The organism is Candidatus Burkholderia verschuerenii (assembly GCF_001189365.1).
Lineage (GTDB): Bacteria > Pseudomonadota > Gammaproteobacteria > Burkholderiales > Burkholderiaceae > Caballeronia > Caballeronia verschuerenii.
The window spans coordinates 1-56,997 of sequence record NZ_LFJJ01000006.1; the positions used below are offsets into that span (position 1 = coordinate 1).

Here is a 56,997-nt window from a genome sequence, read left to right on the forward strand (position 1 = left end):
TACCAGCATCGAGCGCTATGTCGCACGCTACAACCAGCACAACCGTCCATTTGTCTGGACCGCAACCGCCGATTCCATCCTTCAGAAAGTGGCTCGGTTATGTAAAGTTATTTCTGGGACGGAACACTAGCCATGCCGACAGACATCTCCCCCGCCGGGGCATCGTCACCCGGTCTTTCCTTCCGCGATGCGCAGTTCGAGCCGCGGCAAAGCACCTCGCGCTTTATCGCGGATGCGTTGCGTTCGGCCATCGTCGAAGGCTCGCTGCTGCCGGGCGAACCGCTGCGTCAGGATGCAATCGCGCGGCAGTTTTCCGTCAGCGCCATTCCCGTGCGCGAAGCGTTCCGTCAGCTCGAAAGCGAAGGCTGGGTCACCATCGAGCCGAATCGCGGCGCGGCGGTGAGCCTGCAATCGGCCGACGAAGCGCGCGAAATCTACGAGATTCGCGCGTCGCTCGAAAGCCTCGCCATCGGCATCGCGCTGGAACATCACACGCCGGAAACGCTCGCCGACGCGCAGCGTCTGCTCGAAGCCGCCGAAAACGAGCCCGATCCCGCGTTGTACGTCGTGCGCAACGAGCAGTTCCATATGAGTCTGTACGCGCCCGCCGACCGGCCGCGTCTGATGGAAATGATCGGGCAGATGCATCGGCGCGGCGAGCGCTATCTGCGGCTGAAGCTCGGCTTGCCGATCCATAAGGATGCTTCGGATGCCGAACATCGCGCGATTCTCGCCGCGCTCGCCGCACGCGATATCCAACAGGCGCAAACGCTGGTGGCGCGTCATTTGCTCGCGACGGGCGAACTGATCCACCGTTTTCTCGCCGATGCCCAGGCGCTCGCCCAAACCACGCACACGAAAAAGAAACGCCGCGCATCTTCCCGCACGACTTCCCGACAGGCCAAACAATGAACGATGTGTCCGCTGCAACCCGTTCCTGGAACACGCGCGCGCAGGAAAAATCGCGCCGTCTGAAACTGATCGAGCCGTGGATGAACGGCGCGGTGCTCGACACCGAGCGCATCGTCGATGCATTGAGCGCGCTGATCGTCACCGGCGATCGCGTCGCGATCGAGGGCAACAATCAGAAGCAGGCGGATTTTCTGTCGCGCGCATTCGCCAAGCTCGATCCGGGCCGCGTCCACGATATCCATCTGTTGATTTCGAGCATCAGCCGGCCGGAACATCTCGCGCTGTTCGAACAAGGCATCGCGCGCAAGGTGGATTTCGCCTTCGCCGGGCCGCAAAGTCTGCGCGTCGCGCAACTGCTCGAAGACGGCATGCTCGAGATCGGCGCGATTTATACGTATATCGAACTGTATGCGCGCATGTTCATCGATCTGACGCCGCAAGTCGCGCTGGTGTGCGCGGCGCAGGCGGATCGGCACGGCAATCTCTATACGGGCGCGAATACCGAAGACACGCCGACCATAGTCGAGGCGACGGCGTTCCGTCACGGCATCGTGGTGGCGCAGGTCAACGAGATCGTCGATGAACTGCCGCGCGTCGATATTCCCGGCTCGTGGATCGATGTCGTCGTGCAGGCGGACAAGCCCTTCGCCGTGGAGCCGTTGTTCACGCGCGATCCGCGTCATATCGGCGAGTTGCAGATTCTGATGGCGATGATGACCATTCGCGGCATCTACGATCGTTACGGCATTACCGCGCTCAATCACGGCATCGGCTTCGATACGGCCGCGATCGAACTGCTGCTGCCGACCTACGGCGAATCGCTCGGTCTCAAAGGGAAAATCTGCACGCACTGGGCGCTCAATCCGCATCCGACGCTGATTCCGGCGATCGAGTCCGGCTGGGTCGAAAGCGTGCATTGCTTCGGCAGCGAAGTCGGCATGGAAGACTATATCGCCGCGCGCTCCGACGTGTTCTTCACCGGACGCGACGGCAGTCTGCGCTCGAACCGCGTGTTCTGCCAGCTCGCGGGGCAATACGGCGTCGATCTGTTTATCGGCTCGACCTTGCAGATGGATGCCGACGCGAACTCGTCGACTGTCACGCTCGGACGGCTCGCGGGCTTCGGCGGCGCGCCGAACATGGGCCACGATCCGCGCGGCCGCCGTCATTCGAGCGAAGCGTGGCTCAAACTCCTGAAAGACGACGGCCCGAATCCGGAGATCGCGCGCGGCCACAAGCTCGTCGTGCAGACCGCCGAGACATACAAAAAAGGCGGCGAGCCGACCATCGTCGATGCGCTCGATGCCATCGCCGTCGGCAAGAAGAGCAACATGCCGATCGCGCCCGTGATGATCTACGGCGACGACGTCACGCACGTTGTGACGGAAGAAGGCATTGCGTATCTGCACGCGGCGGAAGGCGTCGACGATCTGGTCGCATGGTCGGGCGGTCTGTACGCGCCGCCCGCGCGCTTCCGTAGCTGGTGATCGCGATGCGGCTCGCCCTCTCCCGCGCGTTCGATCAAACCGCACGCGCATCGGCCTCGCTCATCGCGGCATGCGCGGTCGATGCGCTGATCGCCGAAGCGATGCTCACGCCCAAGCCCGCGCTGGTCGATCGACGCGGCAGCGGCGCGCATCGCGATCTCGATCTCGATCTCGATCTCGACACGATGCTGCGATCCGCCAATGCGCTCGCGCCGACGTTTCTGGCGATTGCGCGCGCGGCGTCGGATGCGCCGCCATCGCAGGCCTTGCGCGAGCAACTGGCGCGCATCGGCCGCGAAGGCGAAGCCGCGATGATGCGCGCCACCGACGGCAGCAATGCGCATCGCGGCGCGATCTGGATCGTCGGCTTGCTGTGCGTGGGCGCCGCGATGAACGCATCCGACGACAGCGACGCGATCTGTTTATCGGCGGCGGCGATTGCACGGCACGACGACCGCTACGCGCCGTCGTCGGCTGCGACGAGCCACGGCGCGACAGTCGGCGCGCGATACCGCGTGCCCGGCGCGCGCGGCGAAGCACGCGACGGCTTTCCGCACGCGCGGCGCATCGGCCTGCCCGCGCTCGACGACGCCCGCGCACGCGGCCTGAACGAAGACGACGCGCGCCTCGATACGCTCGTCGCGATCATCGCGTCGCTCGACGATACGTGTCTGCTGCATCGCGGCGGCCTGCATGCGTTGCGCGTCGCGCAGGATGGCGCGCGGCGCGTCATCGAAGAAGGCGGCATCGCGCGGGAACGCGGACGCGCCGCTTACGCGCAACTCGATCGCGATCTGCTCGCGCTAAACGCATCGCCCGGCGGCGCGGCCGATCTGCTCGCCGCCACGCTCTTTCTCGACAGTCTCAGGCGTCTGCCCTGAACGCATAATCGCATCGAATCGATCAAGGACCGCATATGGAAAACCTGCGATACGAGTATCCCGCCAAGCGGACCGTCACGCGCCGCGCGCATGTCGGCGTCGTCGGCTCGGGCGATCTCGAAGTGTTGCTCACGCCGTCGCCGAACGCGCACGCGGAAGTCGTGATCCGCACCAGCGTCGACGGTTATGAACACGTCTGGAAAAGCGTGCTCGACCGCTTTTTCCAGCGCTACGACGGCGCGGTGAAACTCGAACTGAACGACTTCGGCGCGACGCCCGGCGTAGTGTTGCTGCGTCTGTCCGAAGCCGTCGAAGTCAGCGAAGGAGAATCTGCATGAACGCGCACGACACGTTTCTCGCGCGGCACAGTTTCATCGAACTGACGGCGCGCGAACGCGCGCAGGCGCTGCTCGACAAAGGCACGTTCCGCGAACTGATCGGGCCGTTCGACCGGCTCGAATCGCCGTGGCTGCCGATGCAGAACATCGTCTGCCAATCGGACGACGGCGCGGTGATCGCGCGCGGCATGCTCGGCGGCGAACCGGCGGTGATCGCGGCGATCGAGCCGGCGTTTCAGGGCGGCAGCATCGGCGAAGTATCGGGCGCGAAGATCGCGGCGGCACTCGAAATGGCGTTGAGCGAATTCGACGCCGGACGCGCGATTCGTCCCGTCGTGCTGTTCGAAACCGGCGGCGTGCGTCTGCAGGAAGCGAATCTCGGGCTGGCGGTGATCGCCGAGATTCAGGCGGCCATCGTCGCGCTCAGGCGGCATGTGCCGGTGGTCGGCGTGATCGGCGGCATGGTCGGCTGCTTCGGCGGGATGTCGCTGGCGGCGGCGCTGTGCACCGAACTCGTGATGACGCGTCAGGCGCGCCTCGGCATGAACGGGCCCGAAGTGATCGAGCAGGAAGCGGGCATCGAGGAACTCGACTCGGGCGACCGGCGCCTGATCTGGTCGATGATCGGCGGGGAGGAACGCGTCGCGGTCGGTCTCGCCGATACGCTCGTCGAAGACGATACCGCGCAGATCCGCGACGCGGTGCTCGCGGCGTTCGCGCGCGGCGTGCCTAAGCGGCATCGCACGGAAGCAGTCGATGCGTATCTCGACCAGCTCACGAAGGTGAATCCCGACGCGATCGATCCCGACACGCTGCGCCAACTGTGGAGCCCATCATGAGCGATTCGATTTCTCGCGGCGCGCGCTGGCTCGACGCGCTGGCAGCGCCTTCCACCGCGCCGGAAAGCGGCCCGGTCCGCGCCCGCGACGGCAAACTCGACGGCGAACGCGCGCGCTTCATCGCCGTCGTGCCCGATGCGCGCAACCGCTTTCCGCGCGCGACCGACAACGTCGTCGGACTCGAACAAGGCTGGCTGCTGGCGCGCGCCGTACGCGACATCAACGACGCCGATCGCGATGCGCAGACGAAGCGCCCGATCGTCGCCATCGTCGATGTGAAGAGTCAGGCGTACGGACGTCGCGAGGAACTGCTCGGCATTCATCTCGCCTGCGCCACCGCCGTCGATGCCTACGCGAGCGCGCGTCTCGCGGGCCATCCGGTGATCGCGCTGATCGTCGGTCCGGCGATGTCTGGCGCGTATCTCGCGCATGGTTATCAGGCGAACCGGATCGTCGCGCTCGATGCGCCCGGCACGGCCGTGCACGCGATGGGCAAGGAAGCGGCCGCGCGCGTCACACGTCGCAGTGTCGAAAGTCTGGACGCGCTCGGCGACGCCGTGTTGCCGATGTCCTACAAGATGAGCGCGTACGCGAAACTCGGCTTGCTGCACGAACTGATCGAAGGCATCGACGCCGACGCGCCCGCATCCGCCGATATCGAACGCGTGCGGACATCGCTCGCCGCCGCCGTCAAAGATGCGCGCGACGGCCCGCGCGATTTGTCGAGCCGCCTCGCCTCCGCCGATGCGACGCGCACGCGCGCGGCATCGATCGAAGTGCGCAAGCGGATGAAAGCGCAATGGGACACCCGGGACGCCTGACATGCGCCCGCACGACCTCGCCCGCCTCGCCGACGATACGACGCCATTCGCGGACGCGCCCTCCTGGGTCGCCGATGCGCTGACGCGCGCGCCGTTCGTCGTAGCGCGGCGCGCACCGCGCATCGGGCATTCGATCGCGGTCGGCATTCGCGGCGCGACGCGCAGCGAGCGTTTCGGCACCTGGCTCGATCCGGCGTGAACACGGCGTCGATCCGCGCCGGATCGACGCCGTGTTCACGCCGGAAGCACTGCGCCGCCGCAAACCCGATTCCGTTCGCGCGACGCTGCCCGCCTTCGCCCTGCTGCGCGCGATCGCGCCGATCGTCGATGCTACCGGCCTCGACTGGGGACCGGCCGGCAGCGCGGGCTTCGAACTCGCGAGCGGCGTATCGACCGTGACACGCGACAGCGATCTCGATCTGATCGTGCGCGCGCCCGAACCGCTGCCGCGCGCCGATGCCGCCGCGTTGCTCGATGCACTGTCGGACGCAGCGCTGCGCATCGGCACGCGCATCGACGTGCAGATCGAAACGCGCGATGCCGCCTTTTCGCTCGCCGAGTTCGCGCGCGCGAACGTGCGCGTGATGCTGCGTCACGCCGACGGTCCGCGGCTCGCGGCCGATCCGTGGAGCGCGTCGTGATCGCGTTTCTGTTTCCGGGACAAGGCGCGCAGACGCCGGGCTTTCTGCATCGACTGAGCGGTGCGGCGGCGCATCCCGCCATCGCGAAGATTTATGCGGAAGCATCGGACGCGCTCGGCCAACACGTGCTCGAACTCGATTCCGCCGATGCGCTCGCCTCCACCGTCGCGGTGCAGGTGACGCTCGTCGTCGCAGGCGTCGCGGCGACGCGCGCGCTCGCCGACGAAGGCATCGCGCCGGAAGTGGTCGCGGGCTTGTCGGTCGGCGCGTATGGCGCGGCGGTCGCGAGCGGCGCCATCGCCTTCGACGATGCGCTGCGGCTCGTGCGCCTGCGCGCGCGGTTGATGGAGGACGCGTATCCGCACGGCTACGGCATGCTCGCCGTGCTCGGGGTCTGAACGAGCGCGAGCTTGCGCAGGCGATCGAAACCAGCGGCGGCGAGGGCGTGGATCGGCAATCTGAACGCGCCGCGCCAGTTGGTCGTATCGGGCAGCGACGTGGCGCTCGAGCGCGTGCGCGAAGCTGCATTGACACACGGCGCGCGCAAGGCGGAACGGCTCGCGGTCAGCGTGCCCTCGCACTGCGCATTGCTCGACGATGCCGCCGCGAAGCTGACCGAAGCCGCCTCGCAGATTCGTTTCGATGCGCCGCGTATTCCCTACGTCGGCAATCGCGGCGCGCGCGTGCTCCGTCGCGCCGATGCCGTGCGCGACGATCTCGCCACCAATCTGCGCCATCCGGTGCGCTGGCACGATTCGACCATCGCGATGAGCGAACTCGGCGCGACGCTGTTCGTCGAGATGCCGCCGGGCCGCACGCTCACGCAACTCGCCGCCGACGCCCTGCCCGACACGCCGGCCTTCGCCGTCGACGCTTCGTCCGTCGACACAATCGGCGCGATCGCCGCGCGCATTCGCGCTTTCCGCCGCCGCGCGAACGATTGATTCGCTTCCCGAACGCGATTGGTTCACGACATCGCTAGCATTTTGTCATCTGCTGTAAGCAAAATCGGAATTTTCGGCTAGCTTACGAGTCGACTCGCATTGAGCATAGCGCTCCGTCCGCGTGTTTCGCGGGACGACAACTACAACGACTCTTCAAAGGCAAACGATCATGACCTTCTTCCGCGTCGCGCTGGCGGCTTCGGCTGTCTTCACGCTGGCATCGTGCAGCAATATGAGCAACCTGAGCAGCATGGATCCCAACCAGCTGATGCAAACCGGCCAGCTCGCCACGCAGGCGCTCTCGCTGAGCGACAACGACGTCCGCACGCTGTCCGACAAGTCCTACGCCCAACTGGACAAGGAAAACCAGATCGCGCCGGCATCGTCGCCGTACACCGCGCGTCTGAACAAGCTGTCGAAGCAACTGGGCGACAACATCAACGGCGTGCCGGTCAACTACAATGTCTATCTGACCAAGGACGTCAATGCCTGGGCGATGGCCAACGGCTGCGTGCGCGTCTACAGCGGCCTGATGGACCTGATGAACGACGACGAAGTGCGCGGCGTCGTCGGCCACGAGATGAGCCACGTCGCGCTCGGTCACACTAAGAAGGCGATGCAGGTCGCGTACGCGACGTCGGCGGCGCGCTCGGTGGCATCGGCGGCGGGCGGAATGGTCGCGAATCTGTCGGCGTCGCAGTTGGGCGATCTGTCGGAGAAGTTCGTCAACGCGCAGTTCTCGCAGTCGCAGAAAACCGCCGCCGACGATTACTCGTTCGATACGCAGAAGAAGAAAGGCTACGATCCGAAGGGACTCGTCACCGCGTTCCAGAAGCTGTCGACGATCGATGGCGGGCAATCGAGCATGCTGAGTTCGCATCCGTCTTCGCCGTCGCGGGCGAAGCATATCGAGCAGCGGATCGCATCGGGAAAATAAGGGCGTAAAAAAGGCCGCGACGAAACGCGGCCTTTGATGCACGGCGCGGACGGCCATCGCCCGCGCCGTGACCGGACACGAAACCGGTCAGAAGAAGTAGTAATGCACGCCCACGGTCAGGCTGTTGTTGGTGAAGTGGCTGCCATCGTGACTCGTCGAGTCGCCGGTGTATTCGCCCGCCACGCTCCAGTTCTTCGCGAACTTGTACTCGACGCCCGCGCCGTAGTGCAGACGCGCCGACGGCCACGTGCCCGTAAAGCCGATACGCGCGTACGGCATGATATTGCCGTTGACCGGCATACCCAGCTTCAGATCGACGCCGCCGTCCTTGTACGTGCTCGAACCGTGATGGAAATCGCCGAAACCTTCGAAGCCGACGATGAACTGGTTCACGTCGTAGTTCACGTCGTAGTTCACGACGCCGAGGACGCCGGGATACCAGGTCGAGTGCGTCGAACGCGGGTCGTTGCCCGTGCGCTCCGACCAGTCGACGCCGAATTTCGCGCCGACATAAGGACCCGCGAACTGGCTATGCGGACCATACACGCCCATCAGCTTGAGTGCAGTCGGGTCGAGCTCCTGCGAATGGGCCTGCGCGATGCCCAGCAGCGCGAGAAGCGCGGGAGCGAGAAGCTTCTTGATACTTGCCATAACTAAGTAACATTTTTTGACTCGCGGCACTGATGCGATGAGCGATCAGGCGAGCGCGTATTTGCCGACAACGCATGAAGAGTGTGCGTTGCATCCGATTGCTTGCTTTGAAGCAACGCGGAGGATAGTTACCTGCTTAAACACAGAAAAGCGGACTTATCCTAAAGAGAAGGCAACCAATCACGTCGGCAAACATTTGTTTCGTTGTTTTGACAGACAGCAAGCAACTGTATCCACGGCACGACGCATCGGACGCTCGCATTGCACGAGCGCAAAAATGCAATAAGAAGCGCAAAAAGAAAAAGCCCCGCAAGTTTTTAAGCTTGCGGGGCTTCTCTACGACAACTGGCGGAGACGGAGGGATTCGAACCCTCGATCCAGTTTTTAGCCAGATGCTCCCTTAGCAGGGGAGTGCCTTCGACCTCTCGGCCACGTCTCCCAAACTTTTCGTCGCACCGGGAACGCTGTGCAACGAGGTTGAGATAATAGCGTGTTCGCAGGCATCGGTCAAATTCGCATGATGATTTTTTACCAATCGATCATTTCGCGACCCATATCTACTGCGAACCGCAATGGTGCAACGGCCCGCGAGCCGTCACACGCATGTCATACCCCGGAAATCAGCCGCGATCCAGTTCGAACGCCTTATGCAGCGCGCGCACGGCGAGTTCCGTGTACTTCTCGTCGATCAGCACCGAAATCTTGATTTCGGAGGTCGAGATCATCTGGATGTTGATGCCCTCTTCCGACAGCGTGCGGAACATCGTGCTCGCAATGCCGACATGCGAACGCATGCCCACGCCGACCACCGACACTTTCGACGCCTTCGGATCGCCCAGCACGGTTTCGGCCTGCACGTGGCCCTTCACCGTGTTGTTGAGGATTTCGAGCGCGCGCTGGTAATCGCCACGGCCGACCGTGAACGTGAAGTCGGTCTTGCCGTTCACGCTCTGGTTCTGGATGATCATGTCGATGTTGATGTTCGCATCGGCGACCGGCCCGAGAATCTGATACGCGACGCCCGGCTTGTCGGGCACGCCCATCACCGCGATGCGCGCTTCGTCGCGCTGGAACGCGATGCCAGAAATCACTGCTTTTTCCATGTTCTCGTCTTCTTCAAAAGTAATCAGGGTGCCGGAGTGCATTTCCGTTTCCAGCGGCATCAGCGGATCGGTCAGGCTGGAGAGCACGCGCGTCTTCACCTGATACTTGCCGGCGAATTCCACCGAGCGGATCTGCAGCACTTTCGAGCCTAAGCTCGCCATTTCCAGCATTTCCTCGAAGGTCACGCGATCCAGCCGGCGCGCTTCTTCCACCACGCGCGGATCGGTCGTGTAGACGCCGTCGACGTCGGTATAGATCAGGCATTCGTCGGCCTTCATGGCCGCCGCGATCGCGACCGCCGAGGTGTCCGAGCCGCCGCGTCCGAGCGTGGCGATATGCCCTTCCGGATCGACGCCCTGGAAGCCCGTGATGACCACGACCTTGCCTTCGTCGAGATCCTTCAGCACCCGCGTGCCGTCGATATCGCTGATCCGCGCCTTGGTGAACGCGCTGTCCGTCTTGATCGGCACTTGCCAGCCGGCGTAGCTCACGGCTTCGAGGCCTTCGGCATGCAGCGCGATGGCGAGCAGCCCGACGCTCACCTGCTCGCCGGTGGAGGCAATCATGTCGAGTTCGCGCGGGTCCGGGTCGGCCTTGATGTCTTTCGCGAGGCCGAGCAGGCGGTTGGTTTCGCCGGACATCGCCGAGGGCACGACGACCATCTTGTGGCCGGCCTTGTGCCATTTGGCGACGCGCTTGGCGACGTTCTTGATGCGCTCGACCGAGCCCATCGAAGTGCCGCCGTATTTGTGTACGATGAGTGCCATTGTCGTTCTTGAACTGGAAGGAAAACCGCGTCACGCGCGTGAAAAGCGGTGCGCTTGTGCCTTAGCTGCGCCGTGCCGGAAGGCTTCGGTGGGAGTGGTGAAGCCCGCAACGGAACGCAAATGTCGCCGCACGCCATGGTTGCGCACGAAAGCGTGTTTGCGGGCCAAAATCGCGTCTTTTGAACGGAGATGCCGCGCAAAACCGCTCGCTTGCGCGAAAGCGGATTAGGATACGCGATCGGGGCTGAAATTACAAGATGAAGCCGGTAGGACGGACATTTTACCGACGCATGTCGCGCCATCTTGTCGGCAGCATCACGCCAGCAGCAGATCCGGCCGCCAGATGATCCGGCGCAGCAGACCGTGTTCCGCGCTCGGCGCGGCCTCCCGGTTCACGCCGATCAACGGCACGAACAGCAGCGCCTCGCCCGCGAACAGCAAGGGCACGCCGCGCTTCCACGCGGGCACGCCGCGCTCCTGGAAGAGATTCTTCAGCGTCCGGCTCGGCGCATCGGCGATCGCGCGCATGCGCTCGCCACCCATGCGCGAGCGCGCGACCAGCGGCGCGGCGCGCAACACGCCCTCGCCCACCACGTCGTCCGATGGCGCGTCCACCGGTTCGAACACGAACGAGCCGCGCCATTGCGGCAGCCGCCAGACTTCCTCGCCTTGCCAGAGCAGTTCGCCGGGCGATTTCTGCACGGCGGCGGATCCGTCGATGTCGGGATCGTCGGCGCTGTCGCCCGGCTCCCAGAACAGCGCGTTGCGATAGACGCGCAACGCCCAGCCCGCGTGATCGACGCGCAATCCGTGGCCGTCGCGGGTGGCCGCCGTATCGCGCAACTGGCGCAGCATATCCGCGATCCGCGCCGTCGATGCCGCCTGCAAGCCGCGCGCGCGAATCCAGAAGCGCAGCAGATTGGTCGCGCGTTCGTCGTCGTGCGCGAGCAGCGCGTCGAGACGCAGCGCGCCCGCTTCGTCATCGCTTCGCGCGACGTCGAGATCGATGCGCGCCAGATCGTCCAGCAGCCTTTGCGCCGATGCCGCGTGCGATGCCGTGCGCGCCAGCGCATCGCGGAAGCCGGGAAAATGCACCGCGAGCACCGGCAGCACGTCGTGACGCAGCGCGTTGCGCGAATAGCGCGTGTCGGCGTTCGACTCGTCGTCGATCCAGCTCAGATCGCGCTCGTGCGCGTACTGCTCCAATTGCGCGCGCAGCAGCCGCAGCAACGGACGCAGACGTGGCGCGGCACTTTTGGCACCATCAGCACGATGCGGCGCCATCGCCGCGAGTCCGGCCACGCCTGCGCCGCGCAAGAGTTGCAGCAGTACCGTTTCGGCCTGATCGTCGGCGTGATGCGCGATCAGCAGCGCCCGCGCGCCGTGCTCGTCGCAGAGTTCGTCGAGCGCGCGATACCGCGCATCGCGCGCGGCGGCTTCGAGACTTTCGCCGCCAGCGCGCGCGACATCGACGTGGCGCTCGGCAAATCGCACGTCGAGCGATGCCGCGAACGCATCGCAATGCGCGGCCCACGCGTTCGCATTGGGGCTCAGGCCGTGATGGATATGAAACGCGACCACGCGATCCGCGCCGAAGCTGCGCACGGCGGCATCGAGCAGAACGGTCGAGTCGAGCCCGCCGCTCAGCGCGACGGCCAACGGGGAATCGGGGGGAAGTGCGGCATCCGAAACCGCCGCGCGCAGCGCCTCGAAGACGAGGCGGCCGGCGGGAGTGTCGTTATCCGAAGTCACGAGAGGTCGTGATGGAGAGGAACGCGAAAAGCGCTTACGCGCCCGGCATCGATTCCTTGTACTTGCCGTAAGCCATGAGCTTTTCGAAACGGCGCTCGCGCAGTTCCTTCGAACTCAGGCCCTGGAACTGGCGCATCGAATCGGCCAGCGACCGGCGCAGCAGCGCGGCCATGCCCTTCGGATCGCGATGCGCGCCGCCCAGCGGCTCGTTGACGATCTTGTCGATCAGACCGAGCGCCTTCAGGCGATGCGCCGTCAGACCGAGCGCTTCCGCCGCTTCCGGCGCCTTCGCCGCGCTCTTCCACAGGATCGACGCGCAGCCTTCCGGCGAAATGACGGAGTACGTGGAGAATTGCAGCATCATCACCGTATCGGCGACGGCAATGGCGAGCGCGCCGCCCGAACCGCCTTCGCCGATGATCGTCGTGATGATCGGCGTCTTGAGCTCGGCCATCACGTACAAATTGCGGCCGATGGCTTCCGACTGTCCGCGCTCTTCCGCGCCGATGCCCGGATACGCGCCCGGCGTATCGACGAACGTGAAGATCGGCATGGAGAACTTCTCGGCCAGACGCATCAGCCGTTCGGCCTTGCGATAGCCTTCGGGACGCGGCATGCCGAAGTTGCGCAGCGCGCGCTCCTTCGTGTCGCGGCCTTTCTGATGACCGATCACCATGCACGGCTGGCCGTTGAAGCGCGCGAAGCCGCCGACGATTGCGAGGTCGTCCGCGAAGGAGCGGTCGCCGTGCAATTCGTGGAAATCGGTGAAAAGTTCGTTGACGTAGTCGAGCGTGTACGGGCGCTGCGGATGACGCGCGATTTGCGACACCTGCCAGGGCGACAGGTTCTGATACAGATCCTTGGTCAGCTGCTGGCTTTTTTTCGATAGCCGCTCGATTTCTTCCGAAATATCGACGGCCGAGTCGTCCTGAACGAAGCGGAGTTCTTCGATCTTCGCTTCGAGTTCAGCGATCGGCTGCTCGAAATCCAGAAACGTGGTCTTCATGTGTTCGAGTCCTGAAACATCGGGCAGGGCGTATTCTAACCGCGCCCGTCCCTGATAACTGCGCGCGGAAGCTATTGATTATAAATCAACGATAGTTCTTGAACCGCGACACCGCCTGCGCAACGGTCTGTTCAATACCTTCAATGGTCGGCGGGAATGGGATTCAGACTACGCCACATGTACCAGGTCGCGACGGTACGCCACGGTTCCCAGTTCGCCGCGACTTCGCGGGCTTCGCTGCGCGTGACCGGCTCTCCGCTGAAGTAATTGACGCTGATGGCCTGAATCAGGCCAAGGTCGTCGAGCGGCAGGACATTCGGTCGCGACAGGTTGAAGATGAGGAACATCTCCGCCGTCCATCGGCCGATGCCGCGAATCTGCGTGAGCTCGGCGATCACGGCTTCGTCGTCCATCGACACCCACGATTCGACGTGCAGCGCGCCGGATTCGAAATGCTGCGCGAGATCGAGAATGTATTCGGCCTTGCGCTTCGACAACCCGCACGCCTGCAGCTTCTCGTGCCCGAACTTGATGAAATGCGATGGATGCACTTCCGGGCACGCACCCTTCACGCGCTCCCAGATGGCCTGCGCGGCTTTGGTCGAAATCTGCTGGCCGGCGACGGAGCGCGCGAGCGTCGAAAACGGATCGCCGAGATTGACGAGATGAATCTCGCCGAAGGTCGGAATCAGCTTCTTGAGGATACGGTCGCGCTTCATGAGATCCGCGCAGGCGCGGTCCCAATAATCCGGACGCTTGATCTCCGGCACCAGACCGCCGATCTGCACGGGCACCTTGCCGTCCGCCGTGACGACGCGCGACTTGCGCACCACTTCGCCCGGCTGCGACGAATCGGCGACGAGCGAGTGTGACGATCCCGCCGCCGCGCCATCGGACGCGACGGCGCGGCCGTTGGCCTTGAGCGGCGCGGCGCCCGCTTCCGCGTTGCCGCGCGTGCCGGCGCCGCGCTTGACCGTTGCGTGGCTGGACGCGGCTACGCGCTTCTGCGCGATCTTGCGTCCTGTCGTCGTCGTTGCACCATCGATCTTTTGCGTCGTTGTTTTCGATACCGCGTTGCGTGCCCGCTTCGTTGCGGACGACGCAGCGCTACCTGACGCGGGTCGCTTGACCGGCGTCTTCCTGGCCGTTGCCATCGTGCCTCCTGCCTGGTGAGTCGATCAGAGTGTTCGAAGACCCGCGTTCACACGCGGCGCCATTCGGTCGACCCACCCGGTTTGTCTTCAAGCGCAATCCCGGCTTCGAGCAATGCGGCGCGAATCCGGTCTGCTTCGGCGTAGTTCTTCGCCTGCTTAGCGGCAATGCGTTCGGCGATCTTCGTTTCGATCTCGTGCGGCGTCATGCCCTGCTCCGCGCTCGTGCCGCCCGCCTGTTGCAGGAACACGCGCGGTTCGCGCTCGAGCATGCCGAGCACGCCCGCCAGGCCCTTGAGCTGGCGCGCGAGGGCGGCATCGCGGGTGCGGTTGACTTCGCCCGCGAGATCGAACAGCACGGCTACGGCTACAGGCGTGTTGAAGTCGTCGTTCATCGCAGACTGGAAACGCTGCGCGTTCGGCTCGTTCCAGTCAAGTTGCTGATTGTCCGGCTCGACATCCTTCAACGCGGTATATAGACGCGTGAGTGCGTTCTTTGCATCGTCGATATGCACGTCGCTGTAATTCAGCGGCGACCGATAGTGTGCCCGTGCAATAAAGAAGCGCACCACTTCGGCATCAAATTTTTCGAGGACCTCGCGGATCGTGAAGAAGTTGCCGAGCGACTTCGACATCTTCTCGTTGTCGATCTGCACATAGCCGTTGTGCATCCAGTAGTTCACGAACGGCTTGCCCGTGGCGGCCTCGCTCTGCGCGATCTCGTTCTCGTGATGCGGGAACTGGAGATCCATGCCGCCGCCGTGGATATCCAAGTGTTCGCCGAGCAAGGTGCAGCCCATCGCCGAACATTCGATATGCCAGCCCGGACGCCCGCGGCCCCACTTCGAGTCCCAGCCCGAGTCCTCGGGCTCGCCTTCCTTCGACTGCTTCCACAGCACGAAGTCGAGCGGATCTTCCTTGGCATCTTTCGCGGCGACGCGTTCGCCCGCGCGCAAGTCCTCGATCGACTTTCCCGAGAGCTTGCCGTAGTCGGCGAACTTGCGCACCGCGTAGTTCACGTCGCCGTCTTTCGCCTGATACGCGTAGCCGTTCGCCTGCAATGCATCGATCATGCCGAGCATCTGCGGGATGTAGTCGGTCGCGCGCGGCTCGAGGTGCGGACGCGTGACGCCGAGCGCAGCGGCGTCTTCATGCATCGCGTCGATGAAACGCTGCGTGAGCGCCTTGATCGGCTCGTTGTTCTCGACCGCGCGACGGATTATCTTGTCGTCGATGTCCGTGATGTTCTGCACGTACGTGACCTTGTAGCCCGACGCGCGCAGCCAGCGCTGCACGATGTCGAACACCACCATGACGCGTGCGTGGCCGATGTGACAGTAGTCGTACACCGTCATTCCGCAGACATACATGCGCACTTCGCCGGCGCGAAGTGGCACGAAGTTTTGCTTGTCACGGGCAAGCGTGTTGTAGATGCGCAGCGAAGTCATAGAAAACAGTGCGTGGTCCGGGAACTGCCGTGTGCGGCGCCGCAAGCGTTGCGTCGATGCGAGACGAGCGAGGATGACACACTCAGGTGACACACACGCGCGACCGCTGACGACGTTTTGCGACCCGAGTCTTGCGACTCTTGACGGAGACGGCCACGAGTGGCGAAAGACAGATCCGGCGTCGGCTCGATGTGTGCTCGCGGAAGACGGACTCCGATGCAAGCAGGCACGTGCGCGGAACGGGAACGTGCGGACCTTTTGTTAGAATGGCTCGGAGTATAACACTCGGACCTGAGCCTATGAAATCCTCGAGCGGCCTCGTGGCGGGTATCGCCGGCCATTCATGGCGTGTCGCTCATGGCGGGTCCGGGCATCGCGCGGCGCTTGTGAAACCACGCCGGATTTCACGCTCCGTACCGTTCCCTTCGCCGCATCATTCATCGACTCCATTCCAAGTGATTCACCAGATTGACGACGAGGCGCGCATGCCTCTGCAACTCTCTTGCCGACCCGCCGCGCGCGGCATGCTCGCGTCGGCGCGCAGGCTCGCGGCCGTCGCGGCGGTCGCAACCATCGGCGTCGCCGCGTACCTCGTGCCGTCGGGCGCCGCGTTCGCGCAGATCGCCCGTTCCACGACCGACGGCACGCCGCAGATCGATGCATCGATCGCCGACAAGGACTGGACCGCCGCGCTCCGGCAACTCGATGCGCGCCTCGCGAGCAATCCGCGCGACGTGCAGGCGAAGTTCAAGCGCGCCACCGTGCTCGCGCGCCTCGGCCGCGACGACGACGCCATTCAGGGCTTCACCGAACTCACGCAGATGTACCCCGAGTTGCCCGAACCGTACAACAACCTCGCCGCGCTGTATGCAAAGAAAGGCCGCTACGAGAATGCCCGCAACGCGCTCGAAACGGCCGTGAAGGCGAACCCCGGCTACGCGCTCGCATACGACAACCTCGGCGATCTTTACTTGCGCCTCGCGAGCGAATCGTACAAGCGCGCGCAGTCGCTCGGCTCGACGAGCCCGGTCTCGCGTCAGCGCGTGACGGATATCCAGAAGATCATCACGCCGCCGCCGGTCAATCGCAAGATGGCGGGCGCGGCATCGGGCACCCGCGCGGCCGCGGCGCCGCACGCGGCATCGGACGAATGGGCGCCGACCCGCGGCACGGTGCCCTCGCCCGACTTGTACTCGCCGTTCGGCGGCCCGAGCGGCTCGCTGCCGACCGCGCCGTACACTGCGCCGTACACCGCCCCGGCCAATCAGCCTTAAACCAACCCTGAACGCCCGAACATCGCCGACGCTTTGACACGAAAGCGCACGAGCGAGCGGTTAAGCTGTAGGCCCGCGCCGCATCGCCGTCGGGCGAATGACGGCACGGGCTGGCAGTTTAAAAGCGGCTGAACAGCGACTGAATCGTTGCACTCATCATTCGAGGATCGATCCTTCATGAAATTCCTGATGCTGGCGCTGTCGAGCGCCGCCCTGATCGCGGCCGCGCCCGCCTTTGCCCAGCCGCAATCCGCACAGGCCGCGCATCCCACGGTGCTGATCAAGACGTCGCAGGGCGACATCAAGGTCGAGCTGTATCCGGAGAAGGCGCCGAAGACGGTCGCGAACTTTCTGGCCTACGTGAAGTCCGGTCAGTACTCGGGCACGATCTTTCATCGCGTCATTCCGGGCTTCATGATTCAGGGCGGCGGCTACAGCACGAGCTTCGCCGAGAAGCCCACGCGCGCGCCGATTCCGCTCGAGAGCCAGAACGGTCTGAAGAACGCGACCGGCACGCTCGCGATGGCCCGCACCAGCGACCCGAATTCGGCCACGGCACAGTTCTTCATCAATACGGTCGATAATGCGGGTCTCGACTATCCGAATCCGGACGGCAACGGTTACGCCGTGTTCGGCAAGGTCGTGGCGGGCATGGACGTCGTGAAGAAGATCGAAGCCAGCCCGACCACCACGCGCGGCCCGATGCAGGACGTGCCGCAAAAGCCGACCGTCATCGAGTCGGCGAGCGTCGTTGCGCAGTAATCATCGAACAACTGGAACAACCGGGCGCGCGTGTCGGACGAGCGCCGCCCATCAACACACGGAGAATCTCATCATGGTCGAACTGCATACGAACCACGGCGTCATCAAGCTCGAACTCGACGCTGAAAAGGCGCCCAAGACCGTCGCGAACTTTCTCGAATACGTGAAGAAGGGTCACTACGACAACACGGTGTTCCATCGCGTGATCAACGGCTTCATGATTCAGGGCGGCGGTTTCGAGCCGGGCATGAAGCAGAAGCCGACCGACAAGCCGATCGAGAACGAAGCCAACAACGGCCTCAAGAACGAAACCGGTACGATCGCGATGGCGCGCACCGGCGACCCGCATTCGGCCACCGCGCAGTTCTTCATCAACGTGTCGGACAACGACTTCCTGAACCACTCGTCGCCGACGCCGCAAGGCTGGGGCTATGCCGTGTTCGGTCGCGTGGTCGAAGGTCTGGACGTGGTCGAGAACATCAAGAAGGTCAAGACCGGTTCGAAGAGCATGCATCAGGACGTGCCGCTCGACGACGTCGTGATCGAAAAGGCGGTCGTGGTCTGATCGTCATCGCATGATCGAATCGAAATCTGTGTCGCAGCCTTTTGCGCAGAATTTCGGTCAGGAAGCAGCGGGCAACGCGCACCAAGCGCGCCCGCTGTTTTTCATTTCCGACCTGCACCTGAACGAAGCGATTCCGCACACGGTCGCGGCGTTCGAGCATTTCATCGAGGTCACGGCGAACGAAGCGGATTCCGTCTTCATTCTCGGCGACCTGTTCGAATTCTGGATCGGCGACGACATTCTCGATGCTTCCGTCGCCGATGAACGCGCCGCCTTCGCGCGACGCATGGCGCAGTGCATGCACACGCTGTCGGAGCGCGGCATCGGCCTGTATGTGATGCACGGCAATCGCGACTTCCTGCTCGGCCGGCGCTTCATGAAAGCGGCCGGCGCGATGTTTCTGCCCGATCCGTACGTGATGACCGCGTTCGGCAAGCGCATCGTGCTGGCGCACGGCGATGCGCTCTGCACGGCCGATCCGGATTATCAACGCTTCAGGCGCTTCGCGCGCAACCGCATCGCGCAACGGCTCTTTCTCGCGTTGCCATTGAAGAAGCGGCTCGGTATCGGCCAGCGCATGCGCATGAATAGCGAAGGCGCGCGCGAGCAAGGCATGTCGGCCAAGTACGACGTCACGCGCGAAGCCGTGCACGGTCTCTTCGCCGATAGTCAGACGCATACGATGATTCACGGCCACACGCATCGGCCGGCGATGCATCGCGAAGCCGACGGCAGGCGCTGGGTTCTGCCCGACTGGGAACTCGATATCGACGCGCCGCGCGGCGGATATCTGCGGCTCGACGCGGAAGGCCTGCGCGCCTTGCCGCTTTAGTGCTTTAACGCTTTAGCGTTCGTCTACTGCTTCCGCCTTTCCATCCATCGACGTACACAGCCGTTTGAGATCGACGAGCGCCGCGCCGTCGATGCCGTGCATCGCTTCGACGCGCGCGCCGAGCCGCTCCAGCGCCGCGACGATATCGTCGATACGCTGCGTCTGCGTGGACGCGTGATCGATCAGACCGTGAATGGCGAGCGACACGGGATCGTCCGCGTTCGGCGTAATGCCGTAGGCGCAGAAGCCATCGTCGCGCTTCGTCTCTTTCGCTTTCGCGACCGCCGGCACGACGATGCGCGCCGGATTGCCCACCGCCGTGCCGCCCGCCGGCACCGGCTTCACGACGACCGCGTTCGAGCCGATCTTCGCGTCCGCGCCGACCGTGAAACTGCCGAGCACCTTCGCGCCCGCGCCGACGATCACGCCGCGTTCGAGCGTCGGATGCCGTTTCGCGCCGCGCGTAAGCGACGTGCCGCCGAGCGTCACGCCTTGATAGATCGTGCAGTCGTCGCCGACTTGCGCCGTCTCGCCGATCACCACGCCCATGCCGTGATCGATGAACACGCGCCGTCCGAGCGTCGCGCCCGGATGAATCTCGATGCCGGTCAGAAACCGCGCCATCTGCGAGACGAAGCGCGCGAGCCAGCGCCATTGCCGCGTCCAGCACGCGTGCGCGACGCGATGCAGGACGATCGCGTGCAGGCCGGGATAACACGTCACGACTTCCCGGACGCTGCGGGCGGCGGGATCGCGCGCGCGGATGGCGGCGATGTCTTCGCGAAGTCGGTCGAACATGGCGGATTCTCGAATGGGGAACGGCGCGCTTAATGACAGATAGCGCGATGCTTATATCGTTGTCCGCCGATTGTAGGATGCGCGCGCCGCATCGCGCCCGAAATCCACTCGGCCGTTACGGTCAGTCTTTCTTCGCGCGCATCAGAATGTGTTTCGCGATGCCGCGCAGGATATTCACTTCCTCGCGCTCCAGACCGGTGCGCGCGAACAGCCGCCGCACGCGCGACATCAGCTTTTTCGGATTGTCGGGATCGAGGAAATCCAGCGCGACAAGCGCTTCCTGCAAATGCCCGAACATGCCCTCGATGTCCTCGCTCGGCGCGTGCTGCACAGCCGGCTCGACCAGCGCGAGTTCCGGCGCGGGGCCCTGAAAGGCCATCCGCAATTCGTAGGCGAGCACCTGCACGGCCTGCGCGAGATTGAGCGAACTGTAGGCGGGATTGGCCGGAATATGCGCGAGCGCGCTGCAGCGCTCGACATCGGCGTTCGAAAGGCCCGTGCGCTCGTTGCCGAACACCAGCGCGATGTCGCCATGACGCACGAATTCGTGCGCGCGTTCGGCGAGCGCGCGCGGCGGCATCTGCGGCGGGCCGTATTCGCGCATGCGCGCGGTGAGCGCGACCGACCAGCGCACGCCGACGAGCGCATCGGCGAGCGTATCGACGACATGGGCGGACGCCAGCACGTCGTCCGCGCCGGAGGCCATCGCGATGGCTTCGGGCTCGTTCTTGACATCGGCGACACGCGGCTCGACCAGCACGAGGCGCGCGAAACCCATCGTTTTGAGCGCGCGCGCCGCCGCGCCGACGTTGCCGGGATGACTCGGCTCGACCAGGATAAAGCGCGTGGAAGTGAAGCCGCCGGCGGGCAAGGTGTCGTTCGAGGATTCCAAGGCGTGAAAAGTGCTGAGTCGAAGGCTGGGGAGTTCAGCCCGTCATGTTAACGCGACGTTCAGGCGACGTGCGCGCTTTTAGCGCGTTTGTTCCCAATTTGCAGGTAAAATGGCGCCTTCGCGCGCCGCTCGGGCTCCAAAAGCCTTGTCGGACGGCCCGCCCCGCTCTTATTCAATTCGTCTTTCGTCGACATTGTCGTTGTCGCCAACTTCTCCGATCGTGCGTTCGCGATTGCGAAACGCTTGGCCGGTCAAAGGAATTCGCTCATGCATCCGATGCTCAATATCGCTGTCAAGGCCGCGCGCCGCGCCGGACAGATCATCAACCGCGCGTCGCTCGATCTGGACCGTATCCAGATCAGCAAGAAGCAGCACAACGATTTCGTGACGGAAGTCGACAAGGCGTCCGAAGCCGCCATCATCGAGACGCTGCAAACTGCTTATCCCGATCACTCCATCCTCGCCGAGGAATCCGGCGAAACGGATCGCGAGTCGGAATATCAGTGGATCATCGATCCGCTCGACGGCACCACCAACTTCATCCACGGTTTCCAGTACTACTGCGTGTCGATCGCGCTCGCCCATCGCGGCGTCGTGCAACAGGCCGTCGTCTATGACCCGACGCGCAACGATCTCTTCACCGCCTCGCGCGGCCGCGGCGCGTATCTGAACGAACGACGCATCCGCGTGGGCAAGCTCGACCGCCTGTCCGACGCGCTGATCGGCACCGGCTTCCCGTTCCGCGACGGCCAAGGCTTGAACGGCTACATGCGCCTGTTCAGCGAAATGACGCTGTCGTGCGCGGGGCTGCGTCGTCCGGGCGCGGCGGCGCTCGATCTGGCGAACGTCGCGGCCGGCCGCCTCGACGGCTTCTTCGAGCAGGGCATTCATCCGTGGGACGTGGCGGCGGGCAGCCTGATCGTCACCGAAGCGGGCGGACTGGTCGGCAATTACACCGGCGAGTCGGACTTCCTGTTCCAGAACGAAATCGTCGCGGCGAACCCTAAGGTCTACGCGCAACTCGTCAAGATTCTCGATCCGCATTCGCGCACGCGTCTGACGGGCGAATAAAACATCGACAGGCGGAGCGCCTTCGCGCGCTTCGCCGCTCCTTCCTGCACCGATCGCAGGGCTCCGCTACAGTGCAATCTTTTGCTCTCGATTTCGAGGGCTTTTTGCGCTATTGCGCCCCTTCCCCGCCGCGCTCGACTCCATGAAGAAAGGCTTCTACACGATCATCGCCGCGCAGTTCGTTTCGTCGCTGGCGGATAACGCGTTGCTGATCGCCGCCATCGCGATGCTCGCCGTGGTGCACTCCGCGCCGTGGATCACGCCGCTGCTGCAGATCTTCTTCACGGTCGCCTATGTCGTGCTCGCGCCCTTCGTCGGCGCATTCGCCGATGCGCTGCAAAAGCGCCACGTCATGTTCGTATCGAACGCGCTCAAGGCGGCGGGCTGCGCCCTGATGATCGCGGGCGTGCATCCGATGATCGCGTACGGCGTGGTCGGATTGGGCGCGGCGGGTTATTCGCCCGCGAAGTACGGCATCCTCACCGAACTGCTGCCGCCGCAGAAACTGATCGCGGCGAACGCGTGGCTCGAATCGGCGACGGTCGGCTCGACGATCATCGGCACGGTGATCGGCGGCGCGCTGGTGAGCGAGGTCGTCGGCCGATGGGTGCAGCACGCGCATATTCCCTTCATGAGCACGGCCGCGCACGCCGCCATGTTCACGGTGATGCTGATTTACGCGGCGGCGGCCGTCATCAACGTGTTCATCCCCGATACCGGCGCGCGCTATCCGAATCGCCTGAAAGAGCCGACCCGGCTCGTCAGCGATTTCTCGGAGTGTTTCGTCGTGTTGTAGAAGGACAAGCTCGCGCAGATCGCGCTGTGGGTCACGACGCTCCTGTGGGGCGCGGCCGTCACGCTGCAACTGCTGGTGCTCAAATGGGCCGACGCGAACCTCGGCCTGTCGCTGTCGAAGGCGGCGGTCTTGCAGGGCATCACCGGCGTGGGCATCGCGCTGGGCGCGGCGGCGGCGTGGATCGCGCTGCGGCAGTCGCTCAAGGTGCTGCCGGTCGGCATGCTGATCGGCGCGGTGTCGGTGGCGATGGCGTTCTACAACAAGGATCTGTTCCCGTCGGGCGCGGGCGTGCAGATCGGTCCGTTTTTCGCGCCGGCGTACATATTGATGGCGTATCCGTTGATGATCGCGCTCGGCGGGTTGTCGGGCTTTTTCATCGTGCCGATGAACGCGATTCTCCAGCATCGCGGCGCGACCTTGCTATCGGCGGGGCACTCCATCGCGGTGCAGAACTTCAATCAGAACATCGCCGTGCTGGCGATGCTCGGCGCGTACGCGCTGCTGTTGACGGCGAAAGTGCCGGTGCAATGGATCATCGTCGTGTTCGGCGTGTTCGTCTGCGAGATGATGGCGCTCGCGATGCGCCGTCACACCCAAAACGAACGAGAGGTCGATTTGGTGTCGATGGTGGAGGAATGAACCTTGCTTCACGGTGTATTCTGGGATCATCAGCTCGCGCGGCGCTGACTTGGCAGGGAGGATCGTCGGCAGCGGCGCAGTGGATGATGCGCGCCTGAAAGCTTGCGACCGGTCGCAACGTGTCGCCTGCGGCTTTTCGGCGCGGACCAATTTTCGGCAACGTCAATAAAGGAGCAAGGAAATGGGATTGTTCACACGTTCGACGCTCGACAGCAAAATCAATGGCGCAGCCAACGTCGGCCAGCGCGCCGTACGCGGTGCCAGCGACGCGGTCGACACGGCCAGCGATCAGCTGCGCAGCCTGCTCGATGACCTCGAGAGCTCGATTCAAAGCGGCAAGGACTACGACGCCGAGAAGCTTCGCAAGGAGTTGCAGTCGAAGCTCAAGTCGGCGCGCTCGCAACTGAACGGCGCGAGTTCGGTGATCTCCGACCGTCTGAACGACGCGGCCGGTTACGCGGATGACTTCGTGCACGACAAGCCGTGGCATACGCTCGGTGCGGTCGCGGGGCTGGCGTTGCTGGTGGGTTTTTTGGCGGGGCGGACCTGATGGGTGGGTGGTGAATCGCCGTCGGATTGGCCATTCGGCCGAATAGACGACACGACATTCAGCAGACAAAATTTACCTCGTTAGGCGGGCGGTCTGTGGCATGATGCAGACTGACATCCCAAAGGTCGTACCGGGCTTCGAGCCTGCGGCGGCAAATCCTAGGGCCACCTTTTCGGTGGCCCTAGTTGTTTTTGCGGGGTTCAAATGTACGTTTGCTATGTCGACGAATCCGGTTGCCTGGGTGCAATCGAGCGGCCGGACCATCACGGTCCAACTCCGGTTTTCGCGATCGCGCCGGGTTGTTCGTGCATCGGCGGCATCTCGATCTGCTGACGAGCCATTTCATCGAGCTCAAGCGGCGCTTCTTCCCGAACAATCTGCCCAAGGGCGCCCGCGCGCTCGACTGGATTATGGCGGAAGTCAAAGGTGCGACGGTTCGCAACATGATGCGCGACTCGGGACGCAACACGCGCCGTCACGCGATCGGCTACGTCAGCAAAAATCTGGACCTGCTGGAATCGATCGACGCGCGCCTCGTCGCGAGGATATTCGTCAAGCCGCTCGGTCAGCCGTTCGACGGGCGATCCGTCTACACGTCCAGCATTCAGGCGATCGCTCGCCATTTCCATCATTACCTGACTACGCACAGCGAAAGCGGCCTCATCATCGCGGACAGTCGCAGTTACAAACCCAACGTCAACGTCGCCCATTCGATTTTTACGCAGCGCAGACGCACTGGCGGCGATCCGTTTCCGCGTCTCGTGGAACGGCCCTTGTTCGGTCACAGCGACAATCACGCCAGCTTGCAAATAACCGATATTCTGTGTTCCGGCGTGCTTTTTCCGATTGCCACTCAAGTCTGCTGCGCACAGCATTACACCGGCGCGACCCATGCGTCGGAACATTGGCTGAAAGTTCGCGCGTTGCTCGGACACCGCCTGAGCACGCTCGAATATCGCTATCGAGGCGCACGCGAGACATGCGCTGGCGGAATCGCCCTGAGCGACCCGATGAACCGCTTCGGCACGGCTATGCTTCTTCACGCATCGGCAAGCACATTCGTAACCGAAACATCCGGCCTCGGCGATCTCAAAACCGTCCATCCCGCCTATCCCATCCGGCCGACTCCTTCCATCCCGCACGACGGGTTAAACTCTTGCCCTATCAGCTAGCGTTGGCCCGTTCGCTTTCACCGCACGCAAGATGGGCAATCACACCGCAACTCCCGATGTCACGTCCGGCGCAATGACACCTGCCACGCCGGCGCTTCCGGCCGATTTTTCGCAGCACACGCCGATGATGCAGCAATACCTCCGCCTCAAGGCGGATCATCCCGGCACGCTGCTGTTCTATCGGATGGGCGATTTTTACGAGCTGTTTTTCGACGACGCCGAGAAGGCCGCGCGTCTGCTCGATCTCACGCTTACGCAACGCGGCGCATCCGGCGGCAATCCGATCCGCATGGCCGGCGTTCCGCATCACGCGTGCGAGCAATATCTCGCCAAGCTGGTGAAACTCGGCGAATCGGTGGCGATTTGCGAGCAGATCGGCGATCCGGCCACGTCGAAGGGACCGGTCGAGCGCAAGGTCGTGCGCGTCGTCACGCCCGGCACGCTGACCGATGCCGCGCTGCTTTCCGACAAGGCCGACGTCTACCTGATGGCGCTCTGCCCCATCCACAATCGGCGCGGTCTCGTGACCAGCGTCGGCCTCGCGTGGCTCAACCTGGCGAGCGGCGCGCTGCGCCTCGCGGAAGTCGCGCCCGGTCAGGTCGGCGCGGCGCTCGAACGCATCCGGCCGGCGGAAACGCTCATCGCCGATTCGATCACAGACTTGCAGGCGTCGTTCGGCGTGACGAGCCTCGGCGGGACCACGCGCGTGCCCGCCTGGCATTTCGATGTCGGTTCGGGCACGCAGCGGCTGCGCGAGCAACTCGACGTCGCGAGCCTCGACGGTTTCGGCGCGCAGACGCTCACCTGCGCGTGCGGCGCGGCGGGCGCGCTGCTGATCTACGCGGCCGCGACGCAAGGCCAGCAACTGCGGCACGTGCGCAGTCTCAAGGTCGAGTACGAATCGGAATACATCGGGCTCGATCCGTCGACGCGCCGCAATCTCGAACTCACCGAAACCTTGCGCGGCACCGAATCGCCGACGCTGTTCTCGCTGCTCGACACCTGCTGCACGACGATGGGCAGCCGCCTGCTGCGTCACTGGCTGCATCATCCGCCGCGCGATGCATCGATCGCGCAGGCACGTCATCAGGGCATCGGCGCGCTGCTCGATGCGCCCGCCGGCAGCGGCCTCGACGCGTTGCGCACGGCCTTGCGTAAGATCTCGGACATCGAGCGCATCACCGGGCGTCTCGCGCTGCTGTCGGCGCGTCCGCGCGATCTGTCGAGCCTGCGCGATACCTTCGCGTCGCTGCCCGAACTGCGCGAGCGCGTCGCGGCCGTGCCGGCGCAACCGGAGGCGCTGGCGCGCATCGCCGCATCGCTCGAGCCGCCGATCGACTGTCTCGAACTGTTGACGCGCGCCATCGCACCGGAACCGGCCGCGCTGATCCGCGACGGCGGCGTAATCGCGCGCGGTTACGACGCCGATCTCGACGAATTGCGCGATATTTCGGAGAACTGCGATCAGTTCCTGATCGATCTCGAAGCGCGCGAACGCACGCGCACAGGCATCGCGAATCTGCGCGTCGAGTACAACAAGGTGCACGGCTTCTATATCGAAGTGACGCGCGGTCAGACCGACAAGGTGCCCGACGACTACCGCCGCCGTCAGACGCTGAAGAATGCCGAGCGCTACATCACGCCGGAACTCAAGGCCTTCGAGGACAAGGCGCTGTCCGCGCAGGAACGGGCGCTGGCGCGCGAGCGCGCGCTCTACGACGCGCTGCTGCAAAGCCTGCTGCCGTTCATCGCGGATTGTCAGCGCGTCGCGAGTGCGCTCGCCGAGCTCGATCTGCTGGCTGCCTTCGCCGAACGCGCCCGCGCGCTCGACTGGGTCGCGCCGGAGTTCGCCGCCGATGCGGGCATCGATATCGAACAGGGACGGCATCCGGTCGTCGAGGCGCAGGTCGAGCAGTTCATCGCCAACGACTGTTGCCTGAGCCAGGAGCGCAAGCTGCTGCTCATCACCGGCCCGAACATGGGCGGTAAGTCGACCTTCATGCGGCAGACCGCGCTGATCGCGCTGATGGCGCACGTCGGCAGTTACGTGCCCGCGAAGCGCGCCCGCTTCGGCGCGCTGGATCGCATTTTCACGCGTATCGGCGCGGCGGACGATCTCGCCGGCGGCCGTTCGACCTTCATGGTCGAGATGACCGAAGCGGCCGCGATCCTCAACGATTCGAGCGCATCCAGCCTCGTGCTAATGGACGAAATCGGCCGCGGCACCTCGACCTTCGACGGTCTCGCGCTCGCGTGGGCAATCGCGCGGCATCTGCTGACGCACAACGCCTGCTACACGCTGTTCGCCACGCATTACTTCGAACTCACGCAATTGCCGTCGGAGTTTGCGCAGGCGGCCAACGTGCATCTGTCGGCGGTCGAGCACGATCACGGCATCGTGTTCCTGCATGCCGTCAACGAAGGCCCGGCCAATCAGAGCTACGGCCTGCAAGTGGCGCAACTCGCGGGCGTGCCGACGGCGGTGATCCGCGCGGCGCGCAAGCATCTGCATCATCTGGAGCAGTTGTCGGTCAGCCAGCCGACCGCGCAATTCGATCTGTTCGCGAACCAGCCCTACACGCCTTACGACGATGCACCGGAACCCGAGCCGGCCGCACCCGCCGACGCGCCCGAACATCCCGTGCTCGACAAGCTGCGCACGCTCGATCCGAACGATCTGCGTCCGCGCGATGCGCTCGATCTGCTCTACGAACTGCATGAATTGGCGAATTCCGCGCCGGATGTCTCGCGTTGACCGGATCGCGCCGGCCAGCGCGGCGACGCGGTTCGCCGCGATCGCGGCCGTCGCGATGTGGTGCGCCGCCTGCGCCGATGCCCTCGCGGAAAACGCGCCGACACAAAGCTTCGCGGTCGTCGCGAACGCGCTGACGCGTCCCGCCGACGAAGCGCCCGTGCGGCAGATGCTCGATGCCATCGGCCGCGATCGCGACATCTCCTTCATCGTCTACGACGGCAATGTGAAAGGCAGCGCGGAAGCGTGCCGCGACGGCATCTTCGAGGCGCGTCACGATGTGCTCGACAGCGCGCGCACGCCGCTCGTGCTGCTGCTGGGTCAACACGACTGGGCCGATTGCGGCACGCCGCAGGCAGGCGGCTACGATCCCGTCGAACGGCTCGATTTCGTGCGTCAATTGTTCTTTCCCGATGCCAATTCGCTCGGCCAGAGTCCGCTCACGCTCGCGCGCGAAAGCGATGTCGCGCGCTTTCGGACCTTTCGCGAAATCGTGCGCTGGCAGGATCAGGGCGTCGCGTTTATCGGGCTGAACGCGCCGAGTCCGAACAACCACTATCTGAGCGCGGGCGGCCGCAACGGCGAGTTCGAGGATCGCGCGGTCGCGACCAGTTTCTGGCTCGAACACGCGGCGGAAACCGCGCGGCGCACCGAGATGCGCGCGCTGGTCGTCATTCTGCAAGGCGATCCGGATTTCTCGCGCTACGAGCGTCGCGAGCGCTTTCCGTGGCTGCGCTTCTCGCGATCGAGCCAGCCGCGCGACGGTTTTCTCGAACTGAAACGCAATCTCGTGAAGGCGGCCGAAGCGTTTCGCGGGCCGGTCATCGTGATTCACGGCACCGATACGCCCGAGCCGAACGGCTTTCATATCGATCAACCCTTGCGCAACGACAAGGGGCTGACCGTGACCAATCTCACGCGCGTGGCCGTCGCGCTCAAACGGCCGCAATCGCAATGGCTCGAAGTCCAAAGCGATTCGCGCTGGCGTCCGCCGTTCCGTCTGCGCGTGCGCGATATACGCGACGTTCGCAAGCGCGACAACGCGGAACCGCCATCGCAGATCGACACGCCAGCGACGCAGCCGACCATGCCGTCATCGGCACCGCCCGCGCAGCCGCAGTATCTGCCGCCGCCGCCGACGCTGCCGCAACCCGCATCCGAGCTGCCGCCGATCTACATGGCGCCGCCGCCGGCATCAGTTCAACCGTCGCTGCCGCCGATCGCCGATCTATCCGCTGCCCGCATCAGGTACGCAGAACGACACGCAGGTCGCGCCATCGAATAGCAACGGCAACGCGCAATAAAAAAGCGCAGCCTTGGCTGCGCTCGTCGAAACCTCGAAGGATGCGTCCGCTCAATGCAAGGTCGGGCCCGCGTTGTTGCTGCGCGGTTCGTCGTCATCGTCCTCGTCTTCATCGGCGATGCTCAGGCCGTCCGCGCCGTGTGCATGCTGATGCGTGATTTCATCTTCCGTCGCGTCGCGCACTTCCTGCACCGACAGCGAAAAACGCAGCGCCATGCCGGCCAGCGGATGATTGCCGTCGAGCACCACCTTGTCCTCGGCGACATCCGTCACCGTGTAAATGAGTGTGTCGAGTTCGTCGTCGCTGTCTTCGGGCGTGCCTTCGAACTGCATGCCGACTTCGAGCGGCTCGGGAAAGCGATTGCGCTCCTCGATCTTCACGAGCTCGGGATCGTATTCGCCGAAAGCATCCTGTGGTTCGAGCTGGATGAGCGTTTCATAACCCGGCTCCTGGCCGTCGAGCGCTTCCTCGATCTTGGGGAACGTGCCATCATAGCCGCCGTGCAGATAGACCATCGGCTCGTCGCTTTCCTCGATCAGATTGCCTTGCGCATCCGATAGCTTGTACGCGACCGAAACGACTTTGTCTTTCGCAATTTTCATTGGATCCTCCAAGATACAAGCCTTAATTATACGATGCCCAAGCGGCCACTCCATGCAACTCCAGCCTCGCACGTCGAGGCTTCAAGCCAGCCCGCGCGCACCGGCGCGCCGCTTCCCGACGAAGTCACGCCCCTGTTGGGCAATCGAACGCCGCGACAGTTCATGCGGCGTTACTGGCAGAAAAAGCCCTTGCTGATTCGCCAGGCCATCCCCGAACTCGCCGCGCCGCTCACACGCGACGAACTGTTCGAACTGGCCGATCTAGACAATGTGGAATCACGCCTCATCACGCACTTCCGGAATACGTGGAATCTGGAACACGGCCCCTTTGCGCCCGACGAGTTGCCCTCGATCAAAAAGCGCGAATGGACGCTGCTGGTGCAGGGCGTGAACCTGCACGACGAGCGCGCGCACGCGCTGATAAACCGGTTCCGCTTCATTCCCGATGCGCGTCTCGATGATCTCATGATCTCCTACGCAACCGATGGCGGCGGTGTCGGCCCGCATTTCGACTCTTACGACGTCTTTCTGTTGCAGGTCAAAGGCAAACGTCGCTGGCGTTTCGGCGCGCAGCGCGATCTATCGCTAAAACCCGGCTTGCCGTTGAAAGTTTTACAGAACTTCGAGCCCGAAGAAGACTGCGTTCTGGAGCCCGGTGACATGCTGTATCTGCCGCCGCATATCGCGCATGACGGCATCGCCGAAGGCGAATGCATGACCTGTTCGATCGGCTTTCGCGCGCCGTCCGCGCACGAGCTCACGGCGCAGTTCCTGTATCACCTCGCTGAGCAGGCAGGCGATGCGCCCAACGCCCGAGGCAACGCGCGCTATCGCGATCCGGAGCAGCCGCCGGTGGATCGCCCCGCCGCGCTGCCGGCCTTGCTGCTCGAAAGGGTTGGCGCGATCCTTGCGTCCATTGACTGGAATGAAAAGGACATTGCGAAATTTTTAGGCAGTTATCTCAGCGAGCCAAAATCAAACGTCGTTTTCGATCCACCCGAACGCGCATTGAATCAGCAAAAATTTGTTGAACGCGTAAAGAAAACTGGTTTGACATTGGACCGAAAGACGATCTTGCTTTATGACGCAAAGTCGTATTTCGTAAATGGAGAAGCGGAGAAGTTATCGGCAAGCGCTAAAAAGTGGCTTCCCGAATTTGCCGATACGAGACGTCTGGAAGCGAAACGCTTTTTAACACTTACAGCCGATTCGGCAATGACATCGCTATTGCACGAGTGGTATCGTGCGGGCTGGATTCAGACGGACCCATCGGCCTGAGAGTGGCGATTGTAAAACGCTGTCGACATTGCAGAAACTGATGGATTTGCTGTTCCGCAATATGAAAGTTTGTATGAGAAAGACAACGTATCGGCCCCCGATTTATCGACGGTCGTGACGAAAGTGCCTATAATTTCCGGCCAAGCCGTAGTTGTCTCACACCAAAAAAAGATTGTGAGGCTCCACCGCGGCCCAGGTCGGTGTTGGAGCACACATTACCGGTACTTTGCGCTGTTGCTTACCTTTAACCATAAAAGGACGTGATCATGAAGAAATCCCTCCTCGTAGCATCCCTGTTGGCTGCTGTTGCTCTGGCTGCATGCAACAAGTCTAGCGATTCGGCTGCTCCGAGCGCTGCTAGCGATTCGGCTGCTGCTTCGGCTCCCGCCGCTGCCGCTTCGGACGCAAACGCAGCTGCATCGAGCGCTTCGGCCGCTGCTAGCGACGCAGCTTCGGCTGCTGGCGCTGCTTCGGACGCTGCTGCTTCGGCTGCTGCTCCGGCATCGGGCGCAAGCCAGTAAGTCCAGGGCGCACGCCTCGGGCCGCTCGCCTTCGCGGCGGCCCACAAAAGAAAAAACCGGCTTTTGGGCCGGTTTTTTGCGTCTTCATGTTTGTGATCGGATTGCTTGGCAGTTCGATATGTTCGCCTTTCTTCAAAGCCGCTAAGGCTTTTATAGCGCGAGCCAGTCGAATCCTTCATCCTGCGTCGCCACGACGACATCGAGCGCCGCTGCGTTCACCACGGCGGCAAGCGCCGCCTGCGCCAGATGCGGCAAATTGTTTTGCTGACTGAGGTGTGCGGCTACGAGATGACGCAACTTCGAACGATCGAGCGACGCGAGAATCGCCGCCGCCGCATCGTTATTCAGGTGTCCGTGCGTCCCGCCGATACGCGCCTTCAGCGACGGCGGATAGCGGCTCGCGGCCAGCATCTCGACATCGTGATTCGACTCGAGCACGAGGGCGTCGCAGCCGCTCAGCACGTTGATGATATGCGGCGTCGCCACGCCGACGTCGGTCAGCACGCCGAGCCTGCATGCGCCGTCCGAGAACACGTATTGCAGCGGCTCGCGCGCGTCGTGAGGCACGGTGTAGGGCATCACGCCGACATCGCCGATAGCGACGCTCTCGTCGCCCCACAGCACATGCAATTCGACGCCGGCATCGTCCGCGCCCACGGCGCTCGCCGTGCCCCAGCTCATGTAGAGCGGAATCGAAAACTTGCGCGCCAGGGTCAGCGCGCTGCCGATGTGATCCGTGTGTTCGTGCGTGATGACGATGGCCGCGAGTTCGTCGGCGCGGCAACCGAGCCGCTCCAGACGACGCTGCGTTTCCTTCGCGGAGAAACCGCAATCGAGCAGGACGCGCGTCGCGGTCGTGCCGCTCGCCGCCTCGACGAGCAATCCATTGCCTTCACTGCCGCTGCCGAGGCTGGCGAATCTCACGATAAGTCGATCAGTTCAACTGCGCATGCAGCAGCGACACGATGCGCTGCGCATCCGACGAGCTGTCGGGCTGGCCATTCGAATCGACCACGTTGACTTGCGTCACCTTGTCGGCCTTCGGCTTCACGTTGACGAGGAACTGACGCGTCGGCTTCGGCGTATTGCTCGAAAAGAACTTGCCGAACAGACCGTCTTTCTTCAGATCGGCCATCGAATCCGAGTAGTGCACGTAGTAGATGCCCTTCTCGCGATCGCGATTGTCGACCGTGAAGTTGGTGCGATCGAGCGCGAGGCCCACGCGCAGCCACGCGCGATCGAACGGCTCGGCGAGATCGAGCGTCGATGTGCCGCCGTTCTGCTCCACCGCGACCTTCGCGCCCGCCGGACGCGCATTGGCGACCAGTTGCTTCGCCTGATCTTCGGTGAGGCCGAACTTTTGCATCATCTTTTGCAGAATCGCGGCTTCGAGCGCCGGATTGCGCGGACGCGTTTCCCAGCGCGACGAGGTCTTGTCCTGACCCGTCAGCACTTCTTCCATCGCGCTATGCGTGACGGAGAGATCGGTCGAACCGTCGACAGTGCGATCGACCTGCGTGCGGAACATGTCGCGTGTGCCCGACGAATACGCGAAGTCGAACAGCTTGCCCACGCTATTGCGGAACCAGTCGTTCGGAATGTTCGCGCGATTCTCGGCCCAGTCCGTCGACATGATGCCGGTCTGCGGCGAATTGGTCTTGATCGTGAAACCGTTGTCGGTCCAGAACTCTTGCAGTTGCGGCCAGACCTGATCGGGCGTGCGGCCGTCGATCACGAGCCAGCGGCGATCGCCGTCGCTTTCCACGTGCATGCCGAGCGGATCCTGCGTGTTCGGCACGCCGAGCGTCAGGTTGCCGGCGGCCGTCGGCGTGCGCGCGGCGGTGCCGCCGAGCGTGTTGAGCGCGGGCGGCGCGGCGTAGCGCTGGCTGATATCGGCCGTGCTGAGGTCGGACGGCACGGCGAGATTCGGCGCGGTTTCCGCGGTCTTGTAGTTGACGCGGTCCGGTGCGAGCCAGTCGTTGAGCGTATCGCAACCGGCGAGCGCGACGAGAGCGCCTAAGCTTGCCGACACCACGCCCAGGCGTGCGGCTCGAGTGAGAAGTACGGAACGGTTCATGAGGTCCTTCTTTGCTGCGGATAACGCATCGCGTCGCATCGACCTAGCTTCGCGCGAAGTCGATGCCGATACTGATGTGCGGCGGTTGAAGTGCGAGGTGGCGCATGACGATTGCTGGCAGCGGCGTGATCATCGTGGAGAGGAGACGCCGCCGCATGCAATCGATGCTCAGGCGAGCAGCCCGCCGTCGCGCAACGCTTCGCGCACGACGTCGTGATACTTCGCGTCGAGCGGCGTGAGGGGAAGACGGATGCCGCCTTCCATGCGGCCGAGCGCCTGCAGCGCCCATTTGGCCGGGATCGGATTCGCTTCGCAGAACAGTTGCTTGTGCAGCGACAGCAATTGCATATGGATGCGGCGCACGGTGACGACATCGCCTTCGAGCGCGGCGCGGCACAATTGGCTCATTTCCTTCGGCGCGACGTTGGCCGTCACCGAAATATTGCCGTGGCCGCCCAGCAGCATCAGCGCGATGGCGGTGGGATCGTCGCCGCTGTAGATGGCGAAATGCGCCGGCGCGGCCTTGATCAGCTGCGCCGCGCGATCGATATTGCCGGTCGCTTCCTTCACGCCGATGATGCCCGGCACATCGGCGAGACGCAGAATGGTCTCGTTGCTCATGTCCGCGACGGTGCGGCCCGGCACGTTGTAGAGGATCACCGGCAAGTCGACGGCTTCGGCGATCGCCTTGAAATGGCGATACATGCCCTCTTGCGTCGGCTTGTTGTAATACGGGACCACCTGCAGCGTGGCGTCCGCGCCGACCTTCTTGGCCTGCTTGGACAGTTCGATGGCCTCGGCCGTCGAATTGCCGCCCGCGCCCGCGATGATCGGGATGCGCTTGGCCGTGTGCTCGACGGCCGTCTGGATCATCAGCACATGTTCTTCGACCGACAACGTGGCGGACTCGCCGCTCGTGCCGACGACGACGATGCCGTTCGAGCCCTGCTCGATGTGCCAGTCCACGAGTTTTCGAAACGCCGGCAGATCGAGACTACCGTCCTCGTGCATCGGTGTGACGATGGCAGGGATGCTGCCGCGGATTCGAATGCCGCCGTTGGTTCCGTTGTTCATGAAACTCTATGAATTTAATCGTGAATTTAGTCGCGAAAAGCGATATTACGCGATTGTAGCGGATTAGCCGGTCAAAACGTAACGCGGCCAACCCGAGGGTGTGTTACCAATCGTGAGCGTCTTTCCGATGTTTTCATCGGACGATTGCTCCGTCCGATGTTCGCGCACCGCGCAGATTCGCTGCACATACGCAGCACGCGGCGATTCGATGAAGCCGTCTTCGAAGGCGATGACGCGCAAGCTGCCGCGCACCGCGTCCAGCAATTCGCCCGCGTTCAGCAGGAACGCCGGGTTTGACGGTTTGCCGACGGTTTGGTTGCCGACGGTGAACGTTTCGTAGAGCAACACGCCGCCGGGCGCGACTGCATCGACGAGATACGGGAACAGCGGACGATGCAGATAATTCGTTACGACCACCGCGCCGAAGCGCCGATCCGCGGGCAGCGGCCACGGCGCGCCGTTTTCGAGATCGGCGTTCAGCGTGTCGATGCCGTCGCACGAGGCCATCGAGGCGAGCGCGTCGGCGTCGCGATCGACTGCAAGCACCGGATGACCGCGCGCCGCGAACCAGCGCGCGTGCCGCCCGCTTCCGGAAGCCACATCGAGCACATCGGCGCCGGGCGCAACGAGATGCGCCCAGCGCGCGATCCAGGCGCTCGTTTCCATCAGTTGTAGGACAGGCCCATCGCTTCGCGGACGTCACGCATGGTCTCGGTCGCGAACTTGCGCGCCTTGTCGCAGCCGTCCGCGACGATCGCGCGCAGCAGCGACGGATCGTCCATGTACTTCTGCGCGCGTTCGAGCATCGGCTGCTGTTCGCGCAGGATGCCTTCGATCACCGGCTGCTTGCACTCCAGACAGCCGATGCCCGCGGTGCGGCATTCCTTCTGCACCCACTGATGCGTCTTCTCGTCGGTGTAGACCTCGTGCAGCTTCCACACCGGGCACTTGTCCGGATCGCCCGGATCGGTGCGGCGCACGCGAGCGGGATCGGTCGGCATCTTGCGCACTTTCTGCTCGATGGTCGCCGCGTCCTCGCGCAGGCCGATGGTGTTGCCGTACGACTTCGACATCTTCTGCCCGTCGAGACCCGGCATGCGCGACGCTTCCGTCAGCAGCACCTGCGGCTCGACCAGAATGATCTTGCGCGCGCCTTCGAGATAGCCGAACAGACGCTCGCGATCGCTCATCGACAGGCTTTGCGACTCCTGCAGCATCGCGCGGGCTTGTTCGAGCGCTTCGTCGTCGCCTTCCTGCTGATACGCCGTGCGCAACTCGTGATACAGCTTCGCGCGCTTGCCGCCGAGCTTCTTGGCGGCTTCCATCGCCTTCTCTTCGAAGTCCGGCTCCTTGCCGTACAGATAGTTGAAGCGGCGCGCGATTTCGCGCGTCATTTCGACGTGCGGCACCTGATCCTCGCCGACCGGCACCAGCGATGCGCGATACAGCAGAATATCCGCCGCCATCAGCACCGGATAACCGAGGAAGCCGTAGGTATCGAGATCCTTTTCCTTCAGTTTCTCGATCTGCTCCTTGTAGGTCGGCACGCGTTCGAGCCAGCCGAGCGGCGTGCCCATGCCGAGCAGTAGCGACAGTTCCGCATGCTCGGGCACGCGGCTCTGTATGAACAGCGTGGCCTGCGCCGGATCGATGTCCGAGGCGAGCCAGTCGATCAGCACTTCCCAGACGTTTTTCTCGATGACCTCGGGCGTCTCGTAGTGCGTCGTGAGCGCGTGCCAGTCGACCACGGCGAAGAAGCACGGGTATTCGGACTGCAGCCGCACCCAGTTTTTCAGCACGCCGTGATAGTGGCCGAGGTGCAGCGAGCCGGTTGGCCGCATGCCGGAGAAGATACGGTCAGGGAACATGATCTTATGGGAATAGTGAAGCAAGGGGATTCAGGATGGCCGACACCGCCGAATAACCGACGTTGACGAGCGGCGCGAGCCAGAAACGCGTGAACTGGTTGGTCATGATGAGCGCCATCACGATCCACACGCCGTAAGGCTCGACCTTCTGCAGCGCCAGTGACGCGCGCACTGGCAACAGCGCCATGAGCACGCGCCCGCCATCGAGCGGCGGCAAGGGAAACAGATTCAGCACGCCGAGCACGAGATTCACGCTGACGCCCGCCGCGGCCATGCGCGTGAAAAACGGTTCGTCGACATGAAAGGCCGCGAGCAGCACGGCGATGACGCCCCACAAGAGCGCCTGCACGAAGTTGCTGGCGGGACCCGCCGCCGCGACCCACATGCTGCCCCAGCGCGGATTGCGCAGATTGCCGAACGCGACCGGCACCGGTTTCGCGTAACCGAACATGAACGCGCCGCTGGTCACGAAATACAGCACGAGCGGCATCACGATGGTGCCGATCGGGTCGATGTGACGCATCGGGTTCATCGACACGCGGCCGAGCACGTAAGCCGTGTTGTCGCCGAGCATGCGCGCGGCATAGCCATGCGCGGCCTCGTGCAGCGTGATCGCGAAGATCACCGGGAGCGCGTAGACCGCGATGGTTTGTATCAGGGAAGGATCCATAGGGCGGTATTGTAGCAAGCAGGCAGGGTCGGACACGCGCTTGCTGCACCGCCGCGCGCGCCAATATCGAGCGGATTCGTGCGCGTGTGGGAGATGGCGTTCGATAGCGGTTTCAGGACGCTTACGCCGTGAGCCCGAACGGCTCCAGACTGCCGCGTCCGGCGCGCACCAGCACCGGTTCGCCGCCGGACAGATCGATGACGGTCGACGGCTCCGCCGGGCACGCGCCCGCATCGATCACGAGTTCGATCTGCTTTTCCAGCCGCTCGCGGATTTCCTCGGCATCGTTGAGCGGCTCGGTGTCGGGCGGCAGGATCAGCGTCGATGCGAGCAGCGGTTCGCCGAGCGCTTCGAGCAGATCGAGCGTGATGCGATGATCCGGCACGCGCAGCCCGATCGTCTTGCGCGACGGATGCGACAGCCTGCGCGGCACTTCCTTGGTCGGCTCCAGCACGAACACGTAAGGCCCCGGCGTCACCGATTTCAGCAATCGAAATTGCCGGTTATCGACCATCGCGAAGTTGGACAACTCGGACAGATCGCGCACCAAGAGCGACAAATGCTGCTTGTCGTCGATACCGCGAATCCGGCGCAAGCGTTCCACCGCGCCCTTGTCGTCGAGATGGCAGGCGAGCGCGTAGCTCGAATCGGTCGGCAACGCGACGATGCCGCCGTCCTTGATGATCTGCACGGCCTGATTGATCAAGCGCGGCTGCGGATTGTCCGGATGAATACGAAAGAATTGAGACATGGCGTCGCCTTCTTGTTTCGTTCGTGGCTCGCAGGCCGAACGCGCGCGGATGCGAATTCCGGGCGCGGCTGCGCTGCGAGAGGCGCTTGCGACATCGACGGCGCAGGGAACGTGCGTTTGACAAGGCGCACGCCGGATGGACGGCGCTGATGCGTCTGTTAGAGCCAGCGTTCCCAGACAGGCGTCGATCGTCCGGCAACGGCGGCAACTGACCGAGATCGACGCGCCCTTCGCCCGCACCGTGAAAGTCCGATCCGCGCGACGCCTCGAAACCATAGCGGCGCGCGACATCGGCGTACTCGCGATACTGGTCCGGCGTGTGGCTGCCCGTGACGACCTCGATGGCTTTACCGCCCATCTGGATGAATTCGTCGAACAGCGCGGCGAACTCGACCGGCGTGTAATCGTAGCGACCCGGATGCGCGATGATCGGCTCGCCGCCCGCGTTGCGGATCCACTTCATGCAATCCACGAGTTTGGCCCAGCGATGCCCGACGAAGCCCAGCTTGCCGTCGCCGAGATAACGCGCGAACACTTCCGAGGTCGTCTTCGCGTAGCCCTGATCCACCAGAAACCGCGCGAAATGCGTGCGCGAGATCATATCGGGATCGTCGGTGTAGCGCAGCGCGCCTTCGTATGCGCCCTGAATGCCGACCGCCGCCAGCGCCTCGCCGATCGCAACGCCCCGCGCCGCGCGACCGTTGCGCGTCGATTCGAGACCGCGTTGCAGCTCCTCGTTGTCCGGATCGATATTCATGCCGACGACGTGAACCGTGCGCCCGGCCCATGTCACCGAAATCTCGACGCCCGGCAGATAGCCCATGCCGAGCGCTCGCGCCGCTTCGCGCGCCTGATGCTGTCCGCCGAGCTGATCGTGATCGGTCAGCGACCACAGCGTGACGCCGCCCGCATGCGCGCGCGGCGACATCGGCGGCGAAAACTGGCCGTCGGAAACGGTGGAGTGGCAGTGCAGATCGGCGTTCATCATCGGCATTCGCAGGTTCGTTACATTCTACTTTAACGGCATGACACGCCGCTTATGCAGATCGATCGCGCGAACCGTTTTTCAGGCGCAAAACGAGTCGATCAGTTCGGCGACGCGTTCCGGCTGATCGTGATGAACCATGTGTCCCGCGTCGCTCAGAAACGTCTCGCGCCAGTCGGGCATCGCTTCGAAACGCGCCTTGAATTCGGCGATCGGCACCTCGCCCGCGAGCCATTTGAGCGTCGGCGAATCCTCGGCTTCGACATGCAGCACCTTCGCCGTCACGCGCGACCAGCTCGCCATCATCTCGTCCAGTCGATACAGATCGGCGCCCGCAGCTTATGTGCCGGATCGGCGAGCAGATGGAAACGGCCGTCGCTTTCCTGACGCGACCAGTGCTGCGCCAGAAACCGCGCCAGCGACATCGCGAGCCGCGGATTCGTCTTGATCAGCCACTCGGCGACGTCATCGAGCGTGGCGTAGCTGCGCAATTCGGGCGACGCGCGCAGTTCGTCGAGCCATTTGCCGATCCGCCCCGGCGCCTGCGATGCCCGCGCCGCCGCCAGCCCGAAGCCTTCCAGATCGACCACGCGCCGCACCCGCTCCGGACGCCCGCCCGCGTACAGCAGCGAGACGTTCGCGCCCATGCTGTGCCCGACCAGATTCACCTCGCCGTGCGGCGCGTAGTGATCGAGCAGCGCGTCGAGATCGGCCAGATAGTCGTGAAAATAGTAGTGGCCACCGCCCTGCTTCGCGACCGGCCAGTCGGACAGGCCGAAACCGCGCGCATCGGGCGCGAGCACCTGCCAGTCGCCGGCCAGCGCATCGACGACGAATTGGAACGACGCGGCGACGTCCATCCAGCCGTGCAGCATGAACAGCATCGGCGCGTCGGGAGGACCCCAGCGCCGCACATGCAGACGCACACCGCGCGCGTCGACGAACTCGGAGCGCGAATCTTTCATGGCTCGCCTTTCAGTCGAATAAAAAGAATGATCGTTCGATTATAGCTTTTCGGCCGATTTTTGAGATGACGCGCGATCCGCTTCGTCGTCCAGTCCGGCCAGCGCGCGCAGTTCCGCTTCGTCGAATCCGGCGTCGCGACGCGCCTCGAAATTGAACGGGCCGCGCAGCTTCGGTGCGTGATACTGCGCCGCGAGCCGCGCGTAGGTCGGATGCGGATCGAGTTGCGCGCCGTCGCAGAGAAAGCGGAACCAGCGATTGCCGATCAGCACATGGCCGATTTCATCGCGCAGGATCACGTCGAGAATCGCCGCCGAGGCGTGATCGCCCGCCTGCGCGAGCCGCTTGCGAATGGGCGGCGACGCGTCCAGACCGCGCGCCTCCAGCGTGCGCGGCACCAGCGCCATGCGCGCCAGCACGTCGTCGCGGGTGCGCTGCGCCATGTCCCAGAGGCCGTCGTGAGCGGGAAAATCGCCGTAAAACATGGCCGAATTCCGCGAGACGCGCCGTCAGCAGCGAAAAATGATGCGCTTCTTCCGCCGCGACCCTGAGCCAGTCGAGATAGAACTCCGCGGGCATCGACGGGAAGCGCCACACGGCGTCGAGCGCCAGATTGATCGCGTTGAATTCGATGTGCGCGAACGCGTGCAGCAGCACCGCGCGGCCCGCGTCCGACTGCATGCTGCGACGCTTCAGCGACGACGGCGCGACGAGTTCCGGGCGCGCGGGCCGGCCGGGAAGATCGCCGGGTTCGCCGAGCGTGGCATCCGGCACGATGGCCGCGTCGCCTGCCAAAACGCCCGCGTACAACTCGCGCGCCCGCGCCGCCTTTTCCGCCGGATCGCGCAGGCGAAGGATTTCGAGCGCCGCGCGACGGGTGCAGACGCCTAGCGTGGCATGGTCGGACGGAGGCGAAACGTTCTGCATCAAACTTTCCCGAAAGCGGACGGCGCGACGGCGAAACGCCGCAAACAGCTAACATGGTAGTCGCGTCGAACGACACGAATCGCAACAATCGCGAGAAACGCAACAATCGCAGCGATTGCGCGATGCGCAACGACACCGGACAACGCACGCAAGCGAAGCCGCGCATTTTAGCGCCGCCGCACGCGCCTTCCCGCCGCGACGCGAGCGGTCATAAAAAATGGCCGATGTCAAGCGGCCGAACAGGGCAAGGAACTGCGTAAAACTCTTTGCGTGACAATTAGTTAAGCGAATTCGAAGGCGTTTCCCGAGGTTTTGAATGCACGACCCAGGTGTCAAATAGGTGCCTTGCCGTTGTAAACGTCATCGCCCTCCGTCGAACGAGAGCGATCGAACTGAAGGCATGACAAATCGAGTTGATGGCCGGTTTCTCCGCCGTCAATCCCACGATCGGGAATAGGGCTGCTTTTGGAACAGGTCGGGCAACCCGGAGACCTGTTTGAACCGGAACACCTCTTCCGGGTCCATTCCCAGCTCCTTTGCAATGTCGGCATCGCTCCAACCAGCCCGAAGCAGTGAGACGACGATATCCGTCATCGGGGCAACACCATGAATGCCACGGGCGCGGTTGTGCCGGATGGTTGACGCGATCCGATCCGTCTGGTCCGCACGCGCGGCCCGGATCGTCACGACCGGTAAAAAGCCATGAAGCCGTCGCTTGATGGCAGCGGACCGACTCCCGACCCTGTGTCGATGAAATCCATCGACGATTTCATATCGGTGACCATCGATCTGATGCACGACAATGGGTTGTGTGAACCCATCGGCCTCGACGGACAGGGTCAGCAACTTCATCTCGGGCGGAGCAACCGTGTTGGGGTTGTACTCATTGCCCTGCACCTCATCACCCGGCACCCATTGAACGCAATCCGTAGGCTCGTCCGCAAACGGGCTATGCTCATGCAAATGCTGGCGGATCCCGTTGATCGCCGCCACGCGGCGGGCGAGTGGAAGATGGTCCAGGCGCTGGAACAGTGCCTCGGCCTCCCGGATCAATTGCATCTTCCTTGTCCAGCACGCGCTTCATCTCCTCGAAGTGAGCGATGGAGAAATCCACGATGCCTTCCCAGTCGCGCGCGGTCTTTTCGGCGACTTCCGGCGACAGCACCTTGAGCGGCTGACCCGTCGCATACGCGATGCTCAGAATCTGGCACGCGCGCTCCAGCGTGTACATGTCGTCGAACGCTTCGCCGATGCTCGACGACGTCACCATCACGCCGTGATTGCCCATCATCAGACGCGACTTGTCGCCGAGCGTGGCGACCAGGCGCGCGCCTTCGGCGGCGGTATCGGCCATGCCGCCGAATTCGTTGTCGAACGCCAAGCGATTGAAATAGCGCGCCGTGTTCTGCTCGATCGGCTTGATCTCCGGATCCTTCAGGCAGGCGATCGCCGTCGCATGCACCGGATGCAGATGCATCGCCACGCGGATATGCGGCGCGCGCCGGTGAATCTGTCCGTGAATCGCCCACGCGGTCGCATCGATATCCTTGCGGCCGGCGAGTTCCTCGCCATCGTCGGCATCGAGCAGCAGCAGGTCGCTCGCCCGGATGCGCGAGAAGTGCACCCACTTGGGGTTCATCAGAAACTTGCGTCCGTCGGGCGAAACGGCCGCGCTGAAGTGATTGGCTACGGCCTCGTGCATGCCCAGTTTGGCGAAGCATCGAAACGCGGCAGCGAGGTCGACTCGAAGCTGGCGCTCATCCATTTGCAAAGCTCTCTACGTTAGATTGATCGAAACACTCAAGCAGCCGTTTTGCCGCGCGGCTGCAGAGTCTAAAGCACGAGGAACAGCAAGCTCACGACACACAGCACGACTGTCGATGCCGCTGCGAGCGTCGGCGTGACCTGCAGCAGAATGTCGGTCCACAGTTGCTTGGGCAGCGTCGTCTTGATGCCGCCGCCGATAAACAGCGCAACCGTCAATTCTTCGAACGATGTCAGGAAGCCGATCACGAAGCCCGCGATCAGGCCGTTCTTCACCGAAGGCAGCGTGATGCGACGAAGCACCTGCACGCGATTCGCGCCGAGCGTGCCGGCCGCGTGATCGAGCGCCCAGTCGTGGCCGCGAAACGTCGTGAGCAGAATGACGAAGACGATCGGCATCGCGATCACCACATGGCCGATGACGATGCCGAGGTTCGTCGCCACCAGCCCGATCCGCGCTCACAGATAGAACAGCACGATCGCGGTGACGATGCTGGGCACGATCATCGGCAACAGGAACAGCAGGAACAGCGCACCCGTGCCGCGCGATTTGGAACGCGCGATGCCGAGCGCGGCCATCGTCGCGATAACGGCGGTGAAGAACGCAGCGAGCAGGCCGATGCCGAACGAACGCAGTGTCACGCCGATCCATAGCGTCGAATCGAAATACTGCACGAACCAGCGCAGGCTGAAGCCCTTCGGCGGAAACGACAGGAACGTGTCGGCGGTGAAGGCCATCGGCACGATTGCGACGATGGGGAAGAGCAGCACCGCGATCAGCAGCCACGAATAGATCGCGGGCGGACTCACGCGCACGGCCGGGCGCACATACTTGTCCCACGGCGCGAGCACTTGCGAGCACGCGAAGCCCAGACCATTGACGATCGCATTGCCGAGCGTGCGCATATGCCGATGATGCGCGGGCCGCTTCGATTCGCGATCGTCGACGAGCGAAGCCATGCCGAACACGAGGTTATAGAGAAAGCAGCTCACGAACGCCGATATCACCAGCACGACGGCGAGCGCACTGCCGAGCTGCCAGTTCTGCAATTCGTTGATCTGCACGATTATGAGCTGACCGAGCATCATCTCGCGCGGACTGCCGAGCAGCGTCGGCGTGATGAAGAAGCCCAGCGCGCTGATGAACACCAGCAGGCCGGCCGCCGCGACGCCGCGCATCGACGAGACGAAGAAGATGCGTCAGAACACTTGCGCGCGATCGCCGCTGAGCGTGGCCGCCGCCAGCGATACGCGTTTGTCGATCTGATTCATCACCGGCAACATGGTGACCACCGCGAGCGGCAACAACGTATGCGCCATTGCGAAGATCACCGACGGACGATTGAACAGCAACTGATCGCCGCCCGCGATGCCGAGCATCTTCAGCGCATCCGCGACGATGCCGTTGCGCCCGAGCAGCACGAGCCACGCGAAGTTCTTTACCAGCGTGCTGGTCCAGAACGCGAGCAGCACCAGCAAGGACACGCCTTGCTGCGTGCGCCTGGACAAACCCGAGAGCCAGTAGGCGAGCGGATAGCCGAGCGCGAGACACCATGCCGTCGTTTGCAGCGCGATGGAAAACGTCGTCAGCAACACGCGCTGATACACGCTCGGCCCGAAAAAGCGCGCGAACGCGGACATCGAAAACGCATCGGTACCGTTTTGCACCACCGACAGCGACAACAACTTCAGCGATGGAAACACCAGGAACGCGAGCAGAAACAGCGCGCCCGGCGCCGCCAGCCAGAGCGGACCCAAAGCAATGCGTTTGCGCGGCGCTGCGGCAGCGCCCTGACTGGCGGGTGTGGCGTTCATCGATCGTTCCGTGCGTGGCGATTGACGGGGCGCGACAGCCCCAGATTGTCGCGCAGCGTGCTGCCGCTATATTCCTTGCGATAGCTGCCGCGACGTTGCAATTCCGGCACGACATGCGCGACGAAATCCTGCATGTCGTTTGGCAGCACATGGAAGGCCAGCATGAAGCCATCGGCGGCGCGCGTGTCGATCCACTCTTCCATATGATCGGCGATGATCTCCGGCGTGCCGCACAGCGTGACCTTGCCGCGCTCGTAGCTTGTATAGAGCTGACGCAGCGTGAGATTCTGCTCGCGGATCATCGTGACGATCTGGTTGAAGTAGGCCTGATGGAAGTTGGCCTTCTGCGGAATCAGATGTTCGGGGATCGGTTCGTCGAGCGGCAGGTTCGAAACATCGAGTTCGAGGTCCGCGCCCAGACGCATGCGCCCCACATCGGGATGAATCAGGCTTTGCAGTTCGGCGTATTTGTCTTCCGCTTCCGCGACGCTCCTGCCGACCATCACGGAGAGACCGGTGAGAATCTTCATCTCGTCGGGCGAGCGGCCGAACGCGGGCATCCGGCCCTTGAGATCGGCATAGAAGCGTTGCGACTTTTCGAGCGTCGGATCGGACGAAAACACCACTTCCGCCGTTTCCGCCGCGAACGACTTGCCGTCTTCCGGCGAACCCGCCTGAATCACCACGGGCCGTCCCTGCGGCATGCGCTTGATATTGAGCGCACCGTACACCGTGAAGTACTTGCCCTGATGATCCGTCACATGCATCTTCGACGGCTCGAAGACCTTGCTCTGTTCCTTGTCGTCGACGAAAGTATCGTCTTCCCAGGTGTCCCACAGCTTCGACACCACATCGAAGAACTCGCGTGCCCGCGCATAACGCTGATCGTGCGGCGGCAGTTTGTCGAGGCCGAAGTTGCGCGCGGCGAAATCGTTCGCAGACGTCACCACGTTCCAGCCCGCGCGGCCATGCGAAATATGATCGAGCGAGGCGAACAGACGCGCGATGTTGTACGGCTCGTAGAAACTGGTCGATGCCGTCGCGCCGAGTCCGATGTCCTGCGTCGCGCCGGCCAGCGCGGACAGCAGCGTGATCGGCTCGAAGCAGTTCATGAAGTGCGGATAGCGCGAATACGCATCGAGCTTTTCGGTGCGCGCGGCGGGCGAATCGGCGATGAAGAACAGATCCATCAGGCCCGATTCCGCGAGTTGCGCGAGACCGCGAAAATACTCGATATCCGTCGATGCACCCTTGGGCGCGGTGGACTTGAGCCACGAAGCCGGATGCGAGCCGGTCGCGTGCACCAGCACGCCCAGCGCCATGTGTCGATCAGCCATGTTGCCGCGTCTCCTGTCGATGAGTCGTAGGTGTTACGCGTTGAGCAGCCATTCCTGGAACTTCTCGTTCGCGGAATCGAAGTTCTTGCCCCACCACGCGTTGTCGCGGCGTTGCAGGCGTTCGAGATTCTTCGGATACGTCGGCAGCAGTTCGGCGCGCTTCGGATCGATCAGCTTGTAGGTGTCGTTGTTGCTCGGGCCGTTGGCGATCAGGCTCGAGTACTGCGCCTGCTTGAGCTTGGTCGTGCCGGCCGGAATCGACCAGCCGTCGACGTTATAGGTGCCTTCCCAGACGATCTTCACCGGCGCGCCCGCCGTGATCGCGGCGAGTGCGCGCGCGTTCCACGTATCGGACAGATCGACTTCGCCGCTTTGCAGAAGCTGCGTGTTCTGCGCGCCGTTGGCCCACCACACGTTGATGTTCTTGCGAATCTTGTCGAGCGACTTGAGCGCGCGATCGACGTCGATCGGATACAGGTCCTTCGGCGCGACGCCATCGGCGAGCAGCGCGTTTTCGAGCAGACCGATTGGCGAACGATACAGACCGCGACGGCCCGGAAACTTCGCCGTGTCCCAGTAATCGCGCCAGCCGGTCGGCGTTGCCTTCGCGAAGTGATCGCTGCGATACGCCATCACCACGCCGTAGATCGAGAAGCCGAACCAGTTGTTGGTCAGCATGCCGGGCAGGATGCCCTTCGCATCGCTCGATGCGATGTCGAGCGGCGCGAGATAGTTTTTTTTTTTCGTGTCGCTCAGGCGCAGCACGTTGTCGGGCGTCACCATCGCGACGTCCCAGATATGCGAGCCGGAATCGACGGAGAGCTTGAATTGCGTGGTCGGATCGGATTCGTGCGCGACGTTGACGATGCGAATGCCCGTCTCTTTCTCGAACGGATCGTAGAACGCGGTGCGCATCACCGGGCCGAGCGCGCCGCCGTTATCGGCGACCGTCAGCGTGTCGGCGGCGTTGGCGCGTTGCGTCCAGATCATCGGAAAACCGAGCGCGAGGCCGGCGGCGCCCGTGGTCTTGATGAACTGCCTGCGGCTTTGCATGTTGCTTGAACTCACGCTCGTTTCTCCGGGGTGTGGTGTAGATGAATGTTTTCTGAATGTTCTAAATGTTCTTAGTGATCGAGCAGCAGCGCGTGTTCGGGCTGCCAGCGCAGCGACACGACATCGCCGATATCACGCACGGTCGTGCCGGCCATCTGTCGCACGGTGAGCAGCGCGCCGCTCGGCAATTCGACGATCAGACGCGTTTCCGAGCCGCCATAAATGCGCTCGATGACGCGGCCGCGCACGAAGCCGTTCACGCCGTCGTCGATACGAATGTGTTCGGGCCGCACGATCAGCATCGCTTCGGCCGATGTCGCGGCGGCGCTCGTCGCGGCATCGCGCGAAAGGGGAATCGCGCCGTCGGGCGTGACGAGCATGCTGTCGCGATCGGCTCGGCCGCGCAGCTTGTTCGACACGTCGATAAAGTCCGCCACGAAGGCGCTGCGCGGCGTTTCATAAATGGCCTGCGGCGTGCCGATCTGCTCGATGCGCCCGGCGTTCATGAGGCACACGCGATCGGACAGCGCCAGCGCTTCTTCCTGATCGTGCGTGACGAAGATGATGGTTGCGCCCGTTTCGCGATGGATGCGCTTGATCTCCATCTGCATGTTCTCGCGCAACTTGCGATCGAGCGCGGACAGCGATCCGTCCATCAGGATCAGCGACGGCTGATACACGAGCGCGCGCGCCAGTGCGACGCGCTGCTGCTGGCCGCCGGAGAGTTCGCGCGGAAAGCGTTCGCCGAAGGTCGCGAGGCGCACCATTTCGAGCGCGTGCATCACGCGGCGCTTCACTTCCTGCGCGCCGACACGACGCATCTGCAGCGGAAAGGCGATGTTCTCGAACACCGTCAGATGCCCGAACAATGCGTAGTTCTGAAACACCACGCCGATATCGCGCTCGTGCACCAGGGCATGCGTACGGTCTTTCGCGTCGATGAAGAGCTTGCCCGCGGTCGGCTCGACGAGGCCGCAAACGATCTGCAACAGCGTGGTCTTGCCCGAACCCGATGGCCCGAGCAGCGTCAGCAGTTCGCCGGTGCGCACGGAAAGGTCCATCGGATGCAGCGCGACGGTCTCGCCGTAATGCTTCGACAGGCCTTCGGTGCGCATCTTGACGGTTGACGATGGCGCAGACGCGCTCGGCATGACTTCGGCGACACGAGCCAGCTTATCCATGATCGAAAAATTCCGGAGCAGAGTGAATGCATGCGCGCAAAGCGCATCGAGGAGTCGATGTGAAAGACTTAACCGACCGCGAGACAAATCTAACAAGTCAAATTAAATTAAATTAAAGGTAAAAATATTGTTTTCCCATGCATTGAATAGGGATGCGCTATGCGCTTTGCATTGAGAACATCTTTGCCGTCGCATGCGAAAGCGGCGCGTGTCGCGTAAATCTGGAAGAATGGCGGCTCGTCTTTTTTCATTGCCGCGCTTCGAGCGAAGCGCTATCGACCTTCGAGACCTAAGAGATATTCATGAGCAATCGTCCCGCACCGACCGACATCGACATCCATCCGCTTATCGCCGGACGCTGGAGCCCGCGCGCGTATGCCGCCGACAAGCCTGTCGCGCACGAGGACGTCGTCGCGTTGCTGGAAGCCGCGCGCTGGGCGCCGTCGGCCTACAACGTGCAGCCGTGGCGTTTCGTCGTGTTCGAAAAGAGTGCAGACCCGGCCGCATTCGAGCGCGCATTCGCCACCTTGGTGCCTTTCAACCAATCGTGGAATGCAAATGCATAGGTGTTGTTTGCAGTCATCGCGGATACGCTGACCTCGAAGGGCACCGCCAACCCGACCGCCGCCTACGATGCAGGCGCGGCCGCGATGGCGCTGCTGCTGCAAGCGCACGCGCGCGATCTCGCCGCGCATTCGATGAGCGGCTTCGACGCCAACGCCTTCCGCGAAGCCTTCGCGATTCCCGAACGCTTTACGCCGATCGCGATGATCTCGGTCGCGCATCACGGCGGCGCGAAGGGCCTGCCGGAAGCGCTGGCCGAGGGCGAGAACGCGCCGCGCGCGCGTCTGCCGATGACGGACATCGCGCATTTCGGCGCGTGGACGCAAGCCAGCTAAGGCGGGGTATCAAGCCCGGCGTTCTACTTTGCAGAACGCTAGGGCTTTCGCTGCATTCTCCGTATCGTTCGAAGACCGACCTCGCGTCGTCGCTACCGCTGTCCACCTGCCGGACGCGGTCAAGAACAATACGGAGACAGCATGCTTCAAGCGATCCAGAGGCGCATCTCAGTGAAAAATCAGGTTGCGCAAGGCGCGGCGCAACTGATCGGAAGCCGCATCGACGTGCGCACCGTGACGCGCCAGTTCGGCCGGGTCACGGTGCTCGACAAGCTGAGCCTGTCGATCGAACCCGGCGAATTTCTGACCCTGCTCGGGCCTAGCGGCAGCGGCAAAACCACTTTGCTCGGCATGATCGCCGGGTATCAGACCGTGGATGGCGGCGATATTCTCGTCGACGGTGCACCGGTTCAGGGCGTGCCCGCGCACAAGCGCGGCTTCGGCATGGTGTTTCAGAACTACGCGCTATTTCCGCATATGACGGTGGCGCAGAACGTCGCGTTTCCGCTGCGAATGGCGGGCCTCGACCGCGCGAGCTCGGATGCGCGCGTGAGCGAAGTATTGAACACGCTTAGGCTCGGCGAGCATGCGTCGAAGCTGCCCGCTCAATTGAGCGGCGGCCAGCAGCAGCGCGTGGCCATCGGGCGCGCCATCGTCACGCGGCCGCGCGTCGTGCTGATGGACGAACCGCTCAGCGCGCTCGATCGCCGTCTGCGCGAATCGACGCTGGTTGAGATTCGCGAACTGCATCGCACGCTCGGGATGACGGTGATCTTCGTCACGCACGATCAGAGCGAGGCGCTCGCCTTGTCGGATCGCATCGCCGTGCTGGATGCGGGGCGTATCGTGCAACTCGGCACGCCGTCGGAGTTGTATCGGCGGCCGGCGAGCCGCTTTGTCGCGAGCTTCGTCGGCGAATCGAATCTGCTCGATGTGAACGTGGTCGAAACGCGCGGTGCCAGTGCGACGGTGCAGATCGACGGCGGTTATCGCTTCGACGTGGCGCTGGCGGGGCGCAAGGCGAGCGGCGGTCCGGCTGTCGTGCTGGTGCGGCCGGAACGCATCGCCATCGTGCCCGACACACGTCGGGCGCACTGAAGGCGACCGTCGCCGATGCCGTGTTTCTCGGCGAAATCCTGCGTATCGATCTGAGTCTGCCGAACGGCGCGTCGTTACAGATGCGTCGCATGGACTGCGCGCATCTGCCGGTTCCGGCAGTCGGCAGCGACGTGTTCGTCCGCTGGGCGGAAAGCGACTGCTGGGTGATCGAATGAGCGCCACCTTGCCGTCGATGCAAACGGCCGCGAAGCCCGCGCGCCGTCGCGATCTGCGGTGGCTGCTCGTGCCCGCCGTGCTGTTTCTCGGGCTGCTTTACGTGCTGTCCTTGCTCGATCTGTTTCGTATCAGTTTCAACTGGCACACGCTCTGGGCCAACTATGCGCGCGTGTTCTCGGTGAGTCTCTATTGGGATTCGCTGGTGCGCGCACGCTCGGCATCGCGATGTGGGTCGTCGTGATCTGCGCGGTGTTCGGCTATCCGACCGCGCTGCTGATCTATCGCAGCAAGGGCATGGCGCGCACGATGCTGACCGGCGCGATCATCCTGCCGTATTTCGTCGCCATCCTGATCCGCACTTACGCGCTGATGGTGATGCTCGGCCGCAATGGTCCGATCAACAAGCTGCTGATGGGAATGGGCGTGATCGATACGCCGCTCGATCTGCTGTTCAATCGCGGCGCGGTGTTGCTCGGCATTTCGGCTGTGCTGATGCCGCTCATGGTGCTCACCATTTACAGCGGCTTTTCGCGCATCGATCCGGCCGTGTTGCGCGCGGGGCGCTCGGCGGGCGCGGGGCCGGCGGTGGTCTTCTGGCGCGTGTTCTTTCCGCTTTCGCTGCCGGCGGTGGGCGCTGGCGGATTGCTCGTATTCGTCGCGACGCTCGGTTTTTTTATCACGCCGACGCTGCTCGTCAGAACCGGCGATCAGATGTTCGCCATGCATATTACATAGTAGTCCAAATTTATCGAGAGTCAGGGATTTTTGCAGGCGCTGGCGGTGGTGTTGCTGGTGATCGCATCGGTCGTCGTCGGACTGGCGATGCGCTTTCTCGGCCTCGAATTCATCTGGGGCGGACAGAAGCTGACAACGAACGATAACGATACGACGCAGGGTTTGAGCAGCGGCCTCAAGGCCACGCTCGCCGATGCCATCGGCTGGCGCATGCTGCGCGTGCTGGGCAAAGTGCCCGGCAGCGTATCGGGCCTGACGGTGACGATGCTCGGCGGTTTCGTCGTGCTCGCGCTCACCTTGCCGATCGTCGTCGTGATCGTCATTTCGTTCAGCCGCGCGAGCTTTCTCACCTTCCCACCGCCGGGCTTTTCGCTGCGCTGGTATGTGCGCTTCTTTTCCAATTCCGACTGGATGACGGCGTTCGGCACCTCGGTGCTGGTCGCGGTGTTGTCGTCGGCGATGTCGGTGCTGATCGGCGCATCGGCGACGATGGCGATCGTACGTTCCGACTTCAAGGGCAAGTCGCTCGTGATGACCGCGCTCGTCAGCCCGATGATCGTGCCGCCGGTCGTGCTCGGCTTGTCGCTGTATGCGTACATGCTGCATCTGCATCTCGTCGGCACCGTGTGGGGCGTGGCGATGGCGCATTCGGTCGCGGGCTTGCCGCTGGTCGTGGTGATCGTGTCGTCGGCGCTGCAATCGGTGGATCAGCGGCAGGAGCTCGCGGCATCGGTGCATGGCGCATCGCCCTGGCGCGTGTTCCTGCATGTGACGCTGCCCGCGATGGCGCCGGGTCTGTCCGCCGCCGCGTTCTTCGCCTTCCTGCAATCGTTCGACGAACTGGTGTTGTCGCTGTTCCTCGCCGGTTCGTCGATCACCCTGTTGCCGCTGTGTTTGTGGGCCGATATCAACTATCAGCTCAATCCGGTGCTTGCAGTGGTCTCGACGATCGAAGTGGTGCTCGTGATCGTCGGCATATCTTTCGCGCGCAAGACGCTGGCGGGGCGCGCGCAGTCCTGATTCGTTTCGCCGAACAACCAGAACTCACAAAGATGGAGACACGATGAAAAAAGCAGTAAAACGCGCCACGCTGACGCTCGCCGTGCTGCTCGCCGGCGTGAATATCGCGGCTCACGCCCAGAGCGACGAAGTGGTGATGCAGGACCCCGGCGGCGCATACGGCGACGCGTTGCGACGCATCATCTACGACCCGTTCACCAAGGCGACGGGCGTCAAGGTCAAGACCATCGAGGAAGCGCACAGCGGTCCGCGCATCAAGCCGCAAGTGACGGCGGGCAAGAGCCAGTGGGACATGGTGTTCATCTTCGATCAGGAAGTGAATCAGCTCGGCGACTGCTGTCTGACCGATATCGACGTCAGCAAGCTTTCGCTGGCCGCGCAAAAGACCATCGCCACCTTGCCGAAGGACGCGGTGAAGAAGAAGGGCATCGCGCTGCAGGATATCGGCATCGTGCTCGCATGGAGCGACGATCGCTATACGAAAGCCAAGCCGCAAAACTGGGCCGACTTCTGGGACGTGAAGAAATTTCCCGGCAAGCGTTGCATGCCGGCGTTTTCGCGCTTCGTATACGAGGCCGCGCTGCTTGCCGATGGCGTGCCCAAGGACAAGCTCTATCCGATCGACGCCGATCGCGCGTTGAAGAAAATCGCCGAGATCAAGCCTTATGTGGCGAAGTGGTGGACCACGGCCGCGCAAGCGCCGCAACTGATGCTCGACGGCGAAGCGGACATGTGCATGACATATAGCGGCCGCATCAACGATCTGATGTTGAAGGAGCCGGACGCGCATTTGAACATGACGTGGAATCAGGGCATCTATTACTACGATTTCATTTCTTCGCCATTCCGAAGAACTCGCCGAATCCCGAGAACGCGTTGAAGCTGCTTTCATGGCGGCTCGATCCGGCCAATGCCGCGAAGCTCGCGGAGTTCTATGCGGTGCCTGTTCCATCGCCGCTCGTATGGGACGCGGGCAACGAGAAGGTGCGCAAGAACTGGCCGAACAATCCGACCAATGTGAAGGTGGCCTTCGCGCTCAATACGAATTACTGGGGCGAGAAAGCGCAGAACGGCATGACCAACGAGGAATATCTCCAGCAGCGTCTCAACCAGTTGCTGGCCAAGTAAAGGTTCTCCCATGAGCGACGACGCAGACCTTTCGATTCGCAAGAGCATCGTCGAGGCGTTGCAGAGCATGGCGCGCCTCGGTATCAACAAGGGCACGGCGGGCAATATCAGCGTGCGCGGCGAGGGCGGTTTCTATATATCGCCGACAGGCCTCGCCTACGACGGCATGACGCCCGACAAGATCGTCTTCATGCAGTGGGACGGTTCGTACGCAGGCGATGTGTTGCCGTCGAGCGAATAGCGTTTTCATCGCGACATTCTCAGCGAGCGTACGGAACTGATCGCGGTCGTGCACACGCATTCGACCAACGCAACGGCAGTGAGCATTCTCGGGCATGCTATCCCTGCGATCCATTACGTCGTCGCGGCGGCTGGCGGCAACAGTATCCCATGCGCGAAATACGAGACCTTCGGCACGGCGGAACTCGGCCAATCGATTCTCACCGCGATGAAAGGACGGCGCGCGTGTCTGCTTGCGCATCACGGCACGATTGCGGCGGGCGCGACGTTGGCCAAGGCGATGTCGCTCTCCGTCACGGTGGAAGAGCTGGCGACGCTGTACTCGCGTGCCTGCCGTTCGGCCCGCCGCCGACTCTTTCCAACGATGAAATGGAACGCGTGCTCGTGAAGTTCAGGACTTACGGACAGCAACCGGCCAGTCAAACTCAAGGACAAGCGCAACGACAAGCGACACAACTCACGCATTGGAAATTCCGAGCCTCAAGGGAAAGGTCAGCGACGAAGAATGGCAAGTGCGTTGCGATCTTGCCGCATGCTATCGGCTCGTCGCGATGTACGGATGGACCGATTTCATCTTCACGCATCTGACCGCGCGATTGCCGGGCCGCGACCATCTGTTCCTGATCAACCCGTATGGCCTGATGTTCGACGAGATCACCGCGTCTTCGCTGGTGAAGATCGATCTCGACGGCAACAAGCGCGACGACTCGCCGTTTCCGGTGAATCGCGCGGACTTCATCATTCATAGCGCGATTCATTCCGCGCGCGAGGATGCGCAATGCGTGATGCATACGCATACGCATACGCGCGCGGGCACGGCGGTGAGCGCGCAGGACGAGGGCTTGTTGCCGCTGTCGCAACATGCGTCGCTGGTGCTCGGCTCGATCGGCTATCACGATTACGAAGGCATCGCCACGCGGCCCGATGAAGTGCCGCGCCTTCAGGCAAGCCTCGGCAACAACAGCTTTCTGATGCTGCGCAATCACGGCTTGCTGACGGTCGGCGCGACGATTGCCGAAGCATTTCGCAACATGTACTACTTCGAGATGTCGTGCCAGATTCAGATCGCGGCGCAAGCGGGTGGCGGCAAGCTGAGACAGGTGGATCGGGAGACCATCGATCTCAACGCGAATGCCGCGACGGTCGGTGGCGGTCGTCAGGCGCTGATCGATATGGCGTGGTCGGCGTTGCGTCGCAAGCTCGATCGCACCAACGCGGATTACGCGACCTGAGTCATTACGACCCTAACGATAACAACTCATTTCATCATGACTCACACTCACGACGTCAGCGTCTGCGGCACGTACATCCTCGATATTCTCGGCGTGCCCGTCACGGAGATTCCGCCGGGCGGCAGCCGCGTGTTTCTCGACGAAATCCGTCTGACGGTGGCGGGCACGGCGGGGGGCACCGTCGTGCCGTGCGCGCGGCTCGGACTCAAGGCACTGGCCGTGGGCGCGGTCGGCACCGACGAGAAAGCCGACTGGATCATCAATACTCTGGATAACGAAGGAATTGATTCATCGCTGATGGAGCGTATCGAAGGCGCGCCGACATCGGCCACGATCCTGCCGATTCGTCCCGATGGCTCGCGTCCCGTGCTGCATGCGCGCGCTGGCGCATTTCGCCCGACGTGCAAGCGGCCGCGTGCAAAAGCAAGGTGCTGCATCTCGGCGGCGTCGGCTCGCTGCTCGCAATGGACGGCGAACCGAGCATCGCGCTGTTGCGCGATGCGAAGGCCGCCGGCTGCATCACGACAGTCGATCTGATTCAGGCGCGCGCGGAGACCTTGCGTCTGGTCGAACCCTTGATGCCTTACGTCGATTTCTTCATGCCGAGCATCGACGAAACGCATGCGCTGATGGGCTCGGCCGATCCCGAAACCTGCGCGCGTTACTTTATCGAAAAGGGCGCTGGCGCATGCGCGATATCGCTCGGCGCGGAAGACTCGTTCGTGATGACGCGAGACGGCCTGACCTTCGCGCTGCCCGCGCACGACGTGCAGGTGCGCGACACGTCCGGCTGCGGCGACGCCTACACGGGCGGCTTTATCGCGAGCCTCGTGCGCGACTGGGACTTGCGCGAATGCGCGAAGCTCGCTACGGCAACAGCCGCGATCGTCGCCACGGGACTGGGCTCGGGCACCAACCTCGTCTCCTTCGACGACACCGTGCGCGCGATGAACAGCTTGCCGACGCGGGCATCCGCCTACGCGTGAACGACATCATAAAAACGGAGACGAAGGACATGCCGACACACGACAAGACCGGTCAGGTCGCATTGGTGACAGGCGCGAGCCGGGGCATCGGGCAGGCGCTTGCAATCGGATTCGCCGATGCGGGCTACGATGTGATCGTGACCGATCTGCCGCAAACGGAAGGCGATCTGCGCAAGACCGCCGACATGATCGCGATGCGCGGACGCAAGGCGCATCTGCTGACGCTCGATGTCAGCGATCGCGAACAGATCGATTCGACCGTGCGCCGCGCGATTGCGGACGCGGGTCGCATCGACGTGCTGGTGAACAATGCAGGCGTGCTCAAGCCATCGCTGCTGCAAGATCTCGACGACAAGACCTGGGACACGCATTTCGATGTCAACGTGAAGGGCGTTTCGACGCAAGGGCACTATGCGACGACCAAGGCGGCGGTCGTCACGCTGACGCGCGTGCTCGCGCAGGAAGTGGGGATGGATGGCATTACCGTGAACGCGATCTGTCCGGGGATCATCCTCACGGAGATGGGCCGCAATAATCTGGGCAGCGACGAGGCCGTGCGGCATTGGGAGAATACGACCGCGCTGAAGCGGCTCGGCTATCCCGAAGATATCGTCGGGCCGGTGCTGTTTTTCGCGTCTGAACAATCGGCGTTCGTGACGGGGCAAGCGCTGAATGTTTGCGGCGGAATCCAGTTTCATTGAGGCCGTTTGCGTCTTCCTTCCGATGCCATCAGTTTTGTTTATCGCGTGGCGACGCCGGAAAATTCCCGAGCATCGCTTAAAGCCTGCCACGGTGAAGCTTCCGCGAGCGGCGAAGGTATCGATTCGCCGTCGAATCATGGTTAACGCCTAGTCCCATTTCCGTGCCGTTTTTCGGTATCTTCCGTGTTGCCCGAACACCGGAAGGAGTACCGCAGCATGGCACGCATCGTCGGCGGCATCGCCGCATCCCACACGCCCACCATCGGCTTCGCGTTCGACAAGAACAAGCGCGACGATCCGGTCTGGGCGCCGATCTTCGAAAACTTCGCGCCGCTTGCCACATGGCTCGACGAGAAGCGTCCCGATGTCGTCGTGACCATCTACAACGATCACGTCACGTCGTTCTTCTTCGATCATTACTCGGCGTTCGCGCTCGGCGTCGGCCCTGAATGGCGTGTCGCGGACGAAGGCGGCGGCGCGCGTGATCTGCCGCCGATCAAGGGCGATCCGAAGTTCGCGGCGCATATCGGCCAGTCGCTGATGACCGACGAGTTCGACATGTCGTTCTTCCAGAACAAGCCGCTCGATCACGGCTGCTTCTCGCCCCTGTCGATGCTGTGTCCGCACAAGCCCGAATGGCCGATCAAGCTCGTGCCGCTGCAAATGGGCGTGCTTCAATTGCCGATTCCGTTCGCGCGCCGTTTCTACAAACTCGGTCAGGCGCTGCGCCGCGCAATCGAGAGCTATCCGGAAGATACCAAGGTGGCGATTCTCGCGACGGGCGGGCTGTCGCATCAGGTGCATGGCGAACGTTCGGGCTTCAATAACA

Annotated in this window: 55 protein-coding genes, 1 tRNA gene and 9 pseudogenes (1 of these 65 only partly in view); 36 read left to right on the forward strand and 29 right to left on the reverse strand. The window is 63.3% G+C overall.

What is annotated here, in order from left to right:
- From BVER_RS33240 to loiP, 11 genes and pseudogenes are all read left to right on the forward strand, one after another.
- A pseudogene (locus BVER_RS33240) lies at positions 1–130 on the forward strand (IS630 family transposase); the annotation flags it as partial.
- Between the two features lie 2 nt (positions 131–132).
- A complete protein-coding gene (locus BVER_RS02580) occupies positions 133–912 on the forward strand; it encodes a GntR family transcriptional regulator (RefSeq protein ID WP_050451965.1) in 780 nt (259 codons plus the stop codon).
- Positions 909–2,399 carry a malonate decarboxylase subunit alpha gene (mdcA, locus tag BVER_RS02585; protein WP_050451966.1) on the forward strand — a complete coding sequence of 497 codons (1,491 nt, stop codon included), beginning with the start codon at positions 909–911 and terminating at the stop codon, positions 2,397–2,399. Before BVER_RS02580 ends, mdcA begins: the two co-directional genes overlap by 4 nt.
- A 5-nt stretch (positions 2,400–2,404) precedes the next feature.
- Entirely contained in the window at positions 2,405–3,280 is an 876-nt protein-coding gene (locus BVER_RS02590) for a triphosphoribosyl-dephospho-CoA synthase (protein ID WP_050452009.1), read from the forward strand.
- A gap of 35 nt (positions 3,281–3,315) precedes the next feature.
- Positions 3,316–3,618, forward strand: a complete 303-nt coding sequence (locus BVER_RS02595) for a malonate decarboxylase subunit delta (protein WP_050451967.1) — start codon at positions 3,316–3,318, stop codon at positions 3,616–3,618.
- A complete protein-coding gene (locus BVER_RS02600; protein WP_050451968.1) occupies positions 3,615–4,457 on the forward strand; it encodes a biotin-independent malonate decarboxylase subunit beta in 843 nt (280 codons plus the stop codon). The genes BVER_RS02595 and BVER_RS02600 overlap by 4 nt, the downstream gene beginning before the upstream one ends.
- Complete coding sequence (gene mdcE, locus BVER_RS02605) at positions 4,454–5,278, forward strand: biotin-independent malonate decarboxylase subunit gamma (RefSeq protein ID WP_050451969.1); 825 nt, start codon at positions 4,454–4,456, stop codon at positions 5,276–5,278. Before BVER_RS02600 ends, mdcE begins: the two co-directional genes overlap by 4 nt.
- A gap of 1 nt (position 5,279) precedes the next feature.
- The gene (locus tag BVER_RS35065) at positions 5,280–5,477 is read left to right on the forward strand and encodes a phosphoribosyl-dephospho-CoA transferase MdcG domain-containing protein (protein WP_269750733.1); all 198 of its coding nucleotides are present in this window, start codon (positions 5,280–5,282) and stop codon (positions 5,475–5,477) included.
- A gap of 31 nt (positions 5,478–5,508) precedes the next feature.
- Entirely contained in the window at positions 5,509–5,919 is a 411-nt protein-coding gene (locus tag BVER_RS35070) for a malonate decarboxylase holo-ACP synthase (protein WP_269750734.1), read from the forward strand.
- Positions 5,916–6,863 (forward strand): annotated as a pseudogene (gene mdcH / locus BVER_RS02615) (malonate decarboxylase subunit epsilon). The gene BVER_RS35070 and the pseudogene mdcH overlap by 4 nt, the downstream one beginning before the upstream one ends.
- Before the next feature lie 169 nt (positions 6,864–7,032).
- Positions 7,033–7,800 (forward strand): metalloprotease LoiP, encoded by a 768-nt coding sequence (gene loiP / locus BVER_RS02620; protein ID WP_050451970.1) that lies wholly within the window; start codon positions 7,033–7,035, stop codon positions 7,798–7,800.
- Between the two features lie 87 nt (positions 7,801–7,887).
- On the opposite strand, the gene BVER_RS02625 is transcribed toward loiP, so the two are convergent.
- From BVER_RS02625 to cysS, 7 genes are all read right to left on the reverse strand, one after another.
- Positions 7,888–8,451: an outer membrane beta-barrel protein gene (locus BVER_RS02625; RefSeq protein ID WP_050451971.1), complete on the reverse strand. Its 564-nt coding sequence runs from the start codon at positions 8,449–8,451 to the stop codon at positions 7,888–7,890.
- Between the two features lie 346 nt (positions 8,452–8,797).
- Positions 8,798–8,890, reverse strand: a tRNA-Ser gene (locus BVER_RS02630).
- A gap of 181 nt (positions 8,891–9,071) precedes the next feature.
- The gene (locus BVER_RS02635; protein ID WP_050451972.1) at positions 9,072–10,322 is read right to left on the reverse strand and encodes an aspartate kinase; all 1,251 of its coding nucleotides are present in this window, start codon (positions 10,320–10,322) and stop codon (positions 9,072–9,074) included.
- A 315-nt stretch (positions 10,323–10,637) separates the two neighbouring features.
- Positions 10,638–12,074: a tRNA lysidine(34) synthetase TilS gene (gene tilS, locus BVER_RS02640; protein ID WP_050451973.1), complete on the reverse strand. Its 1,437-nt coding sequence runs from the start codon at positions 12,072–12,074 to the stop codon at positions 10,638–10,640.
- A gap of 34 nt (positions 12,075–12,108) precedes the next feature.
- Complete coding sequence (locus BVER_RS02645; protein ID WP_050451974.1) at positions 12,109–13,080, reverse strand: acetyl-CoA carboxylase carboxyltransferase subunit alpha; 972 nt, start codon at positions 13,078–13,080, stop codon at positions 12,109–12,111.
- A gap of 140 nt (positions 13,081–13,220) precedes the next feature.
- Entirely contained in the window at positions 13,221–14,234 is a 1,014-nt protein-coding gene (locus BVER_RS02650; RefSeq protein WP_050451975.1) for a DNA-3-methyladenine glycosylase family protein, read from the reverse strand.
- 47 nt (positions 14,235–14,281) lie between these two features.
- Positions 14,282–15,679, reverse strand: coding sequence for a cysteine--tRNA ligase (cysS, locus tag BVER_RS02655; RefSeq protein ID WP_050451976.1), 1,398 nt, complete (start codon positions 15,677–15,679; stop codon positions 14,282–14,284).
- A gap of 485 nt (positions 15,680–16,164) precedes the next feature.
- On the opposite strand from cysS, the gene BVER_RS02660 reads away from it, so the two are divergent.
- The 4 genes from BVER_RS02660 to BVER_RS02675 all read left to right on the forward strand — a co-directional run bounded on the left by BVER_RS02660 (position 16,165) and on the right by BVER_RS02675 (position 19,112).
- Positions 16,165–16,953: a tetratricopeptide repeat protein gene (locus BVER_RS02660; RefSeq protein WP_050452010.1), complete on the forward strand. Its 789-nt coding sequence runs from the start codon at positions 16,165–16,167 to the stop codon at positions 16,951–16,953.
- Positions 16,954–17,130: 177 nt separating this feature from the next.
- The gene (locus tag BVER_RS02665; protein WP_050451977.1) at positions 17,131–17,715 is read left to right on the forward strand and encodes a peptidylprolyl isomerase; all 585 of its coding nucleotides are present in this window, start codon (positions 17,131–17,133) and stop codon (positions 17,713–17,715) included.
- A 73-nt stretch (positions 17,716–17,788) separates the two neighbouring features.
- A complete protein-coding gene (locus BVER_RS02670; RefSeq protein WP_050451978.1) occupies positions 17,789–18,280 on the forward strand; it encodes a peptidylprolyl isomerase in 492 nt (163 codons plus the stop codon).
- 10 nt (positions 18,281–18,290) lie between these two features.
- Positions 18,291–19,112 (forward strand): UDP-2,3-diacylglucosamine diphosphatase, encoded by an 822-nt coding sequence (locus tag BVER_RS02675; protein WP_050451979.1) that lies wholly within the window; start codon positions 18,291–18,293, stop codon positions 19,110–19,112.
- A 12-nt stretch (positions 19,113–19,124) separates the two neighbouring features.
- Here the strand turns inward: BVER_RS02675 and cysE are convergent, their stop codons facing one another.
- The gene (gene cysE, locus BVER_RS02680; protein WP_050451980.1) at positions 19,125–19,910 is read right to left on the reverse strand and encodes a serine O-acetyltransferase; all 786 of its coding nucleotides are present in this window, start codon (positions 19,908–19,910) and stop codon (positions 19,125–19,127) included.
- A 121-nt stretch (positions 19,911–20,031) separates the two neighbouring features.
- Positions 20,032–20,802: an RNA methyltransferase gene (locus tag BVER_RS02685; RefSeq protein WP_050451981.1), complete on the reverse strand. Its 771-nt coding sequence runs from the start codon at positions 20,800–20,802 to the stop codon at positions 20,032–20,034.
- Positions 20,803–21,069: 267 nt separating this feature from the next.
- Between BVER_RS02685 and BVER_RS02690 the strand changes: the two genes are divergently transcribed.
- The 6 genes and pseudogenes from BVER_RS02690 (at position 21,070) to BVER_RS02715 (ending at position 29,067) form a co-directional block, all read left to right on the forward strand.
- Positions 21,070–21,873 carry an inositol monophosphatase family protein gene (locus tag BVER_RS02690; RefSeq protein WP_050451982.1) on the forward strand — a complete coding sequence of 268 codons (804 nt, stop codon included), beginning with the start codon at positions 21,070–21,072 and terminating at the stop codon, positions 21,871–21,873.
- 142 nt (positions 21,874–22,015) lie between these two features.
- A pseudogene (lplT, locus tag BVER_RS02695) lies at positions 22,016–23,308 on the forward strand (lysophospholipid transporter LplT).
- A 181-nt stretch (positions 23,309–23,489) separates the two neighbouring features.
- The gene (locus BVER_RS02700) at positions 23,490–23,858 is read left to right on the forward strand and encodes an ElaB/YgaM/YqjD family protein (protein WP_050451983.1); all 369 of its coding nucleotides are present in this window, start codon (positions 23,490–23,492) and stop codon (positions 23,856–23,858) included.
- A 185-nt stretch (positions 23,859–24,043) separates the two neighbouring features.
- Entirely contained in the window at positions 24,044–25,030 is a 987-nt protein-coding gene (locus BVER_RS02705) for a DUF3800 domain-containing protein (RefSeq protein WP_083452015.1), read from the forward strand.
- A 73-nt stretch (positions 25,031–25,103) separates the two neighbouring features.
- On the forward strand, positions 25,104–27,785 hold the full coding sequence (gene mutS / locus BVER_RS02710; protein WP_050452011.1) for a DNA mismatch repair protein MutS: 2,682 nt from the start codon (positions 25,104–25,106) through the stop codon (positions 27,783–27,785).
- Entirely contained in the window at positions 27,772–29,067 is a 1,296-nt protein-coding gene (locus BVER_RS02715) for a hypothetical protein (RefSeq protein WP_232316342.1), read from the forward strand. The genes mutS and BVER_RS02715 overlap by 14 nt, the downstream gene beginning before the upstream one ends.
- A gap of 69 nt (positions 29,068–29,136) precedes the next feature.
- On the opposite strand, the gene BVER_RS02720 is transcribed toward BVER_RS02715, so the two are convergent.
- Positions 29,137–29,688, reverse strand: a complete 552-nt coding sequence (locus BVER_RS02720) for an FKBP-type peptidyl-prolyl cis-trans isomerase (protein ID WP_050451985.1) — start codon at positions 29,686–29,688, stop codon at positions 29,137–29,139.
- A gap of 33 nt (positions 29,689–29,721) precedes the next feature.
- Here BVER_RS02720 and BVER_RS02725 point away from each other — a divergent pair, with 33 nt between their 5' ends.
- A complete protein-coding gene (locus BVER_RS02725) occupies positions 29,722–30,966 on the forward strand; it encodes a cupin domain-containing protein (protein WP_050451986.1) in 1,245 nt (414 codons plus the stop codon).
- A 244-nt stretch (positions 30,967–31,210) separates the two neighbouring features.
- Here the strand turns inward: BVER_RS02725 and BVER_RS32250 are convergent, their stop codons facing one another.
- The 19 genes and pseudogenes from BVER_RS32250 to BVER_RS02810 all read right to left on the reverse strand — a co-directional run bounded on the left by BVER_RS32250 (position 31,211) and on the right by BVER_RS02810 (position 47,952).
- On the reverse strand, positions 31,211–31,666 hold the full coding sequence (locus tag BVER_RS32250; RefSeq protein ID WP_232316344.1) for a hypothetical protein: 456 nt from the start codon (positions 31,664–31,666) through the stop codon (positions 31,211–31,213).
- Entirely contained in the window at positions 31,638–32,411 is a 774-nt protein-coding gene (locus BVER_RS02730; protein ID WP_050451987.1) for an MBL fold metallo-hydrolase, read from the reverse strand. The genes BVER_RS32250 and BVER_RS02730 overlap by 29 nt, the downstream gene beginning before the upstream one ends.
- A gap of 10 nt (positions 32,412–32,421) precedes the next feature.
- Positions 32,422–33,564: an NlpB/DapX family lipoprotein gene (bamC, locus tag BVER_RS02735; RefSeq protein ID WP_050452012.1), complete on the reverse strand. Its 1,143-nt coding sequence runs from the start codon at positions 33,562–33,564 to the stop codon at positions 32,422–32,424.
- 168 nt (positions 33,565–33,732) lie between these two features.
- Positions 33,733–34,638 carry a 4-hydroxy-tetrahydrodipicolinate synthase gene (gene dapA / locus BVER_RS02740; protein ID WP_050451988.1) on the reverse strand — a complete coding sequence of 302 codons (906 nt, stop codon included), beginning with the start codon at positions 34,636–34,638 and terminating at the stop codon, positions 33,733–33,735.
- Positions 34,639–34,701: 63 nt separating this feature from the next.
- On the reverse strand, positions 34,702–35,304 hold the full coding sequence (locus BVER_RS02745) for a class I SAM-dependent methyltransferase (protein WP_050451989.1): 603 nt from the start codon (positions 35,302–35,304) through the stop codon (positions 34,702–34,704).
- Positions 35,304–36,506 (reverse strand): tryptophan--tRNA ligase, encoded by a 1,203-nt coding sequence (locus BVER_RS02750; protein WP_050451990.1) that lies wholly within the window; start codon positions 36,504–36,506, stop codon positions 35,304–35,306. The genes BVER_RS02745 and BVER_RS02750 overlap by 1 nt, the downstream gene beginning before the upstream one ends.
- A 4-nt stretch (positions 36,507–36,510) precedes the next feature.
- Positions 36,511–37,176 carry a site-2 protease family protein gene (locus BVER_RS02755; RefSeq protein ID WP_050451991.1) on the reverse strand — a complete coding sequence of 222 codons (666 nt, stop codon included), beginning with the start codon at positions 37,174–37,176 and terminating at the stop codon, positions 36,511–36,513.
- Between the two features lie 121 nt (positions 37,177–37,297).
- Complete coding sequence (locus BVER_RS02760; protein WP_050451992.1) at positions 37,298–37,927, reverse strand: L-threonylcarbamoyladenylate synthase; 630 nt, start codon at positions 37,925–37,927, stop codon at positions 37,298–37,300.
- 158 nt (positions 37,928–38,085) lie between these two features.
- A pseudogene (locus tag BVER_RS02765) lies at positions 38,086–38,921 on the reverse strand (PHP domain-containing protein).
- A gap of 72 nt (positions 38,922–38,993) precedes the next feature.
- Positions 38,994–39,877, reverse strand: a pseudogene (locus BVER_RS02770) (alpha/beta fold hydrolase).
- Between the two features lie 39 nt (positions 39,878–39,916).
- Positions 39,917–40,802: pseudogene (locus BVER_RS02775) on the reverse strand (ferritin-like domain-containing protein).
- Positions 40,803–41,237: 435 nt separating this feature from the next.
- Positions 41,238–41,795, reverse strand: coding sequence for an IbrB-like domain-containing protein (locus BVER_RS02785; RefSeq protein WP_232316345.1), 558 nt, complete (start codon positions 41,793–41,795; stop codon positions 41,238–41,240).
- The gene (locus tag BVER_RS02790) at positions 41,758–42,567 is read right to left on the reverse strand and encodes a class II aldolase and adducin N-terminal domain-containing protein (RefSeq protein ID WP_083452017.1); all 810 of its coding nucleotides are present in this window, start codon (positions 42,565–42,567) and stop codon (positions 41,758–41,760) included. Before BVER_RS02790 ends, BVER_RS02785 begins: the two co-directional genes overlap by 38 nt.
- Before the next feature lie 68 nt (positions 42,568–42,635).
- Positions 42,636–43,010, reverse strand: a complete 375-nt coding sequence (locus BVER_RS33245) for an ABC transporter permease (RefSeq protein ID WP_232316346.1) — start codon at positions 43,008–43,010, stop codon at positions 42,636–42,638.
- A 15-nt stretch (positions 43,011–43,025) separates the two neighbouring features.
- Positions 43,026–43,745 (reverse strand): hypothetical protein, encoded by a 720-nt coding sequence (locus BVER_RS33250; RefSeq protein ID WP_232316347.1) that lies wholly within the window; start codon positions 43,743–43,745, stop codon positions 43,026–43,028.
- A gap of 21 nt (positions 43,746–43,766) precedes the next feature.
- Entirely contained in the window at positions 43,767–44,381 is a 615-nt protein-coding gene (locus tag BVER_RS33255) for an ABC transporter permease (RefSeq protein ID WP_232316348.1), read from the reverse strand.
- Positions 44,378–45,718 (reverse strand): LLM class flavin-dependent oxidoreductase, encoded by a 1,341-nt coding sequence (locus BVER_RS02800; protein ID WP_198155132.1) that lies wholly within the window; start codon positions 45,716–45,718, stop codon positions 44,378–44,380. Before BVER_RS02800 ends, BVER_RS33255 begins: the two co-directional genes overlap by 4 nt.
- Before the next feature lie 33 nt (positions 45,719–45,751).
- Entirely contained in the window at positions 45,752–46,786 is a 1,035-nt protein-coding gene (locus BVER_RS02805; protein ID WP_232316349.1) for an extracellular solute-binding protein, read from the reverse strand.
- Positions 46,787–46,842: 56 nt separating this feature from the next.
- Complete coding sequence (locus BVER_RS02810; RefSeq protein ID WP_157055904.1) at positions 46,843–47,952, reverse strand: ABC transporter ATP-binding protein; 1,110 nt, start codon at positions 47,950–47,952, stop codon at positions 46,843–46,845.
- Positions 47,953–48,254: 302 nt separating this feature from the next.
- Here BVER_RS02810 and BVER_RS02815 point away from each other — a divergent pair.
- The 14 genes and pseudogenes from BVER_RS02815 to BVER_RS02855 form a co-directional block, all read left to right on the forward strand.
- Positions 48,255–48,851, forward strand: a pseudogene (locus tag BVER_RS02815) (nitroreductase family protein).
- Between the two features lie 171 nt (positions 48,852–49,022).
- On the forward strand, positions 49,023–49,949 hold the full coding sequence (locus BVER_RS02820) for an ABC transporter ATP-binding protein (protein WP_198155133.1): 927 nt from the start codon (positions 49,023–49,025) through the stop codon (positions 49,947–49,949).
- Between the two features lie 20 nt (positions 49,950–49,969).
- Positions 49,970–50,125, forward strand: coding sequence for a TOBE domain-containing protein (locus BVER_RS32255; RefSeq protein WP_198155134.1), 156 nt, complete (start codon positions 49,970–49,972; stop codon positions 50,123–50,125).
- Positions 50,122–50,367 carry a hypothetical protein gene (locus tag BVER_RS32260; RefSeq protein ID WP_198155135.1) on the forward strand — a complete coding sequence of 82 codons (246 nt, stop codon included), beginning with the start codon at positions 50,122–50,124 and terminating at the stop codon, positions 50,365–50,367. The genes BVER_RS32255 and BVER_RS32260 overlap by 4 nt, the downstream gene beginning before the upstream one ends.
- The gene (locus BVER_RS32265) at positions 50,316–50,861 is read left to right on the forward strand and encodes an ABC transporter permease (RefSeq protein ID WP_198155136.1); all 546 of its coding nucleotides are present in this window, start codon (positions 50,316–50,318) and stop codon (positions 50,859–50,861) included. Before BVER_RS32260 ends, BVER_RS32265 begins: the two co-directional genes overlap by 52 nt.
- Before the next feature lie 30 nt (positions 50,862–50,891).
- On the forward strand, positions 50,892–51,881 hold the full coding sequence (locus BVER_RS32270) for an ABC transporter permease (protein ID WP_198155137.1): 990 nt from the start codon (positions 50,892–50,894) through the stop codon (positions 51,879–51,881).
- Positions 51,882–51,924: 43 nt separating this feature from the next.
- Positions 51,925–52,761: an extracellular solute-binding protein gene (locus tag BVER_RS02830; RefSeq protein WP_198155138.1), complete on the forward strand. Its 837-nt coding sequence runs from the start codon at positions 51,925–51,927 to the stop codon at positions 52,759–52,761.
- Entirely contained in the window at positions 52,758–53,009 is a 252-nt protein-coding gene (locus tag BVER_RS32275) for a hypothetical protein (protein ID WP_198155139.1), read from the forward strand. The genes BVER_RS02830 and BVER_RS32275 overlap by 4 nt, the downstream gene beginning before the upstream one ends.
- Positions 53,010–53,076: 67 nt before the next feature.
- Positions 53,077–53,637 (forward strand): annotated as a pseudogene (locus BVER_RS02835) (class II aldolase/adducin family protein).
- Between the two features lie 76 nt (positions 53,638–53,713).
- Positions 53,714–54,481: a class II aldolase/adducin family protein gene (locus BVER_RS02840; RefSeq protein WP_050451997.1), complete on the forward strand. Its 768-nt coding sequence runs from the start codon at positions 53,714–53,716 to the stop codon at positions 54,479–54,481.
- A gap of 36 nt (positions 54,482–54,517) precedes the next feature.
- Positions 54,518–55,018 carry a PfkB family carbohydrate kinase gene (locus tag BVER_RS35075; RefSeq protein ID WP_198155140.1) on the forward strand — a complete coding sequence of 167 codons (501 nt, stop codon included), beginning with the start codon at positions 54,518–54,520 and terminating at the stop codon, positions 55,016–55,018.
- Positions 54,910–55,467: a carbohydrate kinase family protein gene (locus tag BVER_RS35080; protein ID WP_198155142.1), complete on the forward strand. Its 558-nt coding sequence runs from the start codon at positions 54,910–54,912 to the stop codon at positions 55,465–55,467. Before BVER_RS35075 ends, BVER_RS35080 begins: the two co-directional genes overlap by 109 nt.
- A 29-nt stretch (positions 55,468–55,496) precedes the next feature.
- Complete coding sequence (locus tag BVER_RS02850; RefSeq protein WP_050452014.1) at positions 55,497–56,168, forward strand: SDR family NAD(P)-dependent oxidoreductase; 672 nt, start codon at positions 55,497–55,499, stop codon at positions 56,166–56,168.
- A gap of 216 nt (positions 56,169–56,384) precedes the next feature.
- Positions 56,385–56,997: pseudogene (locus tag BVER_RS02855) on the forward strand (gallate dioxygenase) (it continues 689 nt past the right edge of the window).

Excerpts from the sequence above, each read along its gene's own strand:
- BVER_RS02700 (WP_050451983.1), top strand. The coding sequence starts at position 23,490 with ATGGGATTGTTCACACGTTCGACGCTCGACAGCAAAATCAATGGCGCA.
- dapA (WP_050451988.1), bottom strand. The coding sequence starts at position 34,638 with ATGAACAACGGAACCAACGGCGGCATTCGAATCCGCGGCAGCATCCCT.
- BVER_RS02675 (WP_050451979.1), top strand. The coding sequence starts at position 18,291 with ATGATCGAATCGAAATCTGTGTCGCAGCCTTTTGCGCAGAATTTCGGT.
- BVER_RS32260 (WP_198155135.1), top strand. The coding sequence starts at position 50,122 with ATGAGCGCCACCTTGCCGTCGATGCAAACGGCCGCGAAGCCCGCGCGC.
- BVER_RS02660 (WP_050452010.1), top strand. The coding sequence starts at position 16,165 with ATGCCTCTGCAACTCTCTTGCCGACCCGCCGCGCGCGGCATGCTCGCG.
- mdcA (WP_050451966.1), top strand. The coding sequence starts at position 909 with ATGAACGATGTGTCCGCTGCAACCCGTTCCTGGAACACGCGCGCGCAG.
- BVER_RS35065 (WP_269750733.1), top strand. The coding sequence starts at position 5,280 with ATGCGCCCGCACGACCTCGCCCGCCTCGCCGACGATACGACGCCATTC.
- BVER_RS02645 (WP_050451974.1), bottom strand. The coding sequence starts at position 13,080 with ATGAAGACCACGTTTCTGGATTTCGAGCAGCCGATCGCTGAACTCGAA.
- BVER_RS02760 (WP_050451992.1), bottom strand. The coding sequence starts at position 37,927 with ATGTCTCAATTCTTTCGTATTCATCCGGACAATCCGCAGCCGCGCTTG.
- BVER_RS33255 (WP_232316348.1), bottom strand. The coding sequence starts at position 44,381 with ATGAACGCCACACCCGCCAGTCAGGGCGCTGCCGCAGCGCCGCGCAAA.
- BVER_RS02665 (WP_050451977.1), top strand. The coding sequence starts at position 17,131 with ATGAAATTCCTGATGCTGGCGCTGTCGAGCGCCGCCCTGATCGCGGCC.
- cysE (WP_050451980.1), bottom strand. The coding sequence starts at position 19,910 with ATGTTCGACCGACTTCGCGAAGACATCGCCGCCATCCGCGCGCGCGAT.
- BVER_RS02625 (WP_050451971.1), bottom strand. The coding sequence starts at position 8,451 with ATGGCAAGTATCAAGAAGCTTCTCGCTCCCGCGCTTCTCGCGCTGCTG.
- BVER_RS02650 (WP_050451975.1), bottom strand. The coding sequence starts at position 14,234 with ATGGCAACGGCCAGGAAGACGCCGGTCAAGCGACCCGCGTCAGGTAGC.
- loiP (WP_050451970.1), top strand. The coding sequence starts at position 7,033 with ATGACCTTCTTCCGCGTCGCGCTGGCGGCTTCGGCTGTCTTCACGCTG.
- BVER_RS02810 (WP_157055904.1), bottom strand. The coding sequence starts at position 47,952 with ATGGATAAGCTGGCTCGTGTCGCCGAAGTCATGCCGAGCGCGTCTGCG.
- mdcE (WP_050451969.1), top strand. The coding sequence starts at position 4,454 with ATGAGCGATTCGATTTCTCGCGGCGCGCGCTGGCTCGACGCGCTGGCA.
- BVER_RS02595 (WP_050451967.1), top strand. The coding sequence starts at position 3,316 with ATGGAAAACCTGCGATACGAGTATCCCGCCAAGCGGACCGTCACGCGC.
- BVER_RS02720 (WP_050451985.1), bottom strand. The coding sequence starts at position 29,688 with ATGAAAATTGCGAAAGACAAAGTCGTTTCGGTCGCGTACAAGCTATCG.
- BVER_RS02725 (WP_050451986.1), top strand. The coding sequence starts at position 29,722 with ATGCCCAAGCGGCCACTCCATGCAACTCCAGCCTCGCACGTCGAGGCT.
- cysS (WP_050451976.1), bottom strand. The coding sequence starts at position 15,679 with ATGACTTCGCTGCGCATCTACAACACGCTTGCCCGTGACAAGCAAAAC.
- BVER_RS33250 (WP_232316347.1), bottom strand. The coding sequence starts at position 43,745 with ATGCGCGGCGTCGCGGCGGCCGGCCTGCTGGTGTTCATCAGCGCGCTG.
- BVER_RS02600 (WP_050451968.1), top strand. The coding sequence starts at position 3,615 with ATGAACGCGCACGACACGTTTCTCGCGCGGCACAGTTTCATCGAACTG.
- BVER_RS02790 (WP_083452017.1), bottom strand. The coding sequence starts at position 42,567 with ATGGATGAGCGCCAGCTTCGAGTCGACCTCGCTGCCGCGTTTCGATGC.
- BVER_RS02830 (WP_198155138.1), top strand. The coding sequence starts at position 51,925 with ATGAAAAAAGCAGTAAAACGCGCCACGCTGACGCTCGCCGTGCTGCTC.
- BVER_RS02635 (WP_050451972.1), bottom strand. The coding sequence starts at position 10,322 with ATGGCACTCATCGTACACAAATACGGCGGCACTTCGATGGGCTCGGTC.
- BVER_RS02750 (WP_050451990.1), bottom strand. The coding sequence starts at position 36,506 with ATGTTCCCTGACCGTATCTTCTCCGGCATGCGGCCAACCGGCTCGCTG.
- BVER_RS02800 (WP_198155132.1), bottom strand. The coding sequence starts at position 45,718 with ATGGCTGATCGACACATGGCGCTGGGCGTGCTGGTGCACGCGACCGGC.
- BVER_RS02590 (WP_050452009.1), top strand. The coding sequence starts at position 2,405 with ATGCGGCTCGCCCTCTCCCGCGCGTTCGATCAAACCGCACGCGCATCG.
- BVER_RS02755 (WP_050451991.1), bottom strand. The coding sequence starts at position 37,176 with ATGGATCCTTCCCTGATACAAACCATCGCGGTCTACGCGCTCCCGGTG.
- BVER_RS02715 (WP_232316342.1), top strand. The coding sequence starts at position 27,772 with ATGTCTCGCGTTGACCGGATCGCGCCGGCCAGCGCGGCGACGCGGTTC.
- BVER_RS02850 (WP_050452014.1), top strand. The coding sequence starts at position 55,497 with ATGCCGACACACGACAAGACCGGTCAGGTCGCATTGGTGACAGGCGCG.
- BVER_RS02580 (WP_050451965.1), top strand. The coding sequence starts at position 133 with ATGCCGACAGACATCTCCCCCGCCGGGGCATCGTCACCCGGTCTTTCC.
- BVER_RS35075 (WP_198155140.1), top strand. The coding sequence starts at position 54,518 with ATGACTCACACTCACGACGTCAGCGTCTGCGGCACGTACATCCTCGAT.
- BVER_RS02745 (WP_050451989.1), bottom strand. The coding sequence starts at position 35,304 with ATGGAAACGAGCGCCTGGATCGCGCGCTGGGCGCATCTCGTTGCGCCC.
- bamC (WP_050452012.1), bottom strand. The coding sequence starts at position 33,564 with ATGAACCGTTCCGTACTTCTCACTCGAGCCGCACGCCTGGGCGTGGTG.
- mutS (WP_050452011.1), top strand. The coding sequence starts at position 25,104 with ATGACACCTGCCACGCCGGCGCTTCCGGCCGATTTTTCGCAGCACACG.
- BVER_RS02690 (WP_050451982.1), top strand. The coding sequence starts at position 21,070 with ATGCATCCGATGCTCAATATCGCTGTCAAGGCCGCGCGCCGCGCCGGA.
- BVER_RS02670 (WP_050451978.1), top strand. The coding sequence starts at position 17,789 with ATGGTCGAACTGCATACGAACCACGGCGTCATCAAGCTCGAACTCGAC.
- BVER_RS32250 (WP_232316344.1), bottom strand. The coding sequence starts at position 31,666 with ATGAAGGATTCGACTGGCTCGCGCTATAAAAGCCTTAGCGGCTTTGAA.